The sequence below is a fragment of the Tessaracoccus sp. SD287 genome (genome assembly GCF_017355265.1).
In the GTDB taxonomy this organism is placed as follows: Bacteria; Actinomycetota; Actinomycetes; order Propionibacteriales; family Propionibacteriaceae; genus Aestuariimicrobium.
Map to the genome: position 1 here is coordinate 55,875 of NZ_JADIJQ010000011.1, position 47,377 is coordinate 103,251.

The following is a 47,377-nucleotide window of genomic DNA, read 5'->3' on the forward strand; positions in this document are numbered from 1 at the left end:
GCGGCGATCGCGGACGCCATCGACGAGTTCACTGCCGCGGTGCTCATCGAGCCCATCCAGGGTGAGGCCGGCGTCATCATCCCGCCGCCGGGCTACTTGAGGGCGGTCCGCGACCTGTGCACCCAGCGCAACGTGCTCCTCATCGCCGACGAGATCCAGTCAGGCCTCGGCCGTGCCGGCGCGACATTCGCCTGCGACCGCGAGGGCGTCGTCCCCGACCTGTACCTGCTGGGCAAGGCGCTGGGCGGTGGCATCCTGCCGGTGTCGGCCGTCGTCGGTGACCGTGAGGTCCTGGGGGTGTTCCGTCCGGGCGAACACGGGTCGACCTTCGGCGGGAATCCCGTCGCTGCGGCGGTCGGCCTGCGCGTGGTCGAGCTGCTGCGCACCGGCGAGTTCCAGGAACGCGCCACGACGCTGGGCCACCACCTCAAAGGTCTGCTCGACGAACTGGTTGGCCACGGCCTCACCGAGGTGCGCGTGGCTGGACTGTGGGCGGGCGTCGACGTCGAACCGTCGCGCGGCACCGGCCGCGACGTCGCCCGGGGTCTGTTGGCCCGCGGCGTGTTGGTGAAGGACACGCACGGCCAGACGATCCGCATCGCACCTCCGCTGACCATTCAGGCCGCCGACCTCAACTGGGCGGTCGAGCAGTTGAGGCTGGTGCTGGCGCGCTGAGGACCGCGAAAAGGGTGATCGCGGCTAACTGCAACGGATAGCGCCTGGTGCACGGTTTCAACCGCTGCAGGAGCACCGGGGCGTTGCAGGTGGCCGAAGAGGCTGCCGGCTGGTGTGTCATGCGGCGGTGGAACGGGCAGAATGGGCAGATGGCCAAGTACCTCGTCTCCCACCCGTGCCAGGACGCCTGCGGCACCATCGAGACCGACCGTGACGTCCGGGGCGCCCCGGTCTACCTGTGTCCGGGATGTGACTCGCAGTGGTACGAACCGCGCGAGGAGAAGGTCTCTGTGGACCAGAGGGAGCTCAGCCCGGAGCCCGAGAACCAGCGCTCGTAGCGGCCGCTGCCCCCGTTGCCGGTAGTCTGAGGGGTGTTTCATGTGATGTTCCTCGAGCCCCGAATCCCACCCAATACGGGCAACGCGATTCGGATGACAGCCGGGGTGGGAGCGACCCTGCACCTGGTCGAACCGCTCGGGTTCGATCTGGAAGCGCCCAAGTTGCGACGTGCGGGACTGGACTACCACGACCTGGCGTCGGTGGTCGTGCACCCTGATCTCGACGCCGCGTTGGGCAGCGCCGTACTGGCTTCCTCGAGGGTGTTCGCCTTCACTGCGCACGCGACCCGCTGGTACACCGACATTGAGTTCCGCCCCGGCGATGTGCTGCTCTTCGGTCCCGAACCGACCGGCCTGTCGGACCAGGTACTGAGCCACGAGCGCGTCACCGAACGAGTGCGGATCCCGATGCTGGAGGGACGCAGATCCCTGAACCTGTCGAATTCTGCGGCCGTGGTGACCTACGAGGCATGGCGCCAGCAGGGCTTCGCTGGCGCGATCTGATGCCCGGCGGCAGTCGACAGCTCAGTCCGTGGCCGTCCGCAGGTGTGGGTAGGCCGGGTCGCGACCCTGGAAGCTCAGAATGCTCGGATTCCTGACCACGCCGTCGTGGACCTCGATCGCACGCGTGATGGTCTGGTCCGCGGCCCAGGCAGCGGGCCCCTCCATCACCGTGCGCAGGAACGGCAGCAGGGCCTCGCTGATCTCCCACGTGGCGGCGTTCCACAAGTACGACGGGCTGTGGTCGACGGCGTAGTAGTGGACTCCTCGTCCGACGGTGAACATGGGCTCGTCGAAGGTGCTCGGTCGCGCCCATTCGAAACCCATGCCCGTGTCGCACGAGACGTCGATGATCAGGCTGCCCGCGGCGAAATGCTCCAGATCGACGGTCCTCAGGTAGGTCAGCGGGGCAGCGACGTCCTGGTAGGTGCAGTTGACCACGATGTCGTGCGAGGCCAGGAACTGCGGCAGCAGCACGTCGCCGTCCGTGGTGAGGACCTCGCTGAGGTGGGTCGCACCCTGGTCGGTGTGCAGTTGGGTGATGTGGACGTTGTGGATGGGGGAGCCGACCGCTGCGACGCCCCGCTGCGTGAGGACCTGGACGTCGTGGATCCCGTGCGCGTTCAGCGCCGTCACCGCGCCTCGTGCCGTCGCGCCGAAGCCGATGACCACCGCCCTCAGGCGGGGCCCGTAGTCACCGGTCGAACCGACCAGGCTCAGGGCGTGCAGCACCGAGCAGTAGCCGGCCAGCTCATTGTTCTTGTGGAAGACGTGCAAGCTGATGTCGCCCCGGCGCGACCAGTGGTTCATGGCCTCGAAGGCGATCAACGTCAGCCGATTGTCGATCGCGGCCTGCGCCATGGCGACATCCTGCACACAGTGCGGCCATCCCCACAGGACGCGCCCGTGTGGCATCGCGGCCACGTCCTCCACTTGCGGCTTGGGCAGCAGCAGCACGTCGGCGGCGGCGATGACCTGTGAGCGTTCGGCGACCCTGCCCACCCGCGATTCGAGGTAGCCGGGTTCCAGTTGGAAGTCATTGCCGTAACCACGCTCCACGACCATCCGGGCGCGCAGGTCGGGGTCGATGCGGTCCAGATGGTGCGGGTGCAGGGGCAGTCGCCGCTCGTTCTCCATCGAGGAGGTGGCCAGGACCCCGAGGCTGAGCAGACCGCTGGAGGAGTGGCTCGTAGTAGCGAGGGACGAGTCGGTGGCGCCGGACATCCGGACTCCCATCCTGGGGGGAACCAGAGGTAGCTCCCGCCCCGACCCTACGCCGCCCGCATCCAACTGCGGCAGTTAAGTCCTGCTGCACGGCTTCACGTCCTGCAGGAGGACCGCACCGTTGCAGGTGGCGGTCGGCGGGCGATGACTCAGCATGAAGAGGCCCCGCCGTCGGCGCGCTGCACAGCAGGGCAGCGCGCCCACGACGGGGCGATGGGGCAGGGGTGGCCTACTTCACGACAGCGGCTGCTGCCGAGACCTGGGTGCCTGCCTCGAAGGAGGCCAGCACCTGCACCTTCTTGCCGGCCTTCAGCAACGCCTCCAGACCGGCGACGTTCAGCGTCACCTTGGACGAGCCACGCTGCAGGTTCTGGCGGGCGTGGGCCAGCACCGACTCCCCGTCCCAGACGTAGACCCGGGCGAGTCCCGAACCCGGACCGTTGATGATGGCGGTGAGGGCGTCCCGGCGTCGCTGCACCGTGGCGATCTTCAGGTCGCGTGACGTGGGCGACCATCCGCCCAGCGGTACACCGTCACCTGCACTCTGCAGGATCGACTGGGGCGACTCCACCGAGCGCGCCGCGATGTCGGGCAGGATCGGGTCCTTGGGTGCCGGGCCCGCGTCGGCCAGACCCTCAAGCGACACCTGGCCCCAGCGCCACGGGTCGGCCCGGACGCCGGAGAACGTCGACCAGCCCACCCGCCGTTGGGCCGCCTTGTTCTGGGTGTCCGAGTCGTTGATCAGGATGTTGAAGCCCATCCGAGCCGGGTCGATGTTGTCGGGCAGCACGGCGAAGGGGATCTTCACCTCCAGGTCGTACCCGGTGTAGGCCGCCTCCGAGTCAGCCATCGTCACGGCGACCTCCATCCCCGGTGCCGTGATGTGTGCTTCGCCCTGGTAGGCGTCACGGTCGCGGCCGACACCCGCAGGGCCGGTCATGCTGCCCATGGACGGCATGATGCCGGCGATGAGGGTCTGGGCCGTGTGCTCGGCGGTGCCCCGGGGGTCGACATAGATCTCGACCGAGTCGGTGCGACGCTGCCTCTTGTTGTCCTCGATCGGCAGGATCGTCCCGCGGATGTCGTCCTTGACCGACAGGAAGACGTACAGGTTCGACGCGTCGTGGGTCAGCCAGGCCTGCCCACTGATCGAGGTGGTCGTGCCCCCGGCCGGTGAGCCGTCCCAGATGGTGTCGACGGGGATCGGTGCGCCCGGGTATTCGCCCTCGCTGAGCACGCCGTTGATGGTGGGCGCCGAGGAGGCGCGCTTGGACGTGTGGCTCGGCACCAGGTTCAGCGTGACGGTGCGCACGGCCGGCGCCCCGGTCGACTGCGTGGTGATCTGCACCGGCCAGACACCGCGGTTGGCGGGCCGGTTGGCGGTGGGAATGCTGGCGTCGGTGTTGGCGACGGTGATGGACGCGAAGCGCTCCTGCCCCGACGCCAGGGTGGCGACGTCGAACGTGGACGGCGACGCGCTGAAGCCGGACGGCATCGCAATGCTGACCTGCCCCGCCTGCGCCGACTGGGAGTAGTTGTGGACCTTGATCCGCAGCTCGCGCGAACGCGACTGGGCCACCGAGAACAACTCGGGGACCAACGCGTCCAGGTGCTTCATCTTCAGCTCGGCGGTCCAGTCGCGGAACTGGGCGATCTCAGGAAGCGGTTCGATCGTCGCTTCCAGGGCACCCGCGACACGGACGGGTGCCACCGTCTCACCGGAGGTCGCACCCACGGAGTAGACGGCGCGGACGTTGGCCGTGGCGCCGATGGTGGCGCCGGCGCCGGCCGTCACGGTGAAGGTCACCGTCTGCGAAGCGCCGGAGCGCAGCGCGGCGATGGACTGGCGGGCGCTGGTCGACCACCCGGACGGCACCGCGAGGGTCACCGAGCCCGCGCCCAGCGATGCCCGGCGGGGTGCGGTGACGGTGACGGTGACCTTGGCGCTCTCACCCGGCACGAACTCGTAGCGCTCGGGGCTGACCTCGATGTGGGTGCCCAGCGGCAGACCGCCGCTGATCGGCAGCGCTGCGCCGCGCAGCGCAGCATCATTGCCCAACGTGGGCGCCACCAGGGGGCCACGGGTGTGGATGAGGGTGAACCAGGTGCTGGGGATCGCCGCAGGGTCCGACGAGCTGGGGGCACGCTCGGCCCAGCCCTGGGTGACGTAGGCCCACATGGCCTCGTCGCGCACGGCCGACCACCGCTTGCCGTGCCGTTGGCTCGGGGTGCCGTTCCAGGCGCCGAAGACGATGTCGCTGGTGACCCGCGGCACGTAGCCCTTGGCGACACCATCCGGGCCGGTCGTCCCGCTGCCGCTGGCGCCGCTCTGCAGAATCCGGCTCGGGGTCCAGGCCGAGAAGCCCTCGGCGAAGTGCTCGGGGAAGGCGGTCGGGTCACCGGCACGCAGGTAGGCCTCGACGGCGTACATGGCGGCCTGCTGGTGGTTGCCGTGGTTGCCCTCCACAGCAGAGGGGTTCATCGTGACGATGACCTCAGGCCTGGTGGCGCGGACGACGCGGACGATGCGGTTGAGCAGGGCGTCGCCGCCCCACACCTTGCGGGACAGCGGTGCGCTGGCGGTGTAGTAGAAATCGAGGGCGTCCAGGTTGTACACGTGGGTGATGCCAGCCAGGCCAACCGCGACGCGTTCCTCGGCCTCGCGGAGCAGGCCCAGCGCAGGACCTTCCTCCAGGCCGACGGCATTGCCGCCGCCCTCACCGCGGGTGGTCGTGATGACACCGGCCTTCATGCCGCTGTACTCGTTCCACTGGCCGAGCGCACCCAAAGTGCCGGCCTCGTCATCGGGGTGGGCCCCGATGAACAGCACGTTCAGCTTCACCGACTCCGGATCACTGGTGGCCAGTGCCAACTCGGCCGAGGACAGGGTCATGGTTCCGCCGGCCGCCACGGAGGCGAGTCCGGCCACTCCGCTCGCCTTCAGGACCGTTCGTCGGGAGGCGTGCAGTGGGGTGGGTTGGTCGTGAGTTGCCACGAGAGGGTCCCTTCCGTTGGGGCGCCACCGCTGTGTGACGCTCCTCATAATTCATACGCCGTAGCAAGTAGGTTGCGCAAGGGGGTCCACGGAACGAAACTTTCTTCGATTTGCGCTCAGCCCCCGCAGCGCCGGGCTGTTGCGACTCCGCATGGATGTTCCGAGAACCCTTGTGCGACGCCTTTCTTCAAGCTATAAAGAATCCATGTCAACGGAGATCGCGGCACCAGCAATCGCTGGTTCGCAGGGTGCTCGACGCCTCGAGAGCGTCGTCAGCGCCCTGTTGCGCCACGGCACGTTGTCGCGCACCGAACTCGCCCGCATCACCGGCTACTCGCAATCGTCGATGACCGACTCGATCCGCCAGCTGCTCAGGCTCGGGTTCGTCGTCGAGATCGGCCAGGGCAAGTCCACCGGGGGTCGGCGGCGCACCTTGCTCCGCTTCGAGCGCCGCGCGGTCCTGTTGACGCTGCTGTCCCTGGAAGCCGGACACCTGGTGGCCCGCCAGGTCGACCTGGCCGGGAGCGTGCATGTGCAGGTCGGCCGCAAGCTCGACCCCCTCGACCCCATGTCCTCGCTGGTCAGCGCCGTCGAGACGCTTCGCCAGGTCGCCGAGGAGGCCTCCATCGGCGCAGTCATCTCACTGCCGGGTGTCGTCTCGGCCGAGGGGGACGTGACGCTGGCCCCGGCGCTGGGCGAGGTTCCCGCCCGCCGTGTCCAGGATGTCGTTGCCGAGGCGTCGGGTCTGCACACCATCGCCGAGAATGACGTGAACCTGATGGCAATGGGCGAGTGGATGGACGGCGCCGGACGTGACGGCGACGACTTCGCCCTGATCTACGTCGGCGAGGGCATCGGCTCGGCCATGGTGCTCGGCGGCCGCGTCCACCGTGGAGCCACCGGGTCAGCCGGCGAGATCGGGTTCCTGCCGTGGGCCGGACGGGTCCCGACCAGCAGCAGCACCGTGGGACCCCTCGAACAGGAGTGGTCCATCGCGGCGCTCGCGGCCAAGGCCGAGACCGCAGGCCTGGAACTGGGGGGCCAGCACGTGGTCGACGTCCTGGAGCGCAGCGGCGCCCCTGAGGCCACCAGACTTCTGGACGACGCGCTCAGCGCCTGGGCCTACGCGGCCATCGTGACTGCCTGCGTGATCAACCCCGGCCGGATCGTCTTCGCGGGCGAGACCACGCGGCTGTCGCACCAGGGACGCGAGCGACTCGCGGCCCGCGTACACGAGTCGAGCCCCTCACCGGTGCAGGTGCGCTTCGCCGAACTCGGCGAGTCCGCGATCGTCTGCGGCGCAATTGCCCACCTGCAGAACGCCCCCTGGATTTTCCTGCCCGGAACCGACGAGAACCGCACCGCCGCACCCCACCCGACCTGACCACCACCACGTACGGGGCACCCCATCACAAGTTGGGGCACCCACCACTCAAAGGAGAGATTCATGTTCACACGACGCAACTACCTGATGGGTACCGCCCTGCTCGGTGCCGCCGCGACCCTGAGTTCCTGCGGTCTGGACACCAGCAGCGGGTCCAGTTCCAACCCGAGCGACAGTGCCGCCGTGGTGCCGTTCACGATCTACACCGCCCGCGACAGCGCGCTGGCCGAGCAGGTCATCGCCGACTTCGAGAAGGCCAAGCCCGAGTGGGCCGGCAAGGCGACCGTCCTGACCCTGGGTGCGCAGGAGGCCCTCGAGCGTGTCCGCGCCGAGAAGTCGAACCCCCAGGGTGACCTCTGGTGGGGCGGCACCCGCCAGCAGCTCTCCCAAGGCGCCGCCGACGGGGTCCTGGCCGCGGCACCGAAGGCTGTCATCGACGCCATCCCCGCCGACTACCGCGACAAGGACGGCCTGTGGATCGGTGAGATGCTGCTGGCCGAACTGTTCCTGATCAACACCGAGATGCTCAGCGGCGCCGAGGTCCCCAAGGACTGGGACGACCTGCTCGACCCCCGCTACAAGGACAAGATCATCATTCGCGACGTCGAGGCCTCCGGCACGATGCGCGCCATCTTCTGCGCCATGATCGATCGTCTCTACGACAAGGGCGGCTCGGCCCAGGCCGGCTACGACTGGTTGAAGAAGCTCGACGCGAACACCCGGGCGTACGCCGCCAATCCCACCGACATGTACCAGCGGATCAGCCGCCAGGAAGCAGCGATCTCCCTGTGGAACCTGCAGGACATCATGTTGCAGAAGAACGGCGACTTCAAGATGTTCGACGCCGTGGTGCCGGCCTCCGGTGCACCCATGCTGGTCGACGGCCTGGCGAAGATCGCCAACGGCCCCGGCGGGGCGGGTGCCGACGCCTTCATGAGCTACCTGATGAGCAGCGAGGTGCAGACCAAGCTCGCCGAGGAACGCTTCCAGATCCCCACCATCAAGCTCGACAAGGAGCCCGCCTGGCTCGCCGACCTGGGTCTGAAGGAGATGAAGGTCGACTGGAACCGCATCGCCACCAATGAGAAGGAGTGGATCGGCCACTGGGCCGGCAACATCAAGGGCAAGGGCTGAGGCCGACGTTCCCGGCGGGGCCCATCGTGGGTGGGCCCCGCCCCTTCGCGCAAAGGATCACCATGAAATCCGTCGACCTCGACGATGTCACCAAGACCTACGCCGGCTCGACGCCGTCGGTGGACAAGCTGTCGCTCACCATTGCCGAGGGTGAGTTCTTCACCCTGCTGGGCCCCTCCGGGTGCGGCAAGTCGACCACCCTGCGGATGATCGCCGGGTTCATCAGCCCGACCTCGGGCCGGATCCGGTTCGGCGACAAGGACGTCACCCAGTTGCCCCCACACAAGCGGGACACCGGCATGGTCTTCCAGAACTACGCCCTGTTCCCGCACATGGATGTCGAGACCAATGTCGCCTACGGCCTGACCATGCGCCGCGTCAGCAGGACCGACCGGGCGACCAGGGTGGCCGAGGCGCTGAAGGTGGTCGGGCTCGACGGATACGCCGAGCGTCGCATTGACCAGTTGTCCGGCGGCCAGCAGCAGCGGGTGGCATTGGCCCGAGCCCTGGTCATCCAACCCTCGGTGCTGCTCCTCGACGAGCCGCTGTCGAACCTGGACGCCAAGCTGCGGGAGGAGACCCGGGCCCAGATCCGCCAGATCCAGCAGCAGACCGGGACCACCAGCGTCTACGTCACCCACGACCAGTCCGAGGCGATGGCCATGTCGGACCGGATCGCGGTGATGAACCAGGGCGTCCTGCACCAAGTGGGCGCCCCCCGCGAGATCTACCGCCGACCGGCGACGGCCTTCGTGGCCCGGTTCATCGGACGCTCCAACCTGGTCCAGGCCACCGTCGAGGGCCGTGAGGACGGGCACCTGGTGGCGCGCACCGAACGCGGCGAGGTGCTCACCGCCCCGATCGTCGACGGCTACTTCTCCGCCGAGGCCCGGACGGGGGACCGGGTGGCGCTGTCGGTGCGCCCGGAGGCGCTGTCGCTGGACGACGGGCGCTCACCGGAGTCGGGGACCATCACCGCGACGGTGCGGATGACCGAGTTCACCGGGTCGGGATGCGTGGTCTGGTTGCGTTACGGCGACGACGACGTGCTGATGAGCATCCCCGACACCGATGAGTTGCCCGAGAACGGGCAGCAGGTGCGCCTGCGTGCCGACAGTGGACGCACCTGGGTGGTGGTCCCATGACGCTCACGGCACAGCCGGCCGCCGCTCCCACGCTGCGGCGGCGGAACCGGGGGCAACTGACGGCCTCGGATCGCTTCGTCTACGTCCTGGCGATCCCGTTGGTGCTGGTCCTGCTCATCTACATCGTCTTCCCGATGATCGCGACCTTCATGACGTCGGTCGAGGACGGCGGCGCCAGCTACCGGGACTTCCTCGGCGGCAACTCCCGACGGGCGTTGGGGCTGTCGGTGGGCATCTCGCTGGCGTCGGTGCTGACTGCCGGGCTGATCGGCAGCGGACTCGCGGTGTTGCTGACCCGTTTCGACTTCCCGGGCCGCTCCGCCCTCAAGGTCTTCGCGCTGCTGCCGATGGCGTTGCCGCCGCTGATCGGGGCGCTGTCCTTCTACTACCTGTACGGCACCTCGGGGATCATTCCCCGCCTGCTGGAGTCCTTCACCGGCATCCCGGCCTCCTCGCTGTCCTTTGATGGCATCGCCGGCGTGATGCTGGTCCACAGCCTGACGATGTACCCGTACTTCTACCTCGCCGTGAGCGCCGGCCTGTCGGGCAGCGACGCCTCGCTGGAGGAGGCCGCCATGAACCTGGGGGCCAGCCGCGCGACCATGTGGCGCACGGTCCTGTTCCCCATGCTGACCCCCGCCCTGGTGTCCGGGGCGCTGCTCACCTTCATGGTGTCGATGGCCTCCTTCACCGCCCCGCAGTTCTACAACGTGAACACGCTGACCATGCGCATCGTCGCGGCCAAGACCTCGGGCGACTACGGCCTAGCCGCGACCCAGTCGACGGTCCTGTCGGTGGTCTCCATCCTGTTCCTGCTGCTGATGCGCTGGTACCAGGGACGTCGACTCACCCGCAGCATGTCGAAGGGCACGCCGCAGGCACTGCGGACCGTGCACGGGGTGTTGCCGAAGACGCTGGCCGCGCTCGGCTCGGTCCTCGTCGTGGTCATCCTCGCCGCGCCGGTGGCAGCGATCTTCCTGCTGGCCTTCACCGTGGACGGCACCTGGACCACCCAGATCATCCCTCCCCGCTACACGGTGGAGAACTTTGTGGAGATCTTCACCGACCCGCGCAGCCTGCGCCCGTTGCTGGTCTCCTCCCAGATGTCCGGGTTGGCCATGGTCGCCTCGATCGTCATCGGTGTGCTGACCGCCTGGGTGATCGCGCGGTGGAAGGGCCGCGGGGCTGGAGTCCTCGACCTGATGATCATGCTGCCGTGGGCCCTGCCGGGCACGGTCGTCGGCATCAACATCGTCACCGCCTTCGCCTCGCCGACCCCCTTCAACCTTGGCCAGGTCTTCATCGGGTCGCTGTGGATCCTGCCGCTGGCCTACTTCATCCGATTCGTGCCGCTGGTGTTCCGCAATGCGGCGGCCTCCCTGGCCCAGATCGACCCCTCGGTCGAGGAGGCCGCCCAGAACCTGGGTGCCGGTCCCTTCCGGACCCTGCGGACGATCACCCTGCCGTTGATGGCGCGCGGCGTGATCGCCGGCGCGCTGCTGGCCTTCGTCCAGGGTTTCGGTGAGTACGTCGCCTCGGTGGTCATCTACCCGGCCCGATTCGCCCCCCTGTCGGTCGAGATCTACAACCGCCAGTACGCCAACCAGCTCGGCTCCGCCTTCGCCTACGGCTCACTCCAGGTGCTCGCCATCCTGGTCGTCCTGATCATCTCCGAGATGCTGGAGCGACCGGGCAGCAGGAGACGACGCCAGCCCACCGGCGACATCGCCGCCACCGCCGCGGTCGCCGCCGCATGAACGGAAGAAATGTGATGAACCACCCCGAACAGTCCGCCACCCCTGACCAGGTCGCCGGCCGCTTCCCGCTGCGCGGCCGCGACGACTTGTCGATCTACTGGGACAACCACCTGCGCGTCGCCTTCGAGCAGTCAGCACCGCACGACCTGCCGGCCATGGTGGAGGCGTCCCTGGCGCACGTGATCATGCTGGCCGAGACCGGCGCGCTGTCGGCCGAGCGGGCCGAGCGGCTGCTGGGTGGCCTGCTGCAGCTGTGGCAACGGTGGGGACCCGAGGGGGAGCCCGTCGACTGGAGGCCACGGGTCACCGATCACCCCTTCGACGGTTCGGTCGAGGACCCCTACTACTACCTGGAACAGCAACTGGCGGACGCCTGCGGCATCAGCACCGCCGATCTGGACGTCCAACTGGCCCGCAGTCGCAACGACCTGGACGCGGGCGTGTTCCGGATGATCCTGCGGCGAGGCATCCTCGATCTGGCCGACCTGGCCCTGCAGTGCGTCGACGACCTGGTCGTCACCGCCGGGCACAACGTGGAGTCGGTGCTGATCGGCCACACCCACCGCCGTCCGGCCCAGCCGACCACGATCGCCCACGTGCTGTCGGGCCTGGCCGAGGCGCTGCTCTCCCAGGCCGACGAACTGCTCTCGGTCTATGACGAGATGAACGTGTCCCCGCTGGGATCAGCCGCCTTCACCGGCTCGGACGTCCCCATCAGCGCCCAGCGGGTCTCCGACCTGCTCGGCTTCCAGCGTCCCTTCACCGCCTCCTACGAGGCCGTGGCCGGGGCCGAGCACTTCATGCGGCTGGCCTCACTGCACGCCCGCGTCTGCGCCACCGGTGCGCGGTGGGCCCGGGTGCTGCAGGAGTGGATGAACCTGGGCTGGGTCGAAATGCCCAGCGAGTTCACCCAGGGCTCCTCGATCATGCCGCAGAAGAAGAACCCCGTCGTGCTCGAGCACATGGTCTCCATGTCCGGTGCTGCCGTGGGGGAGATGACCGCGATCTACACCACCATCGCCGCCGGCTGGTACGAGGACTCGAACAACGCCACCACCGACGTCCAGAAGCACCTGTGGGCCTCCACCGACCGGGTGATCCGCTTCCTGCGGCTCTTCGACGGTCTGACCCAGCGCCTCGCGCCCGCCGACCTGCCCGACGACGAGACGATCGTCCGCTCAGGGTCCACCACGACCGCGGTCGCTGAGGCGCTGGCTACCCGCAACGTCGCCTGGCGCGCCGCCCACGACGTCGTCGGCACCCTCTTCCGCGGCGGCGACCCGACCACCTGGACCGCTGAACAGGTGGCGGCCGTGCTCGCCGACGCCGGCATCGACGACGACTCCGGCGCATTGTGCGAGGTGGTGCTGTCCTCGGGCCGCGAGCCCCGACGCATCCTCGACCGCACCCAGCCCGGGTCGCCGGGACGCGAGCCGATGACGGTCGCCCTGGCCAGCGCATCACGCCGGCTGGACGAGCTGCGCCGACAGTTCACGGTCCGCCGTGACGACCTCGGCCGTGCGCGCGCCCGGCTGCTGGGCCTGGCCCGCGACCCCGGGGCGTCCCGGCAGGGCACCGGTCGGCTCAGCGTCATCGGCAATGCCAACCTCGACGTCATCGTGCACGGCGCCGACGACTTTCCCGCGCCGGGAACCGAGCGGGTGATCGACGACATCGAGGTCCGGCTCGGGGGATCGGCCGCCATCGCTGCCCAGCGGGCCGCCCAGGCCGGGGTGGCCACCAGGCTCGTGGCCAAGGTCGGGGCCGACGTCTCGGCCGAGGCGATCCAGGCACTGACCCGTCACCCCTCGCTCCAGGTCGACCTGGTCCGCAGCCCCGGGACGTCCTCGGGGTTGACGGTGGTGCGGGAATCCCGCGGCAGCGACCGATCGTTCCTGTCCTCGCTCGGCGCGATGGCGACGTTCGCCCCCCAGGACGTGCCTGCGGACGCCTTCGACACCGACTTCGTGCTGTTCGGCGGCTACTTCCTGCTGCCGATGATGCAGGGTGGGGCGGCGCGCGACATGCTCGCCGAGGCCCGACGTCATGGGGCCAGGACCGCGATCGACACCGGCCACCCCGACGGCGGGTGGACGCCACGGGTGCGTGCCGAACTGCTCGAGGTCGTCCTGCCCCACGCCGACTACTTCCTGCCCAATGAGAGCGAACTGACCGGGCTCGCCGGGCAGGACGACGTCGAGGACGCAGCGGCGACGGTGGCTCGGCACACCGGCGCTGTCGTGGTGGCGAAGTTGGGTGCCGATGGGGCCCTGGTGCATGACGGCAGCACCGCCTGGCGCCTGCCCGCCCCCCGGGTGGACGTCGTCGACACGACCGGGGCGGGGGACTCGTTCAATGCCGCCTTCGTGGCCGCCCTGATCCGTGGACAGGACGTCCCGGCGGCTGCCGAGGGTGCCGTGGCTGCCGCCTCGGCACTGGTCGCCGCGCGACCCTCGGCGCGGGAGTCAGTGGTGCAGCAACACTGCTGACGTCCCGCACGCCGCGTAGCATCGGCACATGACCCACCACAACGATCCAGAGGATGAGGCCGAGGACTACCTGGCGGCCTTCACCACCCTGCCCGAGGTGTTGCAGGGAGCCGCCCTGACCGTGGTCCATGCGGCCCAGGAACTACCCGTCGACCAGGTCCTGGGCGTCAAGGCGCGACTCGAGCAGGCGGCCGGGCGCGACGGTCTGCTGCAGGGGGAGGCCGCCGCTTTCGTGGTCGCCTGCTGCCACCTGCTGGACGCCCACTACCAGGCCACGAGTGCGGTGGTCACCTAGTCGCAGCCCGTTTGTCGACACGCGGAGTGGGAGTCGTGGGGTCGTCGCGGCCGACCCAGTAATCTCCGGTGCAGGAGGTCAACGATGACACAGACGAAGTCCCGCACCCCTGCCGCGCTGGCGATCGGGGCGCCCCTGCTCGCCGCAGCAGCCGCCGCCACGGCAGGTGCCGTCGCGGCCCGGCGCAGCGGCTTCCCGGGCCGGGTCGGGGCCAGCAAGTTCGAGGCGCGCACCCACATGCCGGGTGACGACCTGCTGCCCGCCGCCGAGGTGCAGAACGACCGCGCCCGCCTGCTGTCGGCCCCACCTGAGCAGGTGTGGACCTGGCTGAGCATCCTGGGCCGTGACGAGGCAGGTCTCTATTCCGCCGCAGCCCGGCAGCGCCTCAAGCAGGCTGAGGGGGAGGTGGCGCCCCTGCAGGTGGGGGAACGTTTCTGGGTGCACCCGAAGCTCGTCATGCGCGTCGTCGAGGTGGACCCCGGACGAAGCCTGGTGCTGCGCACCGACCCTGCTGACAAGGCAGCCGAACCCGGGGCTGAGGTCACCTGGGGATTGCTGCTGCGTCACGTGCCCCGACCAGGACGCAAGGTCTTCACGCGACTGCGCATCCGGGAACGGCATCTCCTGCACGATGCAGCCACCAGCCGCAGGGCGTCGGCGGCCAGCGTCGGCACGGCGGTCAACACCTGGCGGCTGCTCGCCCACCTGGAGTCGCTGACCCGCTGACCCTTCCAAAACGGCGCCCGCGCGCGGACAATGGATTGCATGCACGCGCGGGACACCGACCGCGGTCTGGAAGCCCTGGCCGATCCGGAACTCGACGCAGCCTTCCAGGCCGCTGCGGCGCAGCACCGTGACGCCGTGGTCGGTTCGCAGCGCCAGCGGATGCTGCTGGTCCAGGCGCGGGGGATCCCGCTGCGAGTGGTGTCGAAGTTTGGTGAGCGCGTGGCCCGGCTGCAGTTCGCGGACAACACCGCGATCCTGGTCAATTGTGATGGCCCCCGACGTCGCATCGGTTCGGTGGGCATAGCCCTGGTCAAGCACCGGCCCGTGCTGGTCACCGCCGTCCACGACGACGGTTCGCGGCTGCGGGTGCGGCTGCGCTGGGACGACCAGCACGTCGACGTCGAGGTGCTCGGCGGCGACCAGATTCCCTGATGCGCGATGGACCCTTGACGATCGCAACGCGTCGGCATAAGCTACAACCAAATGGTTGTACATCAGCCTGACGCAGCATCGTCCCACGGCGGTGACCCGGCGCACGGAGACGACGACATCGACCGGATCTTCCGGGCCCTGGCCGACGCCACCCGCCGCGACATCGTTCGGCGGACGTTGGTGCAACCGATCTCGGTCTCCACGTTGGCGGCGGACTACGACATGTCCTTCGCAGCAGTACAGAAGCACGTCGCCGTCCTCGAAGCCGCGGGGCTGGTGACCAAGACTCAACACGGCCGTGAACGTCTCGTCCACGGCAACCCCCACGTCATCCGCAGCGCGCAGTCCCTGCTGGACAGCTTCGAACAGATCTGGCGCGGTCGGGTCGCACGACTCGACGCCCTGCTGGCCGAGGACTGAGCACCCCACCCGAAAGGCACTCCCATGCCCATCACCACCGTCACCAAGGACCCCGACGCTCTGACCCTCACGGTCGTCGCCGACTTCCCCGTGCCCGCCCGCCGACTCTGGGACGCCTACAGCGACCCCCGCCAGATCGAACGCTTCTGGGGCCCGCCGGAATGGCCGGCCACCTTCACCCGCCACGACATGGCCACCGGTGGACGCTCCCACTACTTCATGACCGGACCCGAAGGGGACCAGAGCCACGGCTACTGGCGGTTCACCGACGTCCGCCCCGGTCAGTCCTTCGAGGTCGTCGACGGATTCGCCGACGCCGACGGCACCCCCAATGACGACCTGCCCACCGTCCGGGTGGTGTTCAGCTTCGCCGACGCCGACCAGGGCTCACGGCTGGTCTCGACCAGTTACTTCGACACCGCCGACCAGCTGCAGACCTTGATCGACATGGGAATGGAAGAAGGCCTCACCGCCGCCATGGGCCAGATCGAGGACGTGCTGGCCGACCTGCGCAGCTTCGCCACCGACCTGCCCACCCAGTCGCAACTCATCGGCGACCACCAGGTGCGGATCAGTCGCGTCATCCGCGGCACGGTCGAGCAGGTCTGGGCCGCCCACCACGACGAGGAGTTGATGAAGCAGTGGTTGCTCGGCCCCGACGGCTGGACGATTCCGGTGTGCGAAGTGGCCCGCAACGTGGGCGACAGCTTCCGCCAGGAGTGGGTCGACGCCAACGGCGAGAACGGCTTCGGGTTCACCGGCGAACTGCTGGAGAGCCATCCGCCGGTGCGGGCGGTCACCACCGAACGGATGATTGGCACCGATGGGCCCACCACCACCAACGAACTCACCCTGACCCCGCTGGAGGGCGGCGGCACCCTGCTCAGCCTGCTGATCACCTATCCCGACGCGCAGACCCGCGAGATGATCCTCGGCACCGGGATGACCGACGGCATGGAAACCAGCTACGCCCGCCTCGAGGAACACGTCCTGGCAGCCTGAACCGCGACATCCACGGTGCTGCGACACTGACGCCATGGACGTCATCAAGTCGGTTCCCCTGTTCCTGCTGGCCGCGGTCTTCGAGATCGGCGGCGCCTGGCTGATCTGGCAGGGCGTTCGCGAGCACAGGGGCCTGGTCTGGGTCGGCGGCGGAATCATTGCCCTGGGCGTCTATGGCTTCGTCGCCACCCTGCAGCCCGACGCCAACTTCGGGCGCATCCTGGCGGCCTACGGTGGGGTCTTCGTCGCCGGGTCGCTGCTGTGGGGCATGGTCGCTGACGGTTTCAAGCCCGATCGCTGGGACGTCACCGGCGCCCTCATCTGTCTGCTGGGCGTGGCGGTCATCATGTACGCACCCCGCCCGGCCTGACTAGGCGTCGCCGTTGACGACAGCCGTGAACCCATCGGCGATGGCCTGGCAGGTCGGCGCCACGGCGGCGTCGACCTGGCGCATCCGGTCGAGCATGGTGGTGCCCTTCCGGCCCCGTGACGCCCACCACGTCTGCATCAGCTCGGGGGAGGCCTCCGGATGGAACTGGACGCCCCAGACACTGCCCAGCCGGAATGCCGCATTCTCGTACATCGTGCTGCGGGCCAGTTCGACCGCACCCGCAGGCAGCCGGGTCACCGCGTCGTAGTGCGACATGGGCACCGGCCCGCCGGCAGCCACCGCGCCACCGACCACGGGATCGGCGGCGGCGGCCGGCAGCCACTCCAGCATGACGGCGCCCTCCTCGAGGCCGCGCGCGTCGGCCACGGTGACCTCGCCACCCAGGGCCTCGACCACCAGTTGGTGGCCCAGGCAGATGCCCAGCACGGGGATGTCGATGTCATGCAGGTCGGCGACCAGGTCCTTGACCTGGCCAATCCACTTCTGCTCGGCGTGGGCGTTGGTGCGTCCGCCGAGAACCACCAGGCCGTCACCGATGGCGTCCAGGTTGGGGACGTCCTTGGTGGTGACGTCGATGACCGACAGGCGCACCCCGCGCGGCAACCAGTCCTCGAAGCGGTCCAGGGGAGCGTGGGAGTCGGGCTGCAGCACGGTGATCCGAGGTTTCTTGGCCATGCCGCGAGACTAGTGGACCTCGGGCTAGTCTCGGCCCATGACCGGACTCGTCCCGTACCTCTTCTTCCCCGGCAACGCCGCCGAAGCCCTGACGTTCTACCAGCAGGCGTTCGACGGTGAACTGGTCCTGCACCGCTACGCCGACTTCGGTCGTACCGACGGTCCCGGCGATGCCGTGGCCCACGGCATCCTGTCCGGAAAGGTCGCGTTGTTCGGTGCCGACGCGGGGCCCGACGAGGACGGGGTGCACCTGGTGGGCGTCGACTTCTCGCTGCTGGGGGCCGCCGAACCGCAGGTGCTGAGGCAGTGGTTCGCGCGTCTGGCCGATGGGGGCAGGGTGGTCGCGGATCTGGAGCAACGGCCGTGGGGTGCCCACGACGGCACGGTGGTGGATCGCTTCGGCATCCGATGGTTGATCGGTTGGGAATAGCAGCCCCTGCGCGCAGCTCCACCGCCTAGTGTCAGAGGATGTCGACCACCGCCTTCTTTGAGCAGTTGACCCTCGACGTGGCCGGGCGGGCGCGCGCCCAGCGGCAACCCTCGCTCTCGGTGGCGGCGGCGCTCGACGGGGACGTGATCTGGACGAGCGCGCTCGGCGACGCCGACCCCCTCGCCGCCGAGCCGACGACCCCGACGGCCACCACCTGCTACCGCATCGGCTCACTCACCACACCGCAGGTGGCCGTCGCCGTGATGGTCCTGGCCGAGGGCGGGCAGGTCGACCTGGGCGCCCCCATCAGGAACTACCTGCCCGACGCCCCGGCCGGGTCGGCCACGGTGGCGCAGTTCCTGTCGCACACCTCTGGTCTGGTCGCGGAGATCGACCGACCCTGGTGGGCGCGCGCCGGCGGCTGCAGCTGGGACGAACTCGTTGCCATGAACCTGCGCCAGGTGGCGGCACCGGGACTGGCGCACCACTACTCGAATGTCGGCTACGCCGTGCTCGGACGACTGCTCGAGGTGGTCACGGGCAAGCCCTGGGACGCACTGCTGGCCGAGGTGCTGTGGACGCCGCTGGGCATGTCCCAAACGGCCCGCAGTCCGGGCCCCGATCACGCCACCGGGGTGGCGGTGCACCCGCTGCGCCCGCAGGTCCACGCGGAACCGGTGCCGCCGTACCTGGCCATGGGGCCGGCCGCTGAACTCTGGTCGACGCCCACCGATCTGGCCCGCCTCGGCTCGTTCCTGGCCGGCGTCGGGCAGGGCAGGGGAGTACTGCGCCCCGAGTCCCTGGCCCTGATGCGCCACCCGGCCGCACTGGCGACGGCGCAGGGCGGGGGCTGGACCTCGGCCCACGGTCTGGGGCTGATGGTGCGCAACACCGGCGGTGCGGTGCAGGTCTTCCACGCCGGCTCGGTGCCCGGCTTCACTGCTCACCTGGTGCTGGACCCGGCCAGTGGCACCAGCGTCGCCGTGTGCGGCAACTCCACCTCCTGGAACGGCGGCGCCTTCGACTGGCTCCAGGCCCTGTCGGCGACGGTTCGGCCGCACCGGGCAGCGTCGGAAACCGCGGACGGCAGTGGTGGGCCCATGCTGCCCCCCACCACGCGGCCGCTGGCCGGACTCTGGTACCGCGGCCCCCAACCCATCCTGGTCAAGGTGCACCAGGACGTCATCCTGGTGCACCCCACCGAGTTTCCTGACCAGGCCTCGCGGGTGCGTGCCGATGCCGGGGGCCGACTGGTCGGGGTCAGTGAGGACGCGGCCTTCGGCGAGGAACTCACTGTCGACCCGGACCACCCCGAGGACCCGCGCTGGTTCACCCTGGCCGGGCTGCACCATGCGCGGGCGCCCTACGACCCCGACAGTGAGGTGCCCGGCGGCGTGGACGAGCAGGGGTGGCGTCCGCTGCGCTGAGCAGCCCCGGGCATGGCAGAAGGCCCGCCGAGCAGGATGCTCGACGGGCCTTCTGTGAGGGTTTGGTGTGGGCTGGGCCCAACTCAGAACCCGCCGGCGAACCCGAAGATCGAGGCAGCAATCCACGCGAGGGTGGTGTTCAGCCAGATCGACGAGGCCGGGGGGTCGATGTGGGTCGTGCCACGGGCGTACCACACACGCTGGAAGATCTCGGCCAGCAGTGCGCCGATCCAGCCGAAGACCGCACCGACGAGCATGGCGCCAATGGCGGCGTACCACAGGTCGTTGGTCATCGACTCGATCTCGAGGTAGTAGGCGAAGCCCTTCTCGCCCTCACCCGCCAGGATGGGGAAGAACAGGGTGGCGGCCAGACCGGCGACGATGGTCACGTGGTGCTGAACCGGCATGTCCCAGCCGATGATCAGGAACAGGATGATGATGGCCGAGATGCCGAAGACGAACGAGGAAGCCGAACCGGCCATCATCGGGAAGTTGATGGCGAGCATCAGGGAGACGCCGGCAGCAGCCAGACCGAAGAAGATGCCGATGGCGCTGAACTGCTTGGGGGTCTCCTGGTAGGGCAGCCACTTGTACTCGTCGGTGGTGTCCCACTTGCCCATGAAGCCGCCCTGAGCCTTCTTGTCCTTGCGGAAGCGCTCCGGGTTGAACAGCGAGGCGGTGCCAGCAGCAGAGTTGCCAAACGCCAGACGGGCGATGATGGCCGAGATCAGAACGGTGAGTGCGACGGAGTCGGTGTGGGCGCCGAGCCACGGAACCTTCGAGAGGCCGATCTGGAGCAGGTAGCCGAGGACGCCGAAGGCGGAGCCGACCAGGAGGACCGACGGGCGGCCGAGCTTGGCCAGGGGAGAGGTCGCGTCCTTGCCGGAGGGGATGTACCCCTTGTGGGCGGCGTAGGCAGCTGCTGCGGCGCCGGCGGCGAAGGTGACGTGCGGCCCCATGAACGGGCCGAAGGCAATGTAGTTGAAGGCGATGCTGGGGTCGATGCCCAAGGTGGATCCGACGGGCGTGACGGCGATGCCCCACGCGAACAACACGCAGAAGCCGGTCAGTGCGAAGGCGAAGTTACCACCGATCGCCGCGCCGAAGAATCCGCCTGCGGCCGCGGCGATCAGGCCCAGCAGGAAGATGCCAAGAGAAGCTGTGAACATCCTTGTTCCCATTCAAGACGGAGCGCCCAGAGGGCGCCGAACGTGAAATCAGATCCACAAGCTTTTGCCAGACCTGACCGAGGGGGATGCCCCTCACCGGGAAAACTAACACGCCCCACGGTGGATTGCCCAGAGGGGCTGGGTAATTCGGTGGCTGTGTCGCCCCTAGTGGGACAGGGTTTGCACACTTGTCTAGTCAAGACCGGTCAAGTGAGCACATGCGTGCGTGCCGGTGTGGGAACTTCTTTTCGGCCGGTCCGTGTGCCGCGTGGGCCAACCGGGGCCGAAGTGTCTTGATGTCCTCAGAGTTTGCCCTACTCATTTCGGGTTCGCAGCAGACACGCGCAATAGGCTGGACGTCATGGCAGACAATGAGCAGCAGCTGGCAACCGAGCATGGCCGCGGCGGGGTCTACTCCGCCAAGGGCAAGGAGTTCACCCGCGACACCAACTACATCACCACCCGCATCGTCGCTACCCCCCGACCCGGTGAGGACGAGTACCCGGTGGAGGCCGGTCGCTACCGACTGGTGGCCGCTCGGGCCTGCCCGTGGGCAAACCGGGCAATCATCGTGCGCCGACTGCTGGGCCTGGAAAAGGTGCTGTCCCTGGGGCTGCCGGGCCCCACCCATGACGCCGACTCCTGGACCTTCGACCTCGACCCCGGCGGTGTCGACCCGGTGCTGGGCATCGCCCGCCTGAAGGATGCCTACGAGAAGCGTTTCCCCGGCTACCCCCGCGGCATCACGGTGCCGGCCATCGTCGAGGAGTCCACCGGCGAGGTGGTCACCAACGACTTTGCCCAGATGACGCTTGACCTGAGCACCGAGTGGACGCAGTACCACCGCGAGGGTGCCCCCGACCTGTGGCCGGTGCACCTGCGCGACGAGATGGCGCCGATCATGAAGCGCATCTACACCGAGGTCAACAACGGTGTCTACCGGTGCGGTTTCGCCGGCAGCCAGGAGGCCTACGACGCCGCCCACGAGCGCTTGTGGACCGCCCTGGACTGGCTCGAGCAGCACCTGGCCGATCGGCGCTACCTGATGGGCGAGCAGCTCACCGAGGCCGACGTGCGGCTGTTCACCACCCTGGTGCGCTTCGACCCCGTCTACCACGGCCACTTCAAGTGCAATCGCCAGAAGCTGTCGGAAATGCCGGTGCTGTGGGCCTATGCCCGCGACCTGTTCCAGACGCCGGGCTTCGGCGACACCGTCGACTTCGACCAGATCAAGAAGCACTACTACGTCGTGCACACCGACCTGAACCCCAGCCAGATCGTGCCGGCGGGCCCCGATCTGGCGGGCTGGCTGACCCCACACGGACGCGAGGCCCTCAGCGACGACCCGTGGGGTGGTGGCACCGCCCCCGGACCCGTGCCCGCCGATGAGGTGGCACCGACTCAGCTGTGAACCACCTGGGCGTCCCAGCCGTAGGCGGTGCGCACCGACAGGGTCTGGCCCGGCGTCTGCGCGAAGCCGACCCGATAGCGGCGCAGCTGGCCGGGGCCCAGTTCGCCCGGCCGGGGCGCGAGGATGTCGTGGGCCGGGTCGTAGACGCGGATCGCCTCGACACCACCAGCGGTGGCGTCATGCCCGACCAGGCCGACATCGATCGGGGTCGCGGTCGTATTGCGCAGGCTCACCTCCACCCAGACGTAGGTCATGCCGGGGATGGTCCGCACCTGGGCGCTGGGGGTGAATGGCACCGGGCGGGCGACGGTCACCGTCAGACCGCTGGGAAAGGCGAAGGGCTGGTCGAAGTCCGCGGTGCCGGTGGGCACGCCATCACTGCCAGTTCCTGTCGCCGTGGCGGTGGGCAGCCCGGTGGGGCCATCGGAGGAGGCGGGCACCGTGGGACGGGTGACCCGGGTCTGGGTGGCCGTCGGCAACCGACTGGGCGCGGAGGTGGCCGTCACGGCTGCGCTGGTGCTCGGTTCGGGGGCGGTGGTGCGTGGTTCGGGGACGGCGATCGAGGGCGTTGCCGCCGGGCTGGTGCTCACCGGCTCACCGGAGCGTCCCTCGTCCGGGGTGCACCCGGCCAGCAGCAGGACAGCGCCGAGCGCGACGCCGACGAACCTGGTCACGCCTGGGGCCACGGGTCCTCCTGAAGGGTGCTGCCCCCAGTGTGGCACGCCCCCGGCAGCCGGACGGCTGGTCGGCAGTTGGTCGGCTCCGGTAAGAATGGGCACATGGCTACCATCACCCTCAAGGGAACACCCATCCAGACCGTCGGCGAACTGCCCCGGGTCGGGTCGCAGGCCCCCGACTACGACCTCGCGAGCCCCGGCGACGTCCGCCTCACCCCGACCAGCCACGCCGGCAGGCGCGTCGTGCTGAACATCTTTCCCAACATCGAAACCGGTGTCTGCCAGACCAGCGTGCGCACCTTCAACCAGCTGGCCGGTTCCTTGGACAACACCGTCGTCCTGTGCGTGAGCAACGACGAACTCGAGACGCTGGCCGGGTTCTGCGCCGCCGAGGGCCTGGACAACGTCCAGGTCGCCTCCGCCAAGGGCACCAGCTTCGGCGACGACTACGGAATCACCATCCAGGACAGTGCTCTGCAGGGACGTCTGGCGCGGTCAGTGGTCGTCATTGACACCGACGGTACGGTGCTGCACACTGAGCAGCTTCCCGAGATCGCCCAGGAGCCCGACTACGACCGGGCGCTGGCTGTTCTCTGAGTGGATGGCACTCCCTGCCCGGACCCTAGACTTGCGGCCATGAGAAGCACTGTCTTCCACCTCGAGGTCAACGGCACGGGCATGGGAGTGCGCCACTGGCTGCCCGACCAGGACCCCCGCGGCGTCGTCCAGGTCTGTCATGGCATGGCCGAGCACGGAGGGCGCTACGCCGAGCTCGCCCAGGCCCTGACCGACCAAGGCTGGGCGGTCATCGCCGGGGACCACCGCGGGCATGGCCGCACCGCCGAGTCCGCCACCGGACCCGGCCACCGCTTCGAGGTCGACGGACTCGGCGCTCTTGGCCACGCCGCGGACAGCAATGGCTGGCGCACCCTGGTCGAGGACGCGCGGTCGGTCGCCCTGCACGCGGGGGTGCTCCACCCCGGGGTGCCCCGGGTGCTGCTCGGTCACAGCATGGGGTCGCTGCTGGCCCGCGACTACGCCATGCAGTGGGCCCACGACCTGGACGGGCTGGTGATCAGCGGCACCCCGCGGGCGCAGGGACTGATCGGGAAGGCGGGGCGACAGCTGGCCAGGACCATGGTCAGGACACGCGGACCCCGTAGCCGGGCGCACCTGTTGCACCGGATGACCTTTGGCTCCTACAACAACCGGTTCAAGCCGACCCGCACGGAGTACGACTGGCTGAGCCGCGACCCCGAGGCCGTGGACGCCTACATCGCCGACCCGCAGTGCGGGTTCATCGCCACCAACGCGTTCTACGTCGACCTGGTCGACGGCCTCGAGCGGGTGAACCGTCCCAAGCTGGCCAAGGGCACCGGCAAGAAGCTGCCGATCCTGCTGCAGACCGGATCGGCAGACCCGGCCGGTGGCGAGCGGGCGGCCCGGGCCGTGAAAGCCGTGTACAAGGGCATCGGCAACCGGCACGTCACCCTGAAGACCTATCCCGGCGCCCGCCACGAGGTCTACCACGAGACCAACCGGGCCGAGGTCTTCCAGGATCTGGTCGACTGGTTGGACACGCTGCCCGGGTCGAGGCAGTGACCGGCAGCCACCGGGTGGTGGGCACCCCACGGATGCTCGAGCGTGCCCTGGGTGAGTGGGAACCCACCCGGGTGCCCCGAGGGGTGCCCGACGACGCGTGGCAGGTACTCGGGACCGTCGGTTCCTGCGTGGTTCTCACCGGTGCGGGGGTCTCCACCGATTCCGGGGTGCCCGACTACCGCGGCCGCAACGCCCCCCGGGGCAGCCCCATGCAGTTCGCAGACTTCGTCGCCAGCGCCGAGCACCGCCGCCGCTACTGGGCTCGCGGTTACCAGGGCTGGTCGGCCATGGACGTGGCCCGCCCGAACCGGGGCCACCAGGCGCTGGCTGCCTGGGAGGACGGTGACTGGCCCTGCCGACTGACCGGACTGATCACGCAGAACGTGGATGGTCTGCACGCGGCGGCCGGCAGCGAACGCCTGGTGGAACTGCACGGCAGCATCCACGACGTGGTCTGCCTCGACTGCGGTGCGCTGTCGGGCCGGCAACAGATGCAGGACCGGATGGCCGCGGCCAACCCCACCGTCAGGGTCACCCCCTGGCGGGGGCACCCTGAACTGCGTCCCGACGGTGACGCGATGGTCGAGGACTGGGACGACTTCGTGGTGCCGGCGTGCCTGACCTGTGGGGGAGTGCTGAAACCCGACGTGGTCTTCTTCGGCGAGACCGTCCCTCGACGGCGGGTCGATCAGGCGCGGGACTGGGTGGATTCCACCGAGGCCCTGCTGGTCGCCGGGTCGTCGCTGTCGGTGATGCCCGGGCTGCGGTTCGTCCGGCAGGCGGCTGCCCGGGGTGCGGCGATCATCATCATCAACCATGGGGCGACCCGCGGCGACGAGCTGGCCACCGTGCGACTGGACGGCCCCGTCAGTGACCTGCTGGAGGCACTGGTCGCGCCGTGATCGGGGCGGCCGGGCTCAGGCGATGCCTCGTCGGCTGAACGCCGTGCCCCGACGCAGGTGCCCCACCAGCAGGCAGACCAGGTAGATGAGGAAGGACACCGTGGTCACGTAGGGGCTGATCGGCAGGCCGGGGCCGAGGGAGAGCAGGATGCCACCGACGGCAGCGGTCACGGCGAAGACCACCGACATGGCGGCCAGCACCACGGGGTGGGAGGTCACCCGGGCCGCCGCCGCGGTCGGAGTGATCAGCAGCGAGAGCACCAGCAGGGCGCCCACCATCTGGACGGCCATCGCCGTGGTGAGGCCGAGGACCACCATGAAGACCACCGACAGGGCGCGCATCGGCACGCCGCGGGCGATGGCCACCTCGGGGTCGACCGAGGCGAAGAACAGCGGACGCCAGATGATCGCCAGCGCCGCCGCCACGATCACCGCCACGACCGCCAGCGTCACCAGCTGGGTGTCGTCGACTGCCACGATCTGGCCGGTGAGCAAGCCGAACTTGTTGGACGAGCGGCCCTTGTACAGCGACAGGAAGAGCACCCCCAGACCGAGCCCGAAGGGCAGGAAGATGCCGATCGCGGCATTGCGCTCACGGGAACGGGCGCCGAGCAAGCCCAGCAGCAGCGCCGCGACCACCGAGCCGATGATGGCCCCCGAGGCGACGTTCCAACCCAGGAACAGGGCTGCTGCGGCTCCGGCGAAGGACAGTTCGCTGGTGCCGTGGACGGCGAAGGACAGGTCGCGGGCGTGGATCATGGGCCCGATCAGTCCGGCCACCACGCCCAGGATCAGGCCGGCGACCAGGGAGCCCTGCACCAGCGGCACCAGCTCGGCGAAGTTCTCGAAGTTGATGATGGCATTCACGAGAACGGCACCTCATCGGAGTGGTCGTGGTGGTGGGCATGGGAGTGCTCGTGGTCGTGGTGCGGTTCCTCCTCGGCACCGAAGACGACGATGCGGTTGCCATGGCGGATCACCTCGATCGGGGAACCGTACAGCTCGGTGAGCGAACTGGAGGTGATCACCTGGTCGGGGGGACCCACCTTGGCGTTGCCCTTGGCGAAGTAGACGACCCGGTCGACGATCGGAAGGATCGGGTTGATCTCATGGGTGACGAACAACACGGCGATCCGGTACTCCCGGCGCATCCGGTCGATCAGGTCGGTGACCGCCTGCTGGTGGGCCAGGTCGAGACTGAGCAGTGGTTCGTCGCAGAGCAGCACCGAGGGGCGGGTGACCAGCGCCTGGGCGATCCGCAGCCGCTGCTGCTCCCCGCCCGAGAGCACGCCAATCGGTTCGTTGGCGTAGTCGGCGGCGCCAACCAGTTCCAGGACCTCGTCGACGCGGCGGCGGCGTGCCCGGTTCGGCAGCGGCAGCCCCCAGCGGTCGCCGTCCAGACCGAAGCGGACCAGGTCGCGTCCGCGAACAGTGGCGCGACTGTCCAGGGTCTTCTGTTGGGGCACGTAACCAATGCGGCGCGAGCCCAGCCGGACCGGTTCACCGACGACGTGCACCTGCCCATGCGCCAACGGCACCTGGCCCAGCAGCACCCTCAACAGGGTCGTCTTGCCGGCACCGTTGGGGCCGAGCACGGCGACGAACTCGCCCGGCTCGATGTCGATGGACAGGTCGTCCCACAGCGGACGACCGCCGAACGCCACGCACGCCTTGCTGATCCGCACCGCAGGTGCACTCGCCGGGGTGGACATCAGGCGGTCAGCGCGTCGACGGCGTTGCCGATCATGGTGACGTAGTCGTCGACGCCCTCCGGGAAGGTCTCGTACACCTTGACGATCCTGGCCCCGGTCTCGGTGGCGCGCGCCACCAGACGCTTCGAGACGGCGTCCTCGGTCTGGCCGTTCACGACGAGCACGCGAGCCTCGGTGCCGACCAGTTGCCGGGTGGCCTCAATGACCGCCACCGAGGGGCCCGACTCCGACTCCGACTGGCGGATGAAGTCGGCGGGGGTGACGTCGGTCAGGCCCAGGTCGGCCAACAGGTACTCGGCCACCGACTCGGTGCTGACCACCTTGGCGCCGCCATGGGCGGCCGCCCAGTCGCGGGCGCGCTGCAGCAGCGCGTCGATCTGGGCGGTGAACGCCTCGGCATTGCGCGTGTAGGTCTGGGCGTTGGCGGCATCCAGCACCCCGAGCTCCCGGGCGACCGCCTCGGCGACAGCCTTGGTCGTGTCGAGGTCGTAGAAGACGTGCTCGTTGGCTGCCTCGGCGTGACCCCCCTGGACGAAGGCGTCGACCACCACGGGGGGCTGGTCGACCGACTGCACCAGCGCCAGGGCCCAGGCGTCGTAGCCGCCGCCGTTGAGAACTGCCACACCGGCCCGCGACATGCTCAGCTTGTCCTGCGCGCTGGCCTCGTAGTCATGGGGGTCCTGGTCAGGACTCATGATCGGGCTGGTCACCTCGACGCGGTCACCACCGACTGCCTGGGCAATCGACGCCCAGACGATGGTGGACGCAAAGACGCGCGCACGGTCAGAGGATGACTCCTGGGTGGTGCCACTGCTGCAGCCGGCCGCAGCCATGCCGACCACGGCAGCCAGACCGAACAGTCCGCGGCGGGTGACGGTGTGGTTCATGATCCTCCAAGCTATTGATAACGATTATCATAAGGGGATGCGCCTGCCGCTGCAAACCGCCCCGGGTCGCACGCCGGGCCTCGCAGCCGCGACACTGGTCCGGTGACCACCGTGACGACCAAGGCCCCACCGACCCACCACTGGCTCCGCAGCAGGGGACCGGGGGTGGCGCTGGCGGCGCTGGGCGCGGCCCTCGGGTTCGCGCTGCACCACTGGGTTCCCGGCATCCAGGCCGGCACGGTCGCGGTGGCCCTGGGTGCCCTGCTGGTCAACCTCGGGCTGATCCCAGCCGCGGCCGAACCGGGGCTGGCCTTTGCCAGCAAGAAGCTGTTGCGCCTGGCCGTCGTCCTGCTCGGCTTCGCCCTGTCGCTGCGCGAGGTGGCCGCACTCGGTGGTCCCGGGCTGCTGGTGGTGCTGCTCACCGTCGGGTGCGCCTTCGGGGGCACGTTGCTGCTCGCCCGGCTCCTCAAGGTGCCCGCGGCGACCGGTCTGCTGGTGGCGACGGGATTCTCGATCTGCGGTGCCTCCGCGATCGCCGCCATGGAACCGCTGGCCAGGGGCAGGAAACAGGACACCGCCGTCGCCGTCTCGCTGGTGACGCTGTGCGGGACCCTGGCCATCGTCGTGGCCCCACTGTTGCGATTCCCGCTGGGGCTGGACGATCCCACCGTCTTCGGGCAATGGGTCGGTGCCTCGGTGCACGACGTGGGGCAGACGGTCGCCACGGCCAACACCGTGCCGGGCAGCCTCGAGTCGGCGGTCATCGTCAAGCTGACCCGGGTGATCCTGCTCGCGCCCATGGTGCTCGGCGTCGGCATGGTCATGCACCGGCGGCTGCGTGACGACCGGGTGGAGGCCGGTGGGCGGCCACCCGTGGTGCCACTGTTCGTGGCCGGGTTCCTGGCCGTCATCGTGGTGAACACCCTGGTCAGCCTGCCCGAGTCCCTGCTGGCCGTGGCCGCGTTCACGCACCAGGCCCTGCTGGCCGTCGCCCTGTTCGCGCTGGGCACCGGCATCCACTGGAGGGTGCTGCGACGGGCAGGCGGACGCTCCCTGATGCTGGGTCTGCTGGCGTGGCTGCTGGTGGCCTCAGTCGCCTACGCCGGGGTCAGGCTCATCAGCTGAGGCTGACGGGGCCAGACCGCTGGTCGGCAGCACCCACAACTGCGGGGCGTACAGCGCCATCACGTCCAGCGCCTTCTGGTGGTTGAGCGCCGACGAGCCCGCGCAGGCGTCGGCGATGACGGTGACCGTGGCACCGTCGTCGACGGCGGCCAGCGCGGTCGACAGCACGCAGCAGTCGGTGGACACCCCCGCGAGCACCAGGTGGGGGTTCGCCCCCGTGATCGCCAGCAGGTCGGGCCCGTACTTGCCGAAGGTGCGCTGGTCGAGGGTGCCGCCCACCGTGACCCCGGAGGCGTCGATGGCCGCCGCCGAACCCACCAGGGCGAACAGTTCGTGGTTGTCGTCCTGGTCGGCGAAGCTGAAGGTCTCGAAGTACTGCCGCCAGGACCCGGCACGGTCGCGGGCGGGCAACCAGCGGGTGAGCACCACGCGTCCGGCGAAGTGCTCGGCCAGGGCCCGGACCGGGGCGACCGTGGCGGCGAACTCGGGGGCGCACCAGGTGCTGCCGGGGTCGGCGAAGATGCGCTGGTGGTCGATGACCACCAACCAGGCCTGGTCGGGGTCGGGCAGCACCGCTTCGGTGGTCATCGCGATGCCACCTGGTCGGACTCCTGGCGACGGACCACCCCGCGACGCGCCAGCAGGGTGACCACGAAGCCGAGCGCCAGTGAGACCAGCACGCCCAGGTTGGCCCACGGCCAGTTGCCCTCCCAGGTGGGCACCCCGTCGACGGCCACCTTCTTGCCCAGTCCGAGCGGCTCGAGCAGGTAGCCCTGCCAGTTGTTCCAGGCTGCGTCGGCGGCGAAGGAGTTGACCACCAGGCCCCAGCCGATGATGGTGGCCACGACCATGGTGGCGATGGAGACCCAGTCAACCGAGCCGTAGCGGCCGCGGGAGTCGAACAGGGCCCGCTCGTCGTAGGGTTTGCGGCGCAGCGCGATGTCGGCGCACATGATGCCTGCCCACGCCGCCAGCGGCACGCCCAGGGTGATCAGGAAGCTCTGGAACGGTCCCAGGAAGTCGGTGGCGAAGAAGACCACCCAGATCGTGCCCAGGGTCAGGATCACCCCGTCGACACCGGCGGCCACCGGACGAGGAATCCTGATGCCCAGGCTGAGCAGGGTCAGGCCCGAGGAGTAGATGCCGAGCACGGCGCCGCTGATCAGGGTCAGGATGGCCACGACCAGGAATGGCAGCAGCACCCAGCGGGGCAGCAGCTGGGCCAGCGCACCGATGGGGTCACCGCCGACGGCCGAGGCGTAGTCGGGGCTGGAACCGACCAGCAGCAGACCGAAGACCACCAGCAGCACCGGTGCCACCGAGCCGCCGAAGGTGTTCCAGAAGACGATGGCGCCGGCACCGGCCCGGCGGCTCTGGTAGCGCGACCAGTCGGCAGCAATGTTGACCCAGCCGAGACCGAAACCGGTCATCACCATCACCAGCGCGCCGACGGCGTTCTGCCACGCGCCAGCGGGGTGGTTGTCCATCACGCTGGTCCAGCTGATCTTCGGGATGGTCAGGATCATGAACAGGATCGTGAAGGCGCCGGTGACCCAGGTCAGCACCGACTGCAGCTTCATGATGGTGTGGTAGCCCAGCACCGAGGCGACCACGACGATGGCGGCGATCACCAGGCAGGCGATCACCTGGGTGGTGGTGCCGTGGGTCCAGCCCAGCGCGTCGAAGACGGTGGCGGTGGCCAGGGTGGCGACGATGGTCAGGCTCGTCTCCCAACCGATCGAGGTGATCCACGAGACCAGACCGGGAACCTTTTGACCCTGGACGCCGAAGGCGGCGCGGCTGAGCACCATGGTGGGAACCGAGCCGCGCTTGCCGGCGATGGCGATGACGCCGCAGATCAGGAAGCTGAAGATGATGCCGAGGACGGCAACCAGGGTGGCCTGCCAGAACGAGATGCCGAAGCCCAGCAGGAACCCTCCGTAGCTCATCCCGAAGACGCTGACATTGGCGGCGAACCAGGGCATGAACAGGTCACGGGGTCTGGCAGTGCGGTCTGCCTCGGCGATCACGTCGATGCCCTGGAGTTCGATCAGCCCCGGACGGGTCGACCCGGTGGTCGCGTCCGTGGTCGAAGTCGCGTTGTCGGCGGTCATGCAGGAAATCTAGCGGCTCGGTGCTGTGACGACCATCACCCTCGGATCAGTCCGCGCGGGAATCCTCAAAGGTCAGGGTCACGAAGACCACGTCGAGCCAACGGCCGAACTTGCGGCCCACCTCGTCGAGTCGGCCGGCCACCGTGAACCCCAACTGCTCGTGGAACAGGATGCTGGCCTCGTTGGTGGCATCGACGACCCCCACCATGACGTGCACCCCGCGGCCGCGGGCGTGGTCGATCAGGGCCGACATCAACATTCGTCCCACTCCGCCCGCGCGCCGGTCGGGGGACACGTAGACCGAGTGCTCCACGGTGAAGTCATAGCCCGCCTTGTCGCGGAAGCTGCCGTAGGTCGCGAAGCCGACCACCATCGGCGCCGTCGGGCTGCCGGGGGTGGTGGCGTCGGTGAACTCGGCCACCATGACCGGGAACTGGCGGCGCTGCTTGCCCTCGAACCAGGCGAGTCGGTCGGCCACGCTGACTGGGGCCAGGTCGTAACTGGCGGTCGTCCCGACGCCGGATTCGTTGTAGATCGCGGTGATGGCGGGGACATCCTGGGCGCTCGCCGTGCGGATCGTCAGAGGCATGGCGGTGAGATTACTCCGCGTGGCACGGGCGCGGGGCACTGTGGGGGCCGATGCCGGGACGGACTCGTGGCAGACTTCACCTCGCGCTGCCCGACCCGCCCACCTGGAGCACCGGTTGACATGACCCAGACCACTGAACCCGCACTCACCCGTTCCGAGCGACTGGACCGGCTGCCGTTCAACCGCAAGCACACCCGACTGCTGGTCGGTTCCGGACTCGGCTGGGCGCTGGACGCCATGGACGTCGGGCTGATCAGCTTCGTGATGACCGCCCTGGCCGCCGAGTGGATGCTCGGCCAGACCGAACTGTCGTTGATCGGTTCGATCGGCTTCGTGGGCATGGCCGTCGGTGCCGCCCTGGGCGGACTGCTGGCCGACCGGTTCGGCCGGCGCCAGGTCTTCGCGCTGACGCTGCTGGTCTACGGTCTGGCCACCGGCGCCTCGGCGTTGGCCGGCAGCGTGGCGGCACTGATCATCCTGCGGTTCCTGGTCGGGATCGGCTTGGGCGCCGAACTGCCGGTGGCCTCCACCCTGGTCAGCGAGTTCGCCCCCCGCCGTATCCGCGGCCGACTGGTGGTCGCCCTCGAGGCGTTCTGGGCGCTCGGCTGGATCCTGGCTGCCCTGATCGGCTACCTGTTCATCCCCACCTTTGAGAACGGGTGGCGCTGGGCGCTGGCGGTCGGCGTCATCCCCACGGTCTATGCGGCGGTAGTGCGCTTCGGCCTGCCCGAGTCGGTGCGCTTCCTGGAGTCCAGGCAGCGCCACGCCGAGGCCGAGGCGGCGGTGCGGGAGTTCGAGGCGGCCGGCGGCGTCGCACCCCCAGTCGACCCCCCGCTGGAGGCAACTTCGCTGCAGCCCGTCACCGGCGGCGGCGACCCGACGCCCTCGATCTGGTCGCCGGCGCTGCGCCGACGAACCGCTGCCCTGTGGGTCGTCTGGTTCATGATCAACCTGTCCTACTACGGCGCCTTCATCTGGATGCCCACCCTGCTCTTCCAGGACGGCCACACCCTGGTGAAGTCCTTCCAGTACACCCTGATCATCACCCTGGCGCAGATCCCCGGCTACGCGGTCGCTGCCTGGCTCATCGAGAAGTGGGGCAGGCGCCCCACCCTGGCGACCTTCCTGGTCGGCTCGGCGGCCAGCGCCGCCCTCTTCGGGGTCGCGGACGGACCGGCAGCCATCATCGCGACCGGCTGTGCGTTGTCGTTCTTCAACCTGGGCGCCTGGGGCGCGCTGTACGCGATCGGCCCCGAGTTGTACCCGACGGCAGTGCGCGGCAGGGGCACCGGTGCCGCGGCAGCATTCGGGCGCATCGCCTCGATCATCGCGCCGCTGATGGTGCCGGTGCTGATCGGCCGCGGCGGCCATCCGTTGACCTTCGGGGTGTTCGCGGCAGCGTTCCTGGTCGCGGCCATCGCGGCGTACGCACTGCCCGAACAGCGGGGCAGCGCCCTGGACTGAGGGTGGGGCCACCTGCCTCTCCCCGCGGTCGAGCGGGTCGCCTAGTATCGGGACATGCCAGTGAAGTCGAATGGAGCAGGCCCTGGACCGGGCGTGGACGCCGAGGCAGGTTCCCGCACGATGCATTCGACCCAGACCGCCCGCCGTCATGCCATCGCCGAACTGGTATTTCGTCGGGGTTCGGTGTCCATGGACGAACTGGTCAGCGCCATCGGCGTCTCACTGATGACGCTCTACCGCGACATCGCGGCGCTGGAGGAAGCCGGCATCCTGACCCGCCAACGCGGGCGGGTGAGTGCCCTGGCATCAGGCCTGCACGAGGCGGGGGCCACGTTCCGCCTCGAGACCAATACCGAGGCCAAGGCCGAAATGGCGGCGCATGTTGCGCGGCACATCACCCCCGGCTCATCGCTGCTGCTGGACGACTCCACCTCGGGGGCCTGGGTGCTGCGCGCACTCCACGACGTCACCCCCCTGACCGTCATCACCAACTCGCTGCTGGTGGCCCGCGAGGCCTCGACCCGCTCGGACGTGAAGTTGCTGCTGACGGGTGGTGAGTTCCAGCCGTGGGCCGAGGCCATGCTGGGGCCCACGGCTCTGGCCATGCTGGCCACTGTCCGGGCCGACTACTGCATCCTGTCCGCCAGCGGGCTCGAGGACGGCGTGGTCTACCACCCCTACCAGGACGTCGCCGAGGTGAAGCGGGCGATGCTGCGCGCCGGGCGGCGCAAGATCCTGATGCTGGACCACTCGAAGTTCACCCGCAAGGCGCTGCACGCCTTCGCCGAACTGGGGGAGTTCGACACCGTGCTGGTGGACAGCCGGACCAGTCCCGAGGACGTGGCCATGGTGGCCCGACACACCGCGAGGGTGGTGGTGAGTGAGGCATTGCCGAGCGCAGCCACGCGATGAGTGGCCCCCTGGTCCCCGCCGACAGTCCCCGGGGCTGACCAATGAGTGGGACCCCACCAGAAGTTCACACCCGGGGTGTTTAAACTATAACTATTCGTGTTAACTTGGAGTCATTCACAAGGACGTGACCGGTGTCCCGGCCACTCCCATCTGAAGCAAGAAGGAGAAGATCATGGGGTTCCGTGTCGTTCTTGCCTGCGACAGCGCAGGTGTTGAGTACCGTGACGCAATCAAGGCCGACCTGGCCAAGAACTCGAATGTCGACGAGGTCATCGACGTCGGTGTCGAGGCCGGCGACAACACCGCCTACGCCCACCCGGCCGTCGAGGGTGCCCGCCGGATCGCGGCCGGTGACGCCGACCGCGGCATCTTCATCTGCGGCACCGGCATGGGTGTGGCCATCGCGGCCAACAAGGTCCCCGGCATCCGCGCCTCGGTGGCCCATGACTCGTTCTCGGTCGAGCGTCTGGTCAAGTCCAATGACGGGCAGGTGCTGACCTTGGGGCAGCGCGTCATCGGCATCGAGCTGGCCCGCCGGTTGGCCGGGGAGTTCCTGAACTACACCTTCGACACCGCCTCACCGTCGGCGGCCAAGGTCGACGTCATCTCGTCCTACGAAAAGCCGCAGGCCTGAGCCGGCCCCGACCACAGACAGCGAGCACACCATGAGCCAGGCCCCCGCCACCGCCGTTCACCTGCCCCAGGACCTGTATGACGCCTATGTCTTCGACATGGACGGCACCGTCTACCTGGGCGACCACCTGCTGCCCGGCGCAGCCCGGATGATCAATGAATTGCGGCGGCGGGGGATTGGTGTTCGCTTCCTGTCGAACAATCCCACGAAGGACCCTGAGCAGTACGCCACCAAATTGGCCAAGTTGGGACTTCCCACTGATGTCGCGGACATTGCCAACACGGTGGTCACCACGGCGGGATGGTTGAAGCAGAACCACCCCAATGCGGTGTTGTTCCCCATTGCCGAGGAGCCATTGTGCAACTATTTGCGCAATGAGGGTTTCGAATTGAGTGATGACCCCGAGAAGATCGACATCGTCATCGCTTCCTACGACCGCACCTTCGACTACCGCAAGCTCCAGATCGCCTTCGACGCGCTCTGGTTCCACAAGCGGGCGATCCTGGTGCAGACCAACCCTGACAAGTACTGCCCTTTCCCGGGCGGACGCGGTGAGCCGGACTGCGCCTCGATCGTGGCGGCCATCGAGGCCAGCACCGGGGTGAAGTGCCAGGCCAACTTCGGCAAGCCGGACCCGATCATGCTCACCGAGGCCCTGCGCGGTTTCGGTGTGACCCCTGACCGGGCCGTCATGGTCGGTGACCGACTGGGCACCGACATCAAGATGGCTGTCGATGGTGGGATGACCTCGGCGCTGGTGCTGACCGGCGACTCGACCCTCGAGGAAGCCCAGGCCCTGGCCGACCACGACAAGCCGACCTACATTCTGGATCGCGTCGACCAGCTCATTCCCCAGCACGTGTGGGATGAACTGGGCTGGACACTCGACAACGACTGATCCACCAATAAATGGGGGGCGCCGAGGTCGCGTCCCCCTGTGTTTCGTAGCATCATCGGGGGAGTGGGTGGACGGCGCTGACGCCGTCCCGGGACTCCTGAAACATCTGCAGGGGCGCCCCTCAACGGGTGGGACGCCTGTATTCTTTCGGAGAGGCAAGGTTCAATGTCGAACATCGTTGATGCGGCAGACGGCTACCTGATGGGTATTGACTTCGGCACCGAGAGTGTCCGAGTCGCCATCTTTGACACCAAGGGCACCCCGGTGACGTTCGCCGCCACCCCCTACAAGACGACCCACCCCCGCGGTGGCTGGGCCGAGCAGGACCCCGAGGAGTGGCTGCGCTGCCTGGAGGCCTCCAGCCTCAAGGCGCTGTCGAATGCCGGTATCTCGCCGGCCTCCATCCTGGGCATCTCCTTCGACGCGACCACGATGACGGTCTGTGCGCTGGACAGCAACGGCGTCGCTCTGCGCCCGGCCATCATGTGGATGGACGTGCGTGCCACCGCCCAGGCCGCTCGCGCCGCCGACTCCGACTCCGTCGCCAAGCTGTACAACGGCGCCGGCACGGCCCCCTCGTCGGCTGAGTGGTACCCCTTCAAGGCGGCCTGGCTCAAGGAGAACGAGCCCGACACCTACAACAAGGCCTACCGCCTGATCGACGCCCCCGACTGGATCACCTTCCAGTTGACCGGCGAGTGGACCATCAACATCAACTCCGCCGCCCACCGCATGTACTACAACCGCGAGAAGGGTGGCTGGCCCACCGACTTCTACGAGACCGTCGGCTGCGGCGACGTCTTCGACAAGCTGCCGGAGCGCGTCGTCGACCTGGGTGAGGTCGTCGGCACCCTGACCACCCGCGCCGCGACCCTGCTGGGTCTGCGCCCCGGCATCCCGGTGGCGCAGGGACCGGCCGACGCCTGGGCCGGTCAGATCGGTCTTGGCGTGGTCACCCCGGGCAAGGTGGCCCTGATCACCGGCTCCTCGCACGTGCTCACCGGCCAGGCCGCCGAGCCGATCCATGGCAAGGGCTTCTTCGGGTCCTACACCGATGGCGTCGTCAAGGGCCAGTACACCGTCGAGGGTGGCCAGGTCTCGACCGGTTCAGTGCTGAAGTGGTTCAAGGACAATTTCGCCCGTGACCTGAGCCACGCCGCCGAGCGGATGGGCCTCAACGTCTACGACGTCCTCAACGAACAGTCCAAGCACATCCCGATCGGCTCCGACGGGCTCATCATCAATGAGTACTTCCAGGGCAACCGCACCCCCTACACCGACGGCAAGGCTCGCGGCATCATGTGGGGGCTGTCCCTGGCCCACGGCGCCGACCACATCTACCACGCCATCCAGGAGAGCGTCTGCTACGGCAACGCCCACAACCTGAGGGCGATGGCGGCCCAGGGCTTCCACGCCGAGGAGATCGTGGCCTGTGGCGGTGCCACCAAGAGCCGCGCCTGGATGCAGATGCACGCCGACGTCGCCGGTGTGCCGATCACGCTCACGGAGGTCGGTGACGCCGTCGTGCTGGGTTCGTGCATGCTGGCAGCCGTGGGTGCCGGCGTCTACCCGACCATCCAGGACGCCGCCGACAACATGGTGCACGTGCGCGACACCATCGAGCCGAACGCCGAGGCCACCGAGGAGTACCAGTTCTACGTGGACCAGTACTGCGAGTCCTACCCGGCCCTGCAGGACCTGACCCACACCGTGGTCGACCATGAGGCCGCCAAGTGACGGCCGCCTGGTGAGGGCCGCCTAGGACCTCACCCGACGATGCCCGGACGAACCCTCGTCCGGGCATCGTCGTGCTCGGGGACAATCTGGTCCGCACAGGTCTGTACATGTCTGAACAAGCGTGCAGGCGAGTGAGCGACTGCTGCACGTCCGTCGATCCGGCTGTGAAGCTCTTCACACCGCCGGGGGTGCTGCCTAGTGTGGGCGAGCGTCGCCCACGAGGGCGCATCGGGGTACCAGCCCCGAACCAGCACCTGAAAGGTCTGTTCAATGTCGAACACTGTTGCATCGGCCGACGGCTACTTGATGGGTGTCGACTTCGGCACCGAGAGTGTCCGAGTCGCCATCTTTGACACCCGGGGCACCCCGGTGACCTTCGCGGCCACCCCCTACAAGACCACGCACCCGCGTTCGGGGTGGGCAGAGCAGGACCCCGCGGAATGGCTGAGCTGTCTGGAGGCCTCCAGTCACAAGGCACTGGCCAACGCGGGCATCTCGCCGTCGGCGATCATCGGCATCTCCTACGACGCCACCACGACCACGGTGCTGGCCCTCGACAAGGAGGGCATCCACCTGCGCCCAGCCATCATGTGGATGGACGTGCGCGCCACCAAGGAGGCTGCCCAGGCCGATTCCTCGAACTCGGTGGCCCGCCTGTACAACGGCGACAGCACCGCACCGGCCTCGGCCGAGTGGTTCCCGTTCAAGGCGGCCTGGCTGCGGAACAACGAGCGCGAGACCTACGACGCCGCCTACCGGATCATTGACGCCACCGACTGGGTCACCCACACCCTGACCGGCGAGTGGACGCTCAGCATCAACACCGCCGCCCAGCGCATGTACTACAACCGTGACAAGGGCGGCTGGCCCACCGACTTCTACGAGCACCTGGGCGTCGGCGACATCTTCGACAAGCTGCCCACCGAGGTCCACGACCTGGGCACCCGGATCGGCACCCTCAGCAGCCGGGCCGCGACCCTGATGGGCCTGGTCCCCGGCATCCCGGTCGCGCAGGGCTCGGCCGACGCCTGGGCCGGCGCCATCGGCCTCGGCGTGGTCACCCCCGGCAAGATGGCCCTGATCACCGGCTCGTCGCACGTGATCACCGGCCAGTCCGACAAGCCGATCCACGGGGCCGGCTTCTTCGGGTCCTACACCGACGGTGTGGTCAAGGGCCAGTACACCGTCGAGGGCGGCCAGGTCTCGACCGGCTCGGTGATGAAGTGGTTCAAGGACAACTTCGCCCGTGACCTGGTCATGGCGGCTGACCGTGCCGGGCTGAACGCCTACGACCTGATGGGCCAGCAGTCCAAGCACCTGCCGCCGGGCGCCGACGGCCTGATCATCAACGAGTACTTCCAGGGCAACCGCACCCCCTACGTCGACGGCAAGGCCCGCGGCAACATCTACGGACTGTCGCTGCACCACGGTCCCGAGCACATGTACCGCGCCATCCAGGAGAGCATCTGCTACGGCACCGCGCACAACCTGCGCGTCATGGAGGCACAGGGCTTCCACGCCAAGGAGATCGTCGCCTGCGGTGGCGCGACCCGTGGCCGCGACTTCATGCAGATGCACTCCGACGTGACCGGCGTGCCGATCACCCTGACCGAGGTCGGCGACGCCGTGGTTCTGGGCTCCTGCATGATGGCCGCCGTCGGCGCCGGGGTCTACGCCGACCTGCCGGCCGCCGCCGCGAACATGGTCACCGTCCGCGAGACCCTCGAGCCCCGCAAGGACGTCAACGAGGCCTACCAGTTCTACATCGACAAGTACACCGAGCTGTTCCCCAAGGTGCAGGACACCATCCACGAAATCGTGGACCACGAGGCGTCCAAGTAGTCGCCGCTCGACCTGCCGCGAGGACCCGGTGATCGCACGTGTACCGCGATCACCGGGTCCTCGCACGTTGTTGCCAATCCGTGACCCGCCGCCCCCCCAACGGGCGGCGCCCCATAGGATTGGCCCTGAAACACCGGGGCGGAACAACCGCCACAGGAGAGGATCATTCGTGACTGAGAACACCACCAACGAACTGAGTTGGACCGAGAAGGACCAGCGCGCCGTCGACACCGCTCGAATTCTGGCAGCCGACGCCGTCGAGAAGGTTGGCAACGGCCACCCCGGCACCGCCATCTCGCTCGCGCCCCTCGCGTACCTGCTCTACCAGAAGGTGATGGCCTTCGACCCCGCCGACGACCTGTGGCTGGGCCGCGACCGCTTCGTCCTGTCCGCGGGCCACTCGTCACTGACCCAGTACACCCAGCTCTACCTGGCCGGCGCCGACCTCGAGCTCGAGGACATCGCCAGCCTGCGCACCTGGGGCTCTAAGACCCCCGGACACCCCGAGTACCACCACACCCGGTTCGTCGAGACCACCACCGGCCCGCTCGGCGCCGGCATCTCCAATGCCGTGGGCATGGCCATGGCCGCCCGTCGTGAGCGCGGACTCCTCGACCCCGACGCTCCCGCCGGTGAGTCGCCGTTCGACCGTTTCGTCTACACCATCGCCGGTGACGGCTGCATGCAGGAAGGTGTCGCCTCGGAGGCGAGCTCGCTCGCGGCCACCCAGAACCTGGGCAACCTCGTCCTGATCTACGACGACAACCACATCTCCATCGAGGGTGACACCAAGATCGCCTTCAGCGAGGACGTCCAGGCGCGCTACGCCGCCTACGGCTGGCACACCCAGCACGTCGACTTCACCCATGGCGGCACCAGCTACGAAGAGGACGTCGCCGCCCTCTACGCCGCCATCGAGGAGGCCAAGAAGGTCACCGACAAGCCCTCGTTCATTCGGCTGACCACCGTCATCGGCTGGCCGCTGCCGTCGTTGGCCGGCAACCACTCGGTGCACGGCTCGAAGCTGGGCGCCGAGGAGATCAGCGGGCTGAAGAAGGTGCTCGGCTTCACCGATGAGCCCTTCGCCGTCGACCAGGCCGCCGTCGACCACTCCCGTGGCCAGGCCGCCGAGCGCGGCAAGGCCCTGCACGCTGCCTGGGACGAGAAGTTCGAGGCATGGAAGTCGGCCAACCCGGAGCGCGCCGCCCTGCTGGAGCGCCTGTCCAAGCGCGAACTGCCGGCCGACCTGGAACTGCCGACCTTCACCGACGCCAAGATGTCCACTCGCAAGGCGTCCGGTGAGGTACTCAATGCCCTGGCCTCGCAGCTGCCCGAGCTGTGGGGCGGATCGGCCGACCTGGCCGGCTCGAACAACACCACCATGAAGGGCGAGCCGTCCTTCATGCCGACCGAGCGCAGCAGCGCCGAGTTCACCGGCAACCCCTATGGACGCACGCTGCACTTCGGCATCCGTGAACACGCCATGGGCGGCATCGTCAACGGCATCACCCTGTCGGGGCTGACCCGCCCCTACGGCGCCACCTTCCTGGTGTTCAGCGACTACATGCGCCCGGCGGTCCGCCTGGCCGCCCTGATGGCGGTGCCCAGCATCTTCGTCTGGAGCCACGACTCCGTCGGTGTCGGCGAGGACGGTCCCACCCACCAGCCCATCGAGCACCTGGCTGCCCTGCGCGCCATCCCCGGACTGGACATTGTCCGCCCGGCTGACGCCAACGAGACCGCCGCCGCGTGGAAGGCGATCCTGGAGAACACCGATCGTCCGGCCGGACTGATCCTGTCGCGCCAGGACCTGCCGATCATTGACCGTTCCGCGGGCTTCGCCGGCACCGAGAACGTGGCCAAGGGCGCCTATGTGCTCAAGGAGGCCAGCGCCGAACCCCAGTTGATCCTGATTGCGACCGGCTCCGAGGTTCAGCTGGCCGTCGGTGCCGCCGAGCAGTTCGAGGCCGAGGGTGTGCCGACCCGCGTGGTCTCGATGGTCTGCCAGGAATGGTTCGACGCCCAGGACGTCGACTACCAGGAGTCGGTGCTGCCGACCTCGGTCACCGCCCGGGTCAGCGTCGAGGCCGGCATCTCGCTGGGCTGGAGCAAGTACGTCGGCCCCGCCGGCGCCAGCGTCTCGATCGAGCACTTCGGGGCCTCGGCCTCGGGCAACAAGTGCTTCGAGGAGTTCGGCTTCACCGTCGAGAACGTGGTCGCCACCGCCAAGGGCGTGCTCTGAGCACACCCCGGGGCGCCCTGAGCGCCTGAGTCGATTCACCGGCAGGGACGTCCCCGAGTGGGGGCGTCCCTGTCGTGGTTCCACCGACTCACTCGCTCCGACCGTGCACCGGTCTGGCGTTCGCTGGGGGTTCTCCGACCTCGCCGATGGTGTGGCCGCCGCAAGCCGTCCTGGTGACGCTGGCCCGCTCGATCCGCGACACGGTGAACCATCGCATGGCGTTGCGCAGGCGGCACCACCCCACGAGGTACCACTGGCCGCTGGTGGAGGCGAACAGCACGGGTTCGACGTCGCGGATGGTGGTGGCACCCTCTCGGGAGGTGTAGCGAAGGCGGACGACCCGCTGTTCGGCCATCGCCTCCTCCAGCGCGGACCTGACGGTGCGTGAGGAGCCGGTACTCGCGTTCACCCAGACCCGGCAGGCCAACTCGTCGGCCCGCGCCCGCGTTCTGGGATCCAGGACGTCCAGCATCTTCTGGATGCCGGCTGCTGCCAGATCGGCGTACGGGGCGTCCGGCGCAGCGGACACGGCCGCCATCAGCGCGACGGCCTGCGCGGGGGACAGGCTGACGGGTGGCAGTGACGCGCCCTCGGACAGTCCGTAGCCACCGCCGGGACCGGGGCGCGACCAGACCGGGGCGCCGCTGCGCTCGAGCGCAGCAAGGTCCCTCTTGACGGTGCGCACGGACACGCCGAACTCCCTGGCCAGCCGCTCGGCAGAGCAACCGCGTGACCCGTTGCGGCGCAGCATCTCGGAGAGGGCATGGAGTCGTTCTGCACGCTTCACCGTCGCGACCGCATCAAGTTCATGACATAAATAGTGACATGCACTTGCCCGCAGCGACCCCCAAGCTGGTGTCATGACATCCATGACGAGCAGTCCGACCATCATTCTCATCGCCGGACACTGGCTGGGGGCGTGGGCGTGGGACGAGGTCCTCGAACACCTGGACACCGACCACTCCCGTGCCGTCGCGGTGACGCTGCCAGGTCTGGACGAGGACGATCCTGAACGGACCGCCAAGACCCTCGACGACCAAGTCACAGCGATCCTCGACCTGCTCACCGGGCTCGGGGTCGGCCAGGACCAGCCCGCGACCATCGTCGCCCACAGTGGCGCGAACGCTCCCGTCAGCATGGTCCTTGACCAGCACCCTGAGCTGGTTCATCGGGTGGTGTGGGTCGACTCCGGCCCGGTCGCGACGGGAAGCGTCTTCGCCCCGGACCTCCCGGAGACGGTGGAGGAGCTTGCGCTGCCGTCCTTCGACGTCCTCGGCCAGCAGGCGAGCCTCGACGGTCTGGGCGCGGAGGTCCTCGAGCGGTTTCGGGTGCGGGCCGTCCCCGAACCCGGCCCCGTGCTGCGCCAGCCGGTCGAGCTCACCAATGGTGCCCGCCGCGCGGTCCCGACCACCCTGGTCTGCTGCTCGATCCCGGGCGCGCAGGTGTTGGAGTTGGCCCGTGCGGGCCATCCCATGTTCGCTGAAGTCGCGAAGCTCGAGCATCTCGACGTCATTGACCTGCCGACCGGGCATTGGCCCATGTGGAGCCGTCCCGGCGACCTGGCCGACGCCATCGCGTCAGCGGCGTCCGGAGCGGCGGGTACGGTGCAGCATCAGTGAGGTGATCGCCAACAGGGTCACCATGGCGACGCCGAACCCGACCACCGCAGGCACCAGAGCCATGACTTCAAGGGCCAGGCCGAGCAACATCACCGGAAGAGCCATGCCCACGTAGCCGACCAGGAACAGCCCGGCAATGGCCTCGCCGCGGGCACCCGTCGGGGCCAGCTGGATGACGGTGGCCAGCGCTGCCTTGAAGGTCGTCCCCACGCCAGCCCCCGCCACCGCGCCACCGAGCAGCAGCAGCGCGAGCGACGAGGCGGTGATGGAGGTCACCACCAGTACCACCCCGATGCCGAGCAGGGCCAGACCGAGCGTGGCCTGTCGGGTCGTCGCCCAGCGGGCGGTGATCAGCTGGAAACCGGCCGCGGCTGCGAAGACGACGAACGAGGTCAACCCGGCGATCGCATGGGAGGTGATGCCCAGTTGGCCGCTCACGAACGACGGTGCCAGCGAACTGAACAGCCCGAACATGGCGAAACCGACGAAGACGAGCATGGTAACCGCCCAGTAGCGCCCCCGCGCGGCTTGCGGCACCACCACCCGCTGGGGATGGTAGGACCACGACTCGTCGACGGGGGTGACGGTCTCGGGCACGACCACGACCACCAGCACCCCGACCACCAGCAGGAACGCGAAGACCAGGTAGGGCGTGACCAGCGGGGCGGGTGCGTACTCGGCCAGCACGCCGGCCAGCAGCGGCCCCAACCCCAGACCGCCCACGTTCGCCACGGTGGCGACGGCCTCTGCTCGACCGGGGCCCCGGTCAGGGCGGGCGACGGCGTCGAGTTCGCCCAGGTGGGCGGTGGCGGCCGCAGTCAGCATGCCGATACCCACCCCGGAGACCAGTCGAGCCACCAGCAGACCGGGCAGGTGGTTCCAGGAGAGGAAGACCAATGCTGCCAGCACGTTGAGCAGCACCGCCAGGGCAATCATGCGCCGGCGCCCGAGATGGTCGGACAAGTGGCCCGCGGTGAACAGGCTGGCGACCACCCCGAACGCATAAGTGGCGAAGATCCCGGTCACCGCGAGTGTCGTGAGACCCTGCTGCTCCTGGTACAGCACGTACAGCGGCGCGGGAGACGCAGCAAAGGCCATGGTGACCGCGAAGACCGCGGCGACGGCCCAGAACCCGTGCCGGTGGCGGCGTCGGCGCCGAGCCGTCCCGATGGCAGTCCGACGGTGCGAGACTGCGGGACTCTTCGGCGCGAGGGCGGTGGAGTCGAAGGCCGCGGTGGTCATGGAGCCATTTTCCGATGAATCTTTGATCACGTCCAACGAACGGAGTCGATGGCTAGCATCACCAACGGTGATAATGGCGTATGCAGATCCACCAGTTGGAGTACTTCCTGGCCGTCGCCCACGAACGCAGCTTCACCCACGCGGCCGACCACGTGCGGGTGGTGCAGTCGGCGGTCTCGGCCGGCATCAAGCAACTGGAAGCCGACCTCGGCATGCCGCTGTTCGAGCGGCGTGCCCGGGAGGTGCGGCTGACCCCCGCCGGGGAGGTCCTGCTGCCCCTGGCCCGCCAGGTCATCGACGACCTGCGCGTTGCCCGCGAGGCCGTCGATGCCGTGCGCGGCTCGGTGCGGGGGACAGTGGCCCTGGGAACGATGGTCCACATGGGCAAGGTCGACCTGACCGGAGTCCTCAGTGGCCTGGCTGCCGACTACCCCGACGTGGTGGTCAAACTGCGCCAAACCATCCAGGGCACCCGGACCAGCATGGAGGAGGTGCGCGCCGGCACCCTTGACCTGGCACTGGTCTCGGCCGGGCTGCCCTCGTTGCGGGGGGTCGAGCACCTGGAGCTCTACGCCGAACCCATGGTCTTCGTCTGTCCCAGCACCCATCGACTGGCTGGGCAGACCGAGGTCGACCCCGCCGATGCCGCCGCCGAACCCTTCGTCTCGTTTCCGGAGGGATGGGGAAATCGCACCGAATTCGAGCGCTCTCTCAGCGCGCTCGGCCTGTCGCGGACGATCCGCACTGAGGTGGTGAGCTTCGACCTGGCTCTCGAACTGGTGCAGGCGCGACTGGGGGTGGCCGTGCTGCCCGTGTCGGCAACCATCGGCGCGGCCGGGGTCCATGTCGCGCCGCTGGCGGGATTGGACCTGGTCTGGCGCATCCAACTGGTCTGGGCAGCCCAGCGTCCCTTGTCTGCCGCGGCGCGAGTGTTGGTCGACGCCTTCCGCAGCGGGTCTAGAGTGCTGGGGTGAGCCAATCCATCGACCCCGTCACGCGACCGGGGCCGGTGGCAACCCGGCCCAAGGCCACCAGGCTGGCGCTGGTCACGGGCCTGTCCTGCTACCTGCTGTGGGGCGTCTTCCCCCTGTTCTGGCCGCTGTTGGCAGCGGCGTCCGCCGTCGAGGTGCTGGCCCACCGGATGATCTGGTCGTTCGCCTCGGCGCTGGTGATCCTGCTGGTCACCCGGCACTCGTGGGGCTGGGTGCGGGAGCTGACGGCCAGGCGCTGGTTGTTGTTGGGCGCGGCGGCCGTGGTCATTTCGTTCAACTGGGGTGCGTTCATCTACGCGGTGAACTCCGGCCACGTGGTCGAGTCGTCACTGGGCTACTTCATCAACCCCCTGGTCAGCATGCTGTTCGGTCGGCTCTTCTTCGGTGAACGCTTCGATGCGCGCAACCGAGTGGGCATCACGCTCGCCTTCATCGGCGTGCTGGTGATCGCCTTTGACAGCTGGCGCACCCTGTGGATCTCACTCGTGCTGGCCTTCAGCTTCGGCATCTACGGAGCGCTGAAGAAGTCCATCCCGATGCCGGCGCTGCCGGGGCTGCTGGTCGAATCGGGCATCATGCTGGTCCCCAGCGTGGTCCTGGTGGGGTGGCTCGAGACCCACGGTCAGGGGCACTTCGGCGCACCGAACATGTGGTGGCTGTTCATGGCCGGCGGACTGATCACCATGGTCCCGCTGTGGCTGTTCGCGCACTCGGCCCGAGGGCTGCCACTGGGCACCATAGGGGTGATGCAGTACATCGCGCCCACCATGCAGTTCCTGCTCGGGGTGCTGCTCTTCCGCCAGCCCGTCAGCACCGAGTACTGGTTCGGGCTGGTGGTGGTCTGGACTGGCTGCCTGGTCTACGCCTCCGGCCTTGTCGGTGCCGCCCGGACCCGACAGCAGGCCGCCCCGGACGGGCGACCTGCCGTTGGCCAGGAGGCGGGGTAGGTCACTGCCCCGACATCGGGCGTCCGGTCTCGAGCAGGGTCTTCAGGCCGGCCAGGCTCCAGGGCCAACCGCCGCCCCCGCCCTGGGGCTCGCCGCCGCCGGCCAGTTCGTGGGCCAGCGGCGGATTGTTGGTGGAGTCGTGGGTCAGGGTGACCCGGGTCAGGCCGTTGTCGAACTGGGTCAGTTCCCAGGTCAGGACGGTCGGCTCGGCCTCGGGGTACCAGGCCGGGGCCCAGGTGATCTTGAGGAGCTTGTTCACCTCGACCTCCAGCACCTCGCCCGAGACTGCGATCTCGCCCATGCCGATGGCGCGCATGCTCTCGGTGGTGAAGTTGCGGTAGCTGCCGCCGGGGGTCAGGTCGAACTCGACGTCGCCGCCGTAGCCCCACTGGTTCGTGTACTCCGAGGTGGTGATGGCCTGCCAGACCTTGTCGGCAGGGGCGTCGATGTAGATGCGGTAGACCTGAACGAGGTCTGCGGTGGGCTGGCTCATGATGGCTCCTTGGGGGTGGTGTCGTCCTGGCCCTCGGCGTTGGTCGCCTCAAGCCGCTGTTTCAGGGTGAGCAGGACCGAGGCGATGCCGGCCCGCTCGGTGTACTTGCCGATCCAGCGTTCATGGATGGCCTGGATGGGGACAGGGTTCAGGTAGTGCAGCTTCTCGCGGCCGTGTCTGCGCACGGTCACCAAAGTCGCGTCCTCCAACACCTTCAGGTGCTTGGCGACACCGAACCTGGTCATCGGGGTGTGCTCGTTGACGATGGCCTCGAGTTCTTTGAGTGGGCGGCCGTCCTGCTCGAAGAGGGCGTCCAGGAGCAGCCGACGGACCGGGTCGGCCAACCCCTTGAACACCACGTCATCATCGAGCACACCCCGACATTAGGTGACCAAATAGTCACCTGTCAAGGGTTCGAGGACCTGACCGTGCTCCCACCACGGGGTTTCTCAAGCGCTTCTCGGAATCCAGGTCGGTGCTCACGCGGGCGGCGGATCTATACTCTTGTGAGAGGTGGTTGCGATGATGCGCTCGCCGCGTAGATGGCTGCCCGTGCTGGCAATGGCACTGGTGCTGGTGGGCTGCGGCACCGGTCCTGTCGCCAGCACCTCCCTTCCCGTCATCACCACGCACTCCGCCGTGCCCACCAGTGGGTCGCCCACCAGGCCCAGTCGGACGACGGCCACGCCCGCCCCGCCGGCTGCATCGTCTGCCGGCCCGACTCGTC

General features: G+C 68.7%; 47 protein-coding genes (1 of these 47 running past the window's edge). 31 read left to right on the top strand and 16 right to left on the bottom strand.

Annotated elements, in window-relative coordinates:
- The 3 genes from rocD to IPV09_RS06425 all read left to right on the top strand — a co-directional run.
- Positions 1–675 carry the 3' portion of an ornithine--oxo-acid transaminase gene (gene rocD, locus IPV09_RS06415; protein WP_242681316.1) on the top strand. The gene continues 567 nt to the left of window position 1, outside the view, so the window shows 675 of its 1,242 coding nt (coding positions 568–1,242); its start codon lies beyond the left edge, outside the window; the stop codon is at positions 673–675.
- Between the two features lie 149 nt (positions 676–824).
- On the top strand, positions 825–1,013 hold the full coding sequence (locus tag IPV09_RS06420; protein WP_207474414.1) for a hypothetical protein: 189 nt from the start codon (positions 825–827) through the stop codon (positions 1,011–1,013).
- 33 nt (positions 1,014–1,046) lie between these two features.
- Positions 1,047–1,517, top strand: coding sequence for a tRNA (cytidine(34)-2'-O)-methyltransferase (locus IPV09_RS06425; protein WP_207474415.1), 471 nt, complete (start codon positions 1,047–1,049; stop codon positions 1,515–1,517).
- A gap of 21 nt (positions 1,518–1,538) precedes the next feature.
- On the opposite strand, the gene IPV09_RS06430 is transcribed toward IPV09_RS06425, so the two are convergent.
- Entirely contained in the window at positions 1,539–2,738 is a 1,200-nt protein-coding gene (locus IPV09_RS06430) for a N(5)-(carboxyethyl)ornithine synthase (RefSeq protein ID WP_207474416.1), read from the bottom strand.
- A 229-nt stretch (positions 2,739–2,967) separates the two neighbouring features.
- Positions 2,968–5,667 (bottom strand): PIG-L family deacetylase, encoded by a 2,700-nt coding sequence (locus IPV09_RS06435; protein ID WP_207474417.1) that lies wholly within the window; start codon positions 5,665–5,667, stop codon positions 2,968–2,970.
- 271 nt (positions 5,668–5,938) lie between these two features.
- On the opposite strand from IPV09_RS06435, the gene IPV09_RS06440 reads away from it, so the two are divergent.
- The 11 genes from IPV09_RS06440 to IPV09_RS06490 all read left to right on the top strand — a co-directional run bounded on the left by IPV09_RS06440 (position 5,939) and on the right by IPV09_RS06490 (position 16,887).
- Entirely contained in the window at positions 5,939–7,117 is a 1,179-nt protein-coding gene (locus IPV09_RS06440) for an ROK family transcriptional regulator (protein ID WP_207474418.1), read from the top strand.
- 63 nt (positions 7,118–7,180) lie between these two features.
- Positions 7,181–8,251, top strand: a complete 1,071-nt coding sequence (locus tag IPV09_RS06445; RefSeq protein ID WP_207474419.1) for an extracellular solute-binding protein — start codon at positions 7,181–7,183, stop codon at positions 8,249–8,251.
- Between the two features lie 62 nt (positions 8,252–8,313).
- Complete coding sequence (locus tag IPV09_RS06450; protein WP_207474420.1) at positions 8,314–9,396, top strand: ABC transporter ATP-binding protein; 1,083 nt, start codon at positions 8,314–8,316, stop codon at positions 9,394–9,396.
- Positions 9,393–11,153: an iron ABC transporter permease gene (locus IPV09_RS06455; RefSeq protein ID WP_207474421.1), complete on the top strand. Its 1,761-nt coding sequence runs from the start codon at positions 9,393–9,395 to the stop codon at positions 11,151–11,153. Before IPV09_RS06450 ends, IPV09_RS06455 begins: the two co-directional genes overlap by 4 nt.
- 14 nt (positions 11,154–11,167) lie before the next feature.
- Entirely contained in the window at positions 11,168–13,642 is a 2,475-nt protein-coding gene (locus IPV09_RS06460; protein ID WP_207474422.1) for a PfkB family carbohydrate kinase, read from the top strand.
- Between the two features lie 28 nt (positions 13,643–13,670).
- A complete protein-coding gene (locus IPV09_RS06465) occupies positions 13,671–13,937 on the top strand; it encodes a hypothetical protein (RefSeq protein ID WP_207474423.1) in 267 nt (88 codons plus the stop codon).
- Between the two features lie 84 nt (positions 13,938–14,021).
- Positions 14,022–14,663, top strand: a complete 642-nt coding sequence (locus tag IPV09_RS06470) for an SRPBCC domain-containing protein (protein WP_207474424.1) — start codon at positions 14,022–14,024, stop codon at positions 14,661–14,663.
- 39 nt (positions 14,664–14,702) lie between these two features.
- Positions 14,703–15,095, top strand: coding sequence for a hypothetical protein (locus tag IPV09_RS06475; protein ID WP_207474425.1), 393 nt, complete (start codon positions 14,703–14,705; stop codon positions 15,093–15,095).
- Between the two features lie 51 nt (positions 15,096–15,146).
- A complete protein-coding gene (locus IPV09_RS06480; RefSeq protein ID WP_207474426.1) occupies positions 15,147–15,515 on the top strand; it encodes a metalloregulator ArsR/SmtB family transcription factor in 369 nt (122 codons plus the stop codon).
- A 24-nt stretch (positions 15,516–15,539) separates the two neighbouring features.
- Positions 15,540–16,517, top strand: a complete 978-nt coding sequence (locus IPV09_RS06485) for an SRPBCC family protein (RefSeq protein WP_207474427.1) — start codon at positions 15,540–15,542, stop codon at positions 16,515–16,517.
- Between the two features lie 34 nt (positions 16,518–16,551).
- Positions 16,552–16,887 (top strand): YnfA family protein, encoded by a 336-nt coding sequence (locus tag IPV09_RS06490; protein WP_207474428.1) that lies wholly within the window; start codon positions 16,552–16,554, stop codon positions 16,885–16,887.
- Here the strand turns inward: IPV09_RS06490 and IPV09_RS06495 are convergent, their stop codons facing one another.
- Positions 16,888–17,583 (bottom strand): type 1 glutamine amidotransferase, encoded by a 696-nt coding sequence (locus IPV09_RS06495; RefSeq protein ID WP_207474429.1) that lies wholly within the window; start codon positions 17,581–17,583, stop codon positions 16,888–16,890.
- Between the two features lie 37 nt (positions 17,584–17,620).
- Between IPV09_RS06495 and IPV09_RS06500 the strand changes: the two genes are divergently transcribed.
- Positions 17,621–18,013, top strand: coding sequence for a VOC family protein (locus IPV09_RS06500; RefSeq protein ID WP_207474430.1), 393 nt, complete (start codon positions 17,621–17,623; stop codon positions 18,011–18,013).
- Between the two features lie 38 nt (positions 18,014–18,051).
- Positions 18,052–19,440 carry a serine hydrolase gene (locus tag IPV09_RS06505; protein WP_207474431.1) on the top strand — a complete coding sequence of 463 codons (1,389 nt, stop codon included), beginning with the start codon at positions 18,052–18,054 and terminating at the stop codon, positions 19,438–19,440.
- An 83-nt stretch (positions 19,441–19,523) separates the two neighbouring features.
- Here IPV09_RS06505 and IPV09_RS06510 read toward each other — a convergent pair whose 3' ends face one another.
- Positions 19,524–20,609, bottom strand: coding sequence for a hypothetical protein (locus IPV09_RS06510; protein WP_207474432.1), 1,086 nt, complete (start codon positions 20,607–20,609; stop codon positions 19,524–19,526).
- A gap of 361 nt (positions 20,610–20,970) precedes the next feature.
- Here IPV09_RS06510 and IPV09_RS06515 point away from each other — a divergent pair, with 361 nt between their 5' ends.
- A complete protein-coding gene (locus IPV09_RS06515; protein ID WP_207474433.1) occupies positions 20,971–22,020 on the top strand; it encodes a glutathione S-transferase family protein in 1,050 nt (349 codons plus the stop codon).
- On the opposite strand, the gene IPV09_RS06520 is transcribed toward IPV09_RS06515, so the two are convergent.
- Positions 22,011–22,694: a hypothetical protein gene (locus tag IPV09_RS06520; protein ID WP_207474434.1), complete on the bottom strand. Its 684-nt coding sequence runs from the start codon at positions 22,692–22,694 to the stop codon at positions 22,011–22,013. The genes IPV09_RS06515 and IPV09_RS06520 overlap by 10 nt on opposite strands.
- Before the next feature lie 105 nt (positions 22,695–22,799).
- Between IPV09_RS06520 and tpx the strand changes: the two genes are divergently transcribed.
- From tpx to IPV09_RS06535, 3 genes are read left to right on the top strand one after another with little or no spacing between them, the layout of a single operon-like run.
- Positions 22,800–23,294, top strand: coding sequence for a thiol peroxidase (tpx, locus tag IPV09_RS06525; RefSeq protein ID WP_207474435.1), 495 nt, complete (start codon positions 22,800–22,802; stop codon positions 23,292–23,294).
- 39 nt (positions 23,295–23,333) lie between these two features.
- Complete coding sequence (locus IPV09_RS06530; protein ID WP_207474436.1) at positions 23,334–24,299, top strand: alpha/beta hydrolase; 966 nt, start codon at positions 23,334–23,336, stop codon at positions 24,297–24,299.
- Positions 24,296–25,201, top strand: coding sequence for a Sir2 family NAD-dependent protein deacetylase (locus IPV09_RS06535; RefSeq protein WP_370590242.1), 906 nt, complete (start codon positions 24,296–24,298; stop codon positions 25,199–25,201). Before IPV09_RS06530 ends, IPV09_RS06535 begins: the two co-directional genes overlap by 4 nt.
- 15 nt (positions 25,202–25,216) lie before the next feature.
- Here IPV09_RS06535 and IPV09_RS06540 read toward each other — a convergent pair whose 3' ends face one another.
- From IPV09_RS06540 to IPV09_RS06550, 3 genes are read right to left on the bottom strand one after another with little or no spacing between them, the layout of a single operon-like run.
- Entirely contained in the window at positions 25,217–26,068 is an 852-nt protein-coding gene (locus IPV09_RS06540) for a metal ABC transporter permease (RefSeq protein ID WP_207474437.1), read from the bottom strand.
- Positions 26,065–26,913 (bottom strand): metal ABC transporter ATP-binding protein, encoded by an 849-nt coding sequence (locus IPV09_RS06545; RefSeq protein WP_207474438.1) that lies wholly within the window; start codon positions 26,911–26,913, stop codon positions 26,065–26,067. The genes IPV09_RS06540 and IPV09_RS06545 overlap by 4 nt, the downstream gene beginning before the upstream one ends.
- On the bottom strand, positions 26,913–27,800 hold the full coding sequence (locus IPV09_RS06550) for a metal ABC transporter solute-binding protein, Zn/Mn family (protein ID WP_207474439.1): 888 nt from the start codon (positions 27,798–27,800) through the stop codon (positions 26,913–26,915). Before IPV09_RS06550 ends, IPV09_RS06545 begins: the two co-directional genes overlap by 1 nt.
- Positions 27,801–27,902: 102 nt before the next feature.
- Between IPV09_RS06550 and IPV09_RS06555 the strand changes: the two genes are divergently transcribed.
- Positions 27,903–28,925: a putative sulfate exporter family transporter gene (locus IPV09_RS06555; RefSeq protein WP_207474440.1), complete on the top strand. Its 1,023-nt coding sequence runs from the start codon at positions 27,903–27,905 to the stop codon at positions 28,923–28,925.
- On the opposite strand, the gene IPV09_RS06560 is transcribed toward IPV09_RS06555, so the two are convergent.
- From IPV09_RS06560 to IPV09_RS06570, 3 genes are read right to left on the bottom strand one after another with little or no spacing between them, the layout of a single operon-like run.
- The gene (locus IPV09_RS06560; RefSeq protein ID WP_207474441.1) at positions 28,890–29,513 is read right to left on the bottom strand and encodes a cysteine hydrolase family protein; all 624 of its coding nucleotides are present in this window, start codon (positions 29,511–29,513) and stop codon (positions 28,890–28,892) included. The genes IPV09_RS06555 and IPV09_RS06560 overlap by 36 nt on opposite strands.
- Complete coding sequence (locus tag IPV09_RS06565; protein WP_207474442.1) at positions 29,510–31,039, bottom strand: cytosine permease; 1,530 nt, start codon at positions 31,037–31,039, stop codon at positions 29,510–29,512. Before IPV09_RS06565 ends, IPV09_RS06560 begins: the two co-directional genes overlap by 4 nt.
- Positions 31,040–31,085: 46 nt before the next feature.
- Positions 31,086–31,628: a GNAT family N-acetyltransferase gene (locus tag IPV09_RS06570; protein WP_207474443.1), complete on the bottom strand. Its 543-nt coding sequence runs from the start codon at positions 31,626–31,628 to the stop codon at positions 31,086–31,088.
- Between the two features lie 120 nt (positions 31,629–31,748).
- Between IPV09_RS06570 and IPV09_RS06575 the strand changes: the two genes are divergently transcribed.
- The 7 genes from IPV09_RS06575 (at position 31,749) to tkt (ending at position 41,357) form a co-directional block, all read left to right on the top strand.
- The gene (locus IPV09_RS06575) at positions 31,749–33,092 is read left to right on the top strand and encodes an MFS transporter (RefSeq protein WP_207474444.1); all 1,344 of its coding nucleotides are present in this window, start codon (positions 31,749–31,751) and stop codon (positions 33,090–33,092) included.
- Between the two features lie 120 nt (positions 33,093–33,212).
- Positions 33,213–34,004 (top strand): DeoR/GlpR family DNA-binding transcription regulator, encoded by a 792-nt coding sequence (locus IPV09_RS06580; protein ID WP_207474445.1) that lies wholly within the window; start codon positions 33,213–33,215, stop codon positions 34,002–34,004.
- A 172-nt stretch (positions 34,005–34,176) separates the two neighbouring features.
- The gene (locus IPV09_RS06585) at positions 34,177–34,638 is read left to right on the top strand and encodes a ribose-5-phosphate isomerase (RefSeq protein ID WP_207474446.1); all 462 of its coding nucleotides are present in this window, start codon (positions 34,177–34,179) and stop codon (positions 34,636–34,638) included.
- A gap of 31 nt (positions 34,639–34,669) precedes the next feature.
- On the top strand, positions 34,670–35,536 hold the full coding sequence (locus IPV09_RS06590) for an HAD-IIA family hydrolase (RefSeq protein WP_207474447.1): 867 nt from the start codon (positions 34,670–34,672) through the stop codon (positions 35,534–35,536).
- A gap of 165 nt (positions 35,537–35,701) precedes the next feature.
- Positions 35,702–37,273 (top strand): ribulokinase, encoded by a 1,572-nt coding sequence (locus IPV09_RS06595; RefSeq protein WP_207474448.1) that lies wholly within the window; start codon positions 35,702–35,704, stop codon positions 37,271–37,273.
- Positions 37,274–37,543: 270 nt separating this feature from the next.
- Positions 37,544–39,115 (top strand): ribulokinase, encoded by a 1,572-nt coding sequence (locus IPV09_RS06600; RefSeq protein WP_207474449.1) that lies wholly within the window; start codon positions 37,544–37,546, stop codon positions 39,113–39,115.
- Between the two features lie 169 nt (positions 39,116–39,284).
- A complete protein-coding gene (gene tkt / locus IPV09_RS06605; protein WP_207474450.1) occupies positions 39,285–41,357 on the top strand; it encodes a transketolase in 2,073 nt (690 codons plus the stop codon).
- 88 nt (positions 41,358–41,445) lie between these two features.
- Here tkt and IPV09_RS06610 read toward each other — a convergent pair whose 3' ends face one another.
- Positions 41,446–42,144, bottom strand: a complete 699-nt coding sequence (locus IPV09_RS06610) for a YafY family protein (protein WP_207474451.1) — start codon at positions 42,142–42,144, stop codon at positions 41,446–41,448.
- An 82-nt stretch (positions 42,145–42,226) separates the two neighbouring features.
- Between IPV09_RS06610 and IPV09_RS06615 the strand changes: the two genes are divergently transcribed.
- The gene (locus tag IPV09_RS06615) at positions 42,227–42,976 is read left to right on the top strand and encodes an alpha/beta fold hydrolase (RefSeq protein ID WP_242681318.1); all 750 of its coding nucleotides are present in this window, start codon (positions 42,227–42,229) and stop codon (positions 42,974–42,976) included.
- Here IPV09_RS06615 and IPV09_RS06620 read toward each other — a convergent pair.
- Positions 42,935–44,218: an MFS transporter gene (locus IPV09_RS06620; protein WP_207474453.1), complete on the bottom strand. Its 1,284-nt coding sequence runs from the start codon at positions 44,216–44,218 to the stop codon at positions 42,935–42,937. The genes IPV09_RS06615 and IPV09_RS06620 overlap by 42 nt on opposite strands.
- A gap of 80 nt (positions 44,219–44,298) precedes the next feature.
- Between IPV09_RS06620 and IPV09_RS06625 the strand changes: the two genes are divergently transcribed.
- Both IPV09_RS06625 and rarD read left to right on the top strand, forming a co-directional pair.
- Positions 44,299–45,192 carry a LysR family transcriptional regulator gene (locus tag IPV09_RS06625; protein ID WP_207474454.1) on the top strand — a complete coding sequence of 298 codons (894 nt, stop codon included), beginning with the start codon at positions 44,299–44,301 and terminating at the stop codon, positions 45,190–45,192.
- Positions 45,189–46,157, top strand: a complete 969-nt coding sequence (gene rarD / locus IPV09_RS06630) for an EamA family transporter RarD (protein ID WP_207474455.1) — start codon at positions 45,189–45,191, stop codon at positions 46,155–46,157. Before IPV09_RS06625 ends, rarD begins: the two co-directional genes overlap by 4 nt.
- Before the next feature lies 1 nt (position 46,158).
- Here the strand turns inward: rarD and IPV09_RS06635 are convergent, their stop codons facing one another.
- From IPV09_RS06635 to IPV09_RS06645, 3 genes are all read right to left on the bottom strand, one after another.
- Entirely contained in the window at positions 46,159–46,650 is a 492-nt protein-coding gene (locus IPV09_RS06635; RefSeq protein ID WP_207474456.1) for an SRPBCC domain-containing protein, read from the bottom strand.
- Positions 46,647–47,024: a helix-turn-helix domain-containing protein gene (locus IPV09_RS06640; RefSeq protein WP_207474457.1), complete on the bottom strand. Its 378-nt coding sequence runs from the start codon at positions 47,022–47,024 to the stop codon at positions 46,647–46,649. Before IPV09_RS06640 ends, IPV09_RS06635 begins: the two co-directional genes overlap by 4 nt.
- A gap of 105 nt (positions 47,025–47,129) precedes the next feature.
- Positions 47,130–47,377 (bottom strand): hypothetical protein (locus IPV09_RS06645; RefSeq protein WP_207474458.1); only part of this gene is annotated, 248 nt, incomplete at its 5' end.

Coding starts and splice junctions, on each gene's coding strand:
- IPV09_RS06635 (WP_207474456.1), bottom strand. CDS start 46,650: ATGAGCCAGCCCACCGCAGACCTCGTTCAGGTCTACCGCATCTACATC.
- IPV09_RS06570 (WP_207474443.1), bottom strand. CDS start 31,628: ATGCCTCTGACGATCCGCACGGCGAGCGCCCAGGATGTCCCCGCCATC.
- IPV09_RS06550 (WP_207474439.1), bottom strand. CDS start 27,800: ATGAACCACACCGTCACCCGCCGCGGACTGTTCGGTCTGGCTGCCGTG.
- IPV09_RS06490 (WP_207474428.1), top strand. CDS start 16,552: ATGGACGTCATCAAGTCGGTTCCCCTGTTCCTGCTGGCCGCGGTCTTC.
- tpx (WP_207474435.1), top strand. CDS start 22,800: ATGGCTACCATCACCCTCAAGGGAACACCCATCCAGACCGTCGGCGAA.
- IPV09_RS06615 (WP_242681318.1), top strand. CDS start 42,227: ATGACGAGCAGTCCGACCATCATTCTCATCGCCGGACACTGGCTGGGG.
- IPV09_RS06500 (WP_207474430.1), top strand. CDS start 17,621: ATGACCGGACTCGTCCCGTACCTCTTCTTCCCCGGCAACGCCGCCGAA.
- IPV09_RS06585 (WP_207474446.1), top strand. CDS start 34,177: ATGGGGTTCCGTGTCGTTCTTGCCTGCGACAGCGCAGGTGTTGAGTAC.
- IPV09_RS06420 (WP_207474414.1), top strand. CDS start 825: ATGGCCAAGTACCTCGTCTCCCACCCGTGCCAGGACGCCTGCGGCACC.
- IPV09_RS06510 (WP_207474432.1), bottom strand. CDS start 20,609: ATGTTCACAGCTTCTCTTGGCATCTTCCTGCTGGGCCTGATCGCCGCG.
- IPV09_RS06625 (WP_207474454.1), top strand. CDS start 44,299: ATGCAGATCCACCAGTTGGAGTACTTCCTGGCCGTCGCCCACGAACGC.
- IPV09_RS06450 (WP_207474420.1), top strand. CDS start 8,314: ATGAAATCCGTCGACCTCGACGATGTCACCAAGACCTACGCCGGCTCG.
- IPV09_RS06565 (WP_207474442.1), bottom strand. CDS start 31,039: ATGACCGCCGACAACGCGACTTCGACCACGGACGCGACCACCGGGTCG.
- IPV09_RS06480 (WP_207474426.1), top strand. CDS start 15,147: ATGGTTGTACATCAGCCTGACGCAGCATCGTCCCACGGCGGTGACCCG.
- IPV09_RS06505 (WP_207474431.1), top strand. CDS start 18,052: ATGTCGACCACCGCCTTCTTTGAGCAGTTGACCCTCGACGTGGCCGGG.
- IPV09_RS06460 (WP_207474422.1), top strand. CDS start 11,168: ATGAACCACCCCGAACAGTCCGCCACCCCTGACCAGGTCGCCGGCCGC.
- IPV09_RS06560 (WP_207474441.1), bottom strand. CDS start 29,513: ATGACCACCGAAGCGGTGCTGCCCGACCCCGACCAGGCCTGGTTGGTG.
- IPV09_RS06495 (WP_207474429.1), bottom strand. CDS start 17,583: ATGGCCAAGAAACCTCGGATCACCGTGCTGCAGCCCGACTCCCACGCT.
- IPV09_RS06440 (WP_207474418.1), top strand. CDS start 5,939: ATGTCAACGGAGATCGCGGCACCAGCAATCGCTGGTTCGCAGGGTGCT.
- IPV09_RS06445 (WP_207474419.1), top strand. CDS start 7,181: ATGTTCACACGACGCAACTACCTGATGGGTACCGCCCTGCTCGGTGCC.
- IPV09_RS06530 (WP_207474436.1), top strand. CDS start 23,334: ATGAGAAGCACTGTCTTCCACCTCGAGGTCAACGGCACGGGCATGGGA.
- IPV09_RS06485 (WP_207474427.1), top strand. CDS start 15,540: ATGCCCATCACCACCGTCACCAAGGACCCCGACGCTCTGACCCTCACG.
- IPV09_RS06600 (WP_207474449.1), top strand. CDS start 37,544: ATGTCGAACACTGTTGCATCGGCCGACGGCTACTTGATGGGTGTCGAC.
- IPV09_RS06575 (WP_207474444.1), top strand. CDS start 31,749: ATGACCCAGACCACTGAACCCGCACTCACCCGTTCCGAGCGACTGGAC.
- IPV09_RS06475 (WP_207474425.1), top strand. CDS start 14,703: ATGCACGCGCGGGACACCGACCGCGGTCTGGAAGCCCTGGCCGATCCG.
- IPV09_RS06430 (WP_207474416.1), bottom strand. CDS start 2,738: ATGTCCGGCGCCACCGACTCGTCCCTCGCTACTACGAGCCACTCCTCC.
- IPV09_RS06470 (WP_207474424.1), top strand. CDS start 14,022: ATGACACAGACGAAGTCCCGCACCCCTGCCGCGCTGGCGATCGGGGCG.
- IPV09_RS06455 (WP_207474421.1), top strand. CDS start 9,393: ATGACGCTCACGGCACAGCCGGCCGCCGCTCCCACGCTGCGGCGGCGG.
- IPV09_RS06595 (WP_207474448.1), top strand. CDS start 35,702: ATGTCGAACATCGTTGATGCGGCAGACGGCTACCTGATGGGTATTGAC.
- IPV09_RS06545 (WP_207474438.1), bottom strand. CDS start 26,913: ATGTCCACCCCGGCGAGTGCACCTGCGGTGCGGATCAGCAAGGCGTGC.
- IPV09_RS06515 (WP_207474433.1), top strand. CDS start 20,971: ATGGCAGACAATGAGCAGCAGCTGGCAACCGAGCATGGCCGCGGCGGG.
- IPV09_RS06590 (WP_207474447.1), top strand. CDS start 34,670: ATGAGCCAGGCCCCCGCCACCGCCGTTCACCTGCCCCAGGACCTGTAT.
- IPV09_RS06620 (WP_207474453.1), bottom strand. CDS start 44,218: ATGACCACCGCGGCCTTCGACTCCACCGCCCTCGCGCCGAAGAGTCCC.
- IPV09_RS06465 (WP_207474423.1), top strand. CDS start 13,671: ATGACCCACCACAACGATCCAGAGGATGAGGCCGAGGACTACCTGGCG.
- IPV09_RS06580 (WP_207474445.1), top strand. CDS start 33,213: ATGCATTCGACCCAGACCGCCCGCCGTCATGCCATCGCCGAACTGGTA.